The sequence below is a fragment of the Mesorhizobium sp. BHbdii genome (assembly GCF_053848045.1).
The window spans coordinates 1-54098 of the sequence record NZ_JBSPKX010000006.1 but is presented as its reverse complement, the minus strand read 5'-3'; the positions used below and the strand labels follow the sequence as shown (position 1 = coordinate 54098).

General features: G+C 62.3%; 57 protein-coding genes, 1 tRNA gene and 3 pseudogenes. 34 read left to right on the top strand and 27 right to left on the bottom strand.

All coding sequences use genetic code 11. The features are described from left to right. Positions 1-985 precede the first annotated feature (985 nt). The 6 genes from ACWTU8_RS26190 (at position 986) to ACWTU8_RS26165 (ending at position 4371) form a co-directional block, all read left to right on the top strand. Entirely contained in the window at positions 986-1291 is a 306-nt protein-coding gene (locus ACWTU8_RS26190; RefSeq protein ID WP_455850433.1) for an ETC complex I subunit, read from the top strand. Between the two features lie 61 nt (positions 1292-1352). After that, positions 1353-1429, top strand: a tRNA-Arg gene (locus tag ACWTU8_RS26185). Positions 1430-1706: 277 nt separating this feature from the next. Continuing rightward, on the top strand, positions 1707-1991 hold the full coding sequence (locus tag ACWTU8_RS26180; RefSeq protein WP_065009013.1) for a DUF982 domain-containing protein: 285 nt from the start codon (positions 1707-1709) through the stop codon (positions 1989-1991). Positions 1992-2120: 129 nt separating this feature from the next. Continuing rightward, a complete protein-coding gene (locus ACWTU8_RS26175) occupies positions 2121-2330 on the top strand; it encodes a hypothetical protein (protein WP_029354275.1) in 210 nt (69 codons plus the stop codon). Between the two features lie 1465 nt (positions 2331-3795). Continuing rightward, the gene (locus tag ACWTU8_RS26170) at positions 3796-4095 is read left to right on the top strand and encodes a DUF1236 domain-containing protein (RefSeq protein ID WP_455850432.1); all 300 of its coding nucleotides are present in this window, start codon (positions 3796-3798) and stop codon (positions 4093-4095) included. Positions 4096-4170: 75 nt separating this feature from the next. Next, complete coding sequence (locus tag ACWTU8_RS26165; RefSeq protein WP_455850524.1) at positions 4171-4371, top strand: hypothetical protein; 201 nt, start codon at positions 4171-4173, stop codon at positions 4369-4371. 288 nt (positions 4372-4659) lie between these two features. Here the strand turns inward: ACWTU8_RS26165 and ACWTU8_RS26160 are convergent, their stop codons facing one another. Then, on the bottom strand, positions 4660-5952 hold the full coding sequence (locus ACWTU8_RS26160) for an Nramp family divalent metal transporter (RefSeq protein WP_455850431.1): 1293 nt from the start codon (positions 5950-5952) through the stop codon (positions 4660-4662). 87 nt (positions 5953-6039) lie between these two features. On the opposite strand from ACWTU8_RS26160, the gene ACWTU8_RS26155 reads away from it, so the two are divergent. Beyond that, positions 6040-6243, top strand: a complete 204-nt coding sequence (locus ACWTU8_RS26155) for a hypothetical protein (RefSeq protein ID WP_455850430.1) — start codon at positions 6040-6042, stop codon at positions 6241-6243. A 4-nt stretch (positions 6244-6247) separates the two neighbouring features. Here ACWTU8_RS26155 and ACWTU8_RS26150 read toward each other — a convergent pair. After that, positions 6248-6430: pseudogene (locus ACWTU8_RS26150) on the bottom strand (hypothetical protein); the annotation flags it as partial. A gap of 63 nt (positions 6431-6493) precedes the next feature. Between ACWTU8_RS26150 and ACWTU8_RS26145 the strand changes: the two are divergent. Beyond that, complete coding sequence (locus ACWTU8_RS26145) at positions 6494-7720, top strand: anion transporter (RefSeq protein WP_455850429.1); 1227 nt, start codon at positions 6494-6496, stop codon at positions 7718-7720. 51 nt (positions 7721-7771) lie between these two features. On the opposite strand, the gene ACWTU8_RS26140 is transcribed toward ACWTU8_RS26145, so the two are convergent. The 6 genes from ACWTU8_RS26140 to ACWTU8_RS26115 all read right to left on the bottom strand — a co-directional run bounded on the left by ACWTU8_RS26140 (position 7772) and on the right by ACWTU8_RS26115 (position 11668). Next, a complete protein-coding gene (locus ACWTU8_RS26140) occupies positions 7772-8161 on the bottom strand; it encodes a YkvA family protein (protein WP_029354264.1) in 390 nt (129 codons plus the stop codon). A gap of 125 nt (positions 8162-8286) precedes the next feature. Further along, positions 8287-8424: a hypothetical protein gene (locus tag ACWTU8_RS26135; RefSeq protein ID WP_455850428.1), complete on the bottom strand. Its 138-nt coding sequence runs from the start codon at positions 8422-8424 to the stop codon at positions 8287-8289. Positions 8425-8657: 233 nt separating this feature from the next. Continuing rightward, entirely contained in the window at positions 8658-8987 is a 330-nt protein-coding gene (locus ACWTU8_RS26130) for a cupredoxin domain-containing protein (RefSeq protein WP_455850427.1), read from the bottom strand. Next, a complete protein-coding gene (locus ACWTU8_RS26125; protein WP_029354260.1) occupies positions 8984-9508 on the bottom strand; it encodes a DUF4142 domain-containing protein in 525 nt (174 codons plus the stop codon). Before ACWTU8_RS26125 ends, ACWTU8_RS26130 begins: the two co-directional genes overlap by 4 nt. 99 nt (positions 9509-9607) lie before the next feature. Next, positions 9608-10288 (bottom strand): RNA polymerase sigma factor, encoded by a 681-nt coding sequence (locus ACWTU8_RS26120; protein ID WP_065008988.1) that lies wholly within the window; start codon positions 10286-10288, stop codon positions 9608-9610. A gap of 210 nt (positions 10289-10498) precedes the next feature. Next, on the bottom strand, positions 10499-11668 hold the full coding sequence (locus ACWTU8_RS26115; RefSeq protein WP_455850426.1) for a cystathionine beta-lyase: 1170 nt from the start codon (positions 11666-11668) through the stop codon (positions 10499-10501). A gap of 446 nt (positions 11669-12114) precedes the next feature. On the opposite strand from ACWTU8_RS26115, the gene ACWTU8_RS26110 reads away from it, so the two are divergent. From ACWTU8_RS26110 to ACWTU8_RS26090, 5 genes are all read left to right on the top strand, one after another. Continuing rightward, positions 12115-13143, top strand: coding sequence for an amino acid ABC transporter substrate-binding protein (locus tag ACWTU8_RS26110; protein ID WP_127209546.1), 1029 nt, complete (start codon positions 12115-12117; stop codon positions 13141-13143). Positions 13144-13206: 63 nt separating this feature from the next. After that, positions 13207-14394, top strand: coding sequence for an amino acid ABC transporter permease (locus ACWTU8_RS26105; protein ID WP_029354257.1), 1188 nt, complete (start codon positions 13207-13209; stop codon positions 14392-14394). Positions 14395-14398: 4 nt separating this feature from the next. Further along, positions 14399-15556 (top strand): amino acid ABC transporter permease, encoded by a 1158-nt coding sequence (locus ACWTU8_RS26100; RefSeq protein ID WP_455850425.1) that lies wholly within the window; start codon positions 14399-14401, stop codon positions 15554-15556. 21 nt (positions 15557-15577) lie between these two features. Next, positions 15578-16381, top strand: a complete 804-nt coding sequence (locus ACWTU8_RS26095; protein ID WP_065008990.1) for an amino acid ABC transporter ATP-binding protein — start codon at positions 15578-15580, stop codon at positions 16379-16381. A gap of 102 nt (positions 16382-16483) precedes the next feature. Further along, entirely contained in the window at positions 16484-17170 is a 687-nt protein-coding gene (locus ACWTU8_RS26090) for a TIGR02117 family protein (RefSeq protein WP_455850424.1), read from the top strand. 9 nt (positions 17171-17179) lie between these two features. Here the strand turns inward: ACWTU8_RS26090 and ACWTU8_RS26085 are convergent, their stop codons facing one another. Beyond that, complete coding sequence (locus ACWTU8_RS26085; protein ID WP_455850423.1) at positions 17180-18406, bottom strand: FAD-dependent monooxygenase; 1227 nt, start codon at positions 18404-18406, stop codon at positions 17180-17182. A 16-nt stretch (positions 18407-18422) separates the two neighbouring features. Beyond that, the gene (locus ACWTU8_RS26080; protein ID WP_254026757.1) at positions 18423-18668 is read right to left on the bottom strand and encodes a zinc-finger domain-containing protein; all 246 of its coding nucleotides are present in this window, start codon (positions 18666-18668) and stop codon (positions 18423-18425) included. Positions 18669-18985: 317 nt separating this feature from the next. On the opposite strand from ACWTU8_RS26080, the gene ACWTU8_RS26075 reads away from it, so the two are divergent. From ACWTU8_RS26075 to ACWTU8_RS26065, 3 genes are read left to right on the top strand one after another with little or no spacing between them, the layout of a single operon-like run. Beyond that, on the top strand, positions 18986-21187 hold the full coding sequence (locus ACWTU8_RS26075; RefSeq protein ID WP_455850422.1) for an RNA degradosome polyphosphate kinase: 2202 nt from the start codon (positions 18986-18988) through the stop codon (positions 21185-21187). Then, positions 21187-22725, top strand: a complete 1539-nt coding sequence (gene ppx / locus ACWTU8_RS26070) for an exopolyphosphatase (RefSeq protein ID WP_455850421.1) — start codon at positions 21187-21189, stop codon at positions 22723-22725. Before ACWTU8_RS26075 ends, ppx begins: the two co-directional genes overlap by 1 nt. A gap of 37 nt (positions 22726-22762) precedes the next feature. Continuing rightward, on the top strand, positions 22763-23377 hold the full coding sequence (locus ACWTU8_RS26065) for a hypothetical protein (protein ID WP_455850420.1): 615 nt from the start codon (positions 22763-22765) through the stop codon (positions 23375-23377). A 50-nt stretch (positions 23378-23427) separates the two neighbouring features. Here ACWTU8_RS26065 and ACWTU8_RS26060 read toward each other — a convergent pair whose 3' ends face one another. From ACWTU8_RS26060 to ACWTU8_RS26045, 4 genes are all read right to left on the bottom strand, one after another. Next, a complete protein-coding gene (locus tag ACWTU8_RS26060; protein ID WP_455850419.1) occupies positions 23428-23841 on the bottom strand; it encodes a DoxX family protein in 414 nt (137 codons plus the stop codon). Positions 23842-23994: 153 nt separating this feature from the next. Continuing rightward, on the bottom strand, positions 23995-24417 hold the full coding sequence (locus ACWTU8_RS26055; RefSeq protein ID WP_455850418.1) for a DoxX family protein: 423 nt from the start codon (positions 24415-24417) through the stop codon (positions 23995-23997). Positions 24418-24539: 122 nt separating this feature from the next. After that, the gene (gene fumC / locus ACWTU8_RS26050) at positions 24540-25937 is read right to left on the bottom strand and encodes a class II fumarate hydratase (protein ID WP_455850417.1); all 1398 of its coding nucleotides are present in this window, start codon (positions 25935-25937) and stop codon (positions 24540-24542) included. 270 nt (positions 25938-26207) lie between these two features. Beyond that, entirely contained in the window at positions 26208-26978 is a 771-nt protein-coding gene (locus ACWTU8_RS26045) for an NIPSNAP family protein (protein WP_455850416.1), read from the bottom strand. Positions 26979-27073: 95 nt separating this feature from the next. Between ACWTU8_RS26045 and ACWTU8_RS26040 the strand changes: the two genes are divergently transcribed. Further along, positions 27074-27760 carry a TetR/AcrR family transcriptional regulator gene (locus ACWTU8_RS26040; protein ID WP_455850415.1) on the top strand — a complete coding sequence of 229 codons (687 nt, stop codon included), beginning with the start codon at positions 27074-27076 and terminating at the stop codon, positions 27758-27760. 36 nt (positions 27761-27796) lie between these two features. Here ACWTU8_RS26040 and ACWTU8_RS26035 read toward each other — a convergent pair whose 3' ends face one another. Beyond that, entirely contained in the window at positions 27797-28384 is a 588-nt protein-coding gene (locus ACWTU8_RS26035) for a hypothetical protein (RefSeq protein WP_287340219.1), read from the bottom strand. Between the two features lie 125 nt (positions 28385-28509). Between ACWTU8_RS26035 and ACWTU8_RS26030 the strand changes: the two genes are divergently transcribed. The 9 genes from ACWTU8_RS26030 (at position 28510) to ACWTU8_RS25990 (ending at position 34017) form a co-directional block, all read left to right on the top strand. After that, positions 28510-29640, top strand: a complete 1131-nt coding sequence (locus ACWTU8_RS26030; RefSeq protein WP_455850414.1) for a metallophosphoesterase — start codon at positions 28510-28512, stop codon at positions 29638-29640. Between the two features lie 251 nt (positions 29641-29891). Continuing rightward, positions 29892-30212: an ArsR/SmtB family transcription factor gene (locus ACWTU8_RS26025; protein WP_095519476.1), complete on the top strand. Its 321-nt coding sequence runs from the start codon at positions 29892-29894 to the stop codon at positions 30210-30212. Beyond that, positions 30209-30991 carry an SRPBCC domain-containing protein gene (locus ACWTU8_RS26020; protein WP_455850413.1) on the top strand — a complete coding sequence of 261 codons (783 nt, stop codon included), beginning with the start codon at positions 30209-30211 and terminating at the stop codon, positions 30989-30991. The genes ACWTU8_RS26025 and ACWTU8_RS26020 overlap by 4 nt, the downstream gene beginning before the upstream one ends. A 401-nt stretch (positions 30992-31392) precedes the next feature. Then, entirely contained in the window at positions 31393-31602 is a 210-nt protein-coding gene (locus tag ACWTU8_RS26015) for a cold-shock protein (RefSeq protein ID WP_455850412.1), read from the top strand. 345 nt (positions 31603-31947) lie between these two features. Then, positions 31948-32175, top strand: a complete 228-nt coding sequence (locus ACWTU8_RS26010; RefSeq protein WP_455841501.1) for a hypothetical protein — start codon at positions 31948-31950, stop codon at positions 32173-32175. Then, on the top strand, positions 32175-32582 hold the full coding sequence (locus tag ACWTU8_RS26005; protein WP_455841478.1) for a hypothetical protein: 408 nt from the start codon (positions 32175-32177) through the stop codon (positions 32580-32582). The genes ACWTU8_RS26010 and ACWTU8_RS26005 overlap by 1 nt, the downstream gene beginning before the upstream one ends. Position 32583: 1 nt before the next feature. Then, positions 32584-32751: a hypothetical protein gene (locus ACWTU8_RS26000; RefSeq protein WP_455850411.1), complete on the top strand. Its 168-nt coding sequence runs from the start codon at positions 32584-32586 to the stop codon at positions 32749-32751. A gap of 4 nt (positions 32752-32755) precedes the next feature. After that, entirely contained in the window at positions 32756-33139 is a 384-nt protein-coding gene (locus ACWTU8_RS25995) for a YkgJ family cysteine cluster protein (protein ID WP_455850410.1), read from the top strand. Positions 33140-33405: 266 nt separating this feature from the next. Beyond that, the gene (locus ACWTU8_RS25990; protein WP_455850409.1) at positions 33406-34017 is read left to right on the top strand and encodes a LysE family translocator; all 612 of its coding nucleotides are present in this window, start codon (positions 33406-33408) and stop codon (positions 34015-34017) included. A gap of 10 nt (positions 34018-34027) precedes the next feature. Here the strand turns inward: ACWTU8_RS25990 and ACWTU8_RS25985 are convergent, their stop codons facing one another. Together ACWTU8_RS25985 and ACWTU8_RS25980 are read right to left on the bottom strand one after the other, a co-directional pair. Continuing rightward, entirely contained in the window at positions 34028-34414 is a 387-nt protein-coding gene (locus tag ACWTU8_RS25985) for a nuclear transport factor 2 family protein (RefSeq protein ID WP_455850408.1), read from the bottom strand. A gap of 17 nt (positions 34415-34431) precedes the next feature. Continuing rightward, positions 34432-34881 (bottom strand): OsmC family protein, encoded by a 450-nt coding sequence (locus tag ACWTU8_RS25980; protein WP_455850407.1) that lies wholly within the window; start codon positions 34879-34881, stop codon positions 34432-34434. A gap of 119 nt (positions 34882-35000) precedes the next feature. On the opposite strand from ACWTU8_RS25980, the gene ACWTU8_RS25975 reads away from it, so the two are divergent. Further along, the gene (locus tag ACWTU8_RS25975) at positions 35001-35594 is read left to right on the top strand and encodes a TetR/AcrR family transcriptional regulator (RefSeq protein WP_455850406.1); all 594 of its coding nucleotides are present in this window, start codon (positions 35001-35003) and stop codon (positions 35592-35594) included. 387 nt (positions 35595-35981) lie between these two features. On the opposite strand, the gene groL is transcribed toward ACWTU8_RS25975, so the two are convergent. Both groL and groES read right to left on the bottom strand, forming a co-directional pair. Continuing rightward, on the bottom strand, positions 35982-37637 hold the full coding sequence (gene groL / locus ACWTU8_RS25970; protein ID WP_029354200.1) for a chaperonin GroEL: 1656 nt from the start codon (positions 37635-37637) through the stop codon (positions 35982-35984). A gap of 62 nt (positions 37638-37699) precedes the next feature. Continuing rightward, the gene (gene groES, locus ACWTU8_RS25965; protein ID WP_006203049.1) at positions 37700-37996 is read right to left on the bottom strand and encodes a co-chaperone GroES; all 297 of its coding nucleotides are present in this window, start codon (positions 37994-37996) and stop codon (positions 37700-37702) included. Positions 37997-38398: 402 nt separating this feature from the next. Between groES and ACWTU8_RS25960 the strand changes: the two genes are divergently transcribed. Continuing rightward, positions 38399-39334, top strand: coding sequence for a bifunctional helix-turn-helix transcriptional regulator/GNAT family N-acetyltransferase (locus ACWTU8_RS25960; RefSeq protein ID WP_455850405.1), 936 nt, complete (start codon positions 38399-38401; stop codon positions 39332-39334). Positions 39335-39341: 7 nt separating this feature from the next. Here ACWTU8_RS25960 and ACWTU8_RS25955 read toward each other — a convergent pair whose 3' ends face one another. Then, positions 39342-40175 (bottom strand): AraC family transcriptional regulator, encoded by an 834-nt coding sequence (locus ACWTU8_RS25955; RefSeq protein WP_455850404.1) that lies wholly within the window; start codon positions 40173-40175, stop codon positions 39342-39344. A 194-nt stretch (positions 40176-40369) separates the two neighbouring features. Between ACWTU8_RS25955 and ACWTU8_RS25950 the strand changes: the two genes are divergently transcribed. Further along, on the top strand, positions 40370-41887 hold the full coding sequence (locus ACWTU8_RS25950) for a winged helix-turn-helix domain-containing tetratricopeptide repeat protein (protein WP_287338799.1): 1518 nt from the start codon (positions 40370-40372) through the stop codon (positions 41885-41887). On the opposite strand, the gene ACWTU8_RS25945 is transcribed toward ACWTU8_RS25950, so the two are convergent. The 5 genes from ACWTU8_RS25945 to ACWTU8_RS25925 form a co-directional block, all read right to left on the bottom strand. Further along, positions 41884-42210, bottom strand: a complete 327-nt coding sequence (locus ACWTU8_RS25945; RefSeq protein ID WP_455850403.1) for a hypothetical protein — start codon at positions 42208-42210, stop codon at positions 41884-41886. The two genes, ACWTU8_RS25950 and ACWTU8_RS25945, sit on opposite strands and share 4 nt — an antisense overlap. A 30-nt stretch (positions 42211-42240) precedes the next feature. After that, the gene (locus tag ACWTU8_RS25940; RefSeq protein ID WP_455850402.1) at positions 42241-42453 is read right to left on the bottom strand and encodes a hypothetical protein; all 213 of its coding nucleotides are present in this window, start codon (positions 42451-42453) and stop codon (positions 42241-42243) included. A 281-nt stretch (positions 42454-42734) separates the two neighbouring features. Further along, positions 42735-45830 carry an efflux RND transporter permease subunit gene (locus ACWTU8_RS25935; protein WP_455850401.1) on the bottom strand — a complete coding sequence of 1032 codons (3096 nt, stop codon included), beginning with the start codon at positions 45828-45830 and terminating at the stop codon, positions 42735-42737. A gap of 110 nt (positions 45831-45940) precedes the next feature. Continuing rightward, positions 45941-47515 (bottom strand): FAD-dependent monooxygenase, encoded by a 1575-nt coding sequence (locus ACWTU8_RS25930; RefSeq protein WP_455850400.1) that lies wholly within the window; start codon positions 47513-47515, stop codon positions 45941-45943. Continuing rightward, positions 47512-48645, bottom strand: coding sequence for an efflux RND transporter periplasmic adaptor subunit (locus ACWTU8_RS25925; RefSeq protein ID WP_455850399.1), 1134 nt, complete (start codon positions 48643-48645; stop codon positions 47512-47514). The genes ACWTU8_RS25930 and ACWTU8_RS25925 overlap by 4 nt, the downstream gene beginning before the upstream one ends. A gap of 319 nt (positions 48646-48964) precedes the next feature. Between ACWTU8_RS25925 and ACWTU8_RS25920 the strand changes: the two are divergent. The 4 genes and pseudogenes from ACWTU8_RS25920 to ACWTU8_RS25905 all read left to right on the top strand — a co-directional run. Next, positions 48965-49138: pseudogene (locus ACWTU8_RS25920) on the top strand (iron chelate uptake ABC transporter family permease subunit); the annotation flags it as partial. A 27-nt stretch (positions 49139-49165) separates the two neighbouring features. Further along, positions 49166-49645 (top strand): MarR family winged helix-turn-helix transcriptional regulator, encoded by a 480-nt coding sequence (locus ACWTU8_RS25915; protein WP_455850398.1) that lies wholly within the window; start codon positions 49166-49168, stop codon positions 49643-49645. Further along, on the top strand, positions 49642-50820 hold the full coding sequence (locus tag ACWTU8_RS25910; protein ID WP_455850397.1) for an HlyD family secretion protein: 1179 nt from the start codon (positions 49642-49644) through the stop codon (positions 50818-50820). Before ACWTU8_RS25915 ends, ACWTU8_RS25910 begins: the two co-directional genes overlap by 4 nt. A 448-nt stretch (positions 50821-51268) precedes the next feature. Then, positions 51269-52798 (top strand): DHA2 family efflux MFS transporter permease subunit, encoded by a 1530-nt coding sequence (locus ACWTU8_RS25905; protein WP_455850396.1) that lies wholly within the window; start codon positions 51269-51271, stop codon positions 52796-52798. A 28-nt stretch (positions 52799-52826) separates the two neighbouring features. Here the strand turns inward: ACWTU8_RS25905 and ACWTU8_RS25900 are convergent, their stop codons facing one another. Then, a complete protein-coding gene (locus ACWTU8_RS25900) occupies positions 52827-53288 on the bottom strand; it encodes a CAP domain-containing protein (protein ID WP_455850395.1) in 462 nt (153 codons plus the stop codon). Between the two features lie 271 nt (positions 53289-53559). On the opposite strand from ACWTU8_RS25900, the pseudogene ACWTU8_RS25895 reads away from it, so the two are divergent. Continuing rightward, a pseudogene (locus tag ACWTU8_RS25895) lies at positions 53560-53760 on the top strand (hypothetical protein); the annotation flags it as partial. A gap of 123 nt (positions 53761-53883) precedes the next feature. Here the strand turns inward: ACWTU8_RS25895 and ACWTU8_RS25890 are convergent. Further along, on the bottom strand, positions 53884-54098 hold a 215-nt coding region (locus ACWTU8_RS25890), incomplete at its 5' end, for a hypothetical protein (RefSeq protein WP_455850394.1).

Sequence of the window (54098 nt, the reverse complement as noted above, 5' to 3'; positions counted from 1 at the left end):
GGCTATAGGGTTCCAGGCTTTGGAAGGCAACCCCCGAAACGACAAAAACGGAACGAACGCCATAGAGTGGCAGGGAGTTGCACGAAAAGTCCCCAAAAGTCCCACGGCTGTTCATCGCGCTCCTCATGGATAGAAAAATGAAGTAGCCGCGCCTTGTCGCCCTCCGGCGCTAGCGAGGCTCGCGTTCAACTAGCTCGGCGGCGCGTCAACCGGCGGCGGTGCTTGGAACATCAATCGCTTCGCCAGCAAGGAAGCTGCCTGAATTGAGCGATCCTCAGCCCGTCACCAACGATACCGCCTCAGAATTCTGCAATCTTGTGCTCATCGAAATCCGCGCGACCGACAACCTGGAAAAGGCTTAGCTAGCCAATTGCAACGCCCCTCGGGCGGCCAATAGCTTGTGCTTTTCGAAGATCGCCAGCTTCTGCGGATAAGTGACCCGCACCTTGGCGTTGCACCCGCCACATCTGAAGTGCTCGATCGTCCTTAGCGCAGAGCCCTTCCTTACCGCCGGATGCGAGCAATCCGGACATTCGAATGTGAGCGCAACATCAGACAAGTCTTCGGCTAAGCCCAATTTCCATCCACCCGCAAGCGCTGTGGCTACACTCTGGCCAGTCTCGATTAGCAATTCAGATGTAGCAATTCAGATGCCAATCCCATTGTGCCAAAGCGAGACGAGAACGATTTGCTTCGGGATTCGCCAAGCGCCTTGGGCGCCCGGCACAACGTGCTCGTCAACGGCTCCCGCTGCTGATTACCGCGGCCCGAGTCCTTGCGGGCTATAGGTTCCGGGCTTGGCTGCGCGACCCTAAGAGACGAAAACGGAACGGCAGGGTCTTTTGCCGTGAACCGTCGCGCGGTCACCGTCGGTGGCCCGCCGTGTCGAAGGGTACGGCAGGCATCGGCCTTGCCGCCGGCGGCATTGCGCGGTAATGACGGGAATACAGCGGCGGTGCCGCTTGCCCGTAGCAACGAGGTGTCCATGTCCGCACGCATTTTCAGCCCAGCCAGAACCGCGATGCAGTCCGGCAAGGCCAAGACCGGCCACTGGGTGCTGGAATTCGATCCCGAGATGCGCAAGAAAATCGATCCGCTGATGGGCTACACCACTTCGGGTGACACGCGGAGCCAGATCAGGCTCACCTTCGACACCCGGGAAGAGGCGGTGGCCTATGCCGAGAAAGAGGGGCTGGCCTTCCGTGTCGAGGAGCCGAAAGAATCCAAGCGCCGCCAGATTTCCTATGCGGAGAATTTCCGCTATGACCGCAGGACGCCCTGGACGCATTGACCGGCAATGCCGGGCAGCCGTCCCAGCGCATGATTCAGCCGGCCCTTGGCGTCGGCCCAGCGGTCCCGTAGCTCAGCTGGATAGAGCACCGGCCTTCTAAGCCGATGGTCACAGGTTCGAATCCTGTCGGGATCGCCAGCATTTTCAGGGGTCCATTCTGGACACATAGGTTACATTTTATACCGGACACATAGGTAACACTTTGATCTTCTTGCCATTGTAGCAGATGCGCCCGCAGGTGGTGACGGTGACCGCCTTCCCATGGGAACCGATACCCTTGATCGCTCGGCCAGTTCCGATTGCGTCGTGTCTAAAGGCTCGGGCGGCGGCGCTCTGAATTCACGATGATGCACGTTCATGCAACCACCGCCATGTCTTTGCGTTTAACCGCCTTCAATCCTGCGGAGCGACAAAAATGACGGCGTTCATCCCGATTACAATCTACCTGAATCACAGGCCGATGGTGGTCGCGTCGATAGCCGACGCTGCGAAAGCGCTTCAGCAACCATGGCCATTCATGGACAAGCCGTCCCGACTTGAAGCAATCCGAATGATCGAGGAATGCCTGGCCGGACATTGCAGTCACCAGGCTGCGTTCGCCGCTTTCGAGGCGGCTGCAACTGCACAGGGACTGCTTAAGCAGAAGCCTCCAAGCGAAGGCCTCAAGAAATTCGACGGGGTTGCTGAAGATCTGATGTGAGGTCGTCCTCGCCCGCTCGCCGATCTTCCGCTAGGGCGCATCTCGGGTCTGCGATTCTGCAACGGGGTGCGGTTTTTTTGTGTATGATAATGCTGCACGAACAAAATCTCTGGGCGAAGGGGGTTTGTCATGCCGCTTCGTGGAAGAGCAGAGGATTCGGGTGTTTTCAACCCGTCAGAGCTGGCGCTACTTGGCCGCGTGTTCGATCGTTTGAAGATTGACGGCCAATCGGAACAACAGCGCGAGTCGCTCGCGTCCCGAATTATTGCCAATTACATGGCGGGAGTGGTGGACGAGGAAGAACTTCTGTCGGCTTCGAAACAAGCTCTGGGGCGGTAGGCCGGGTAAAGCAAGCTAACCGAGTTGATGCTCCCAACCGCCGGTTGGTAGACGAGACGCAGCCGGCGCGCGTAGGATTTCCTACGATCCGGGCACACCCACCCCCGCCCACCCTGTGCCTGGTGAACGACTGATCTCCCGCCGTGCCGAAAGGTGCGGCGGGCTTTTTGACTTCCGTACGGAACAGCCGACTCGGGGAGGGCCTTCGGCTTCTGCCGCATCTCCTGTGAACCAAGCTGCGAGATCGGTGTCCCCTTCCGATCAAGACCGGGGTGAAGCACTTGCGCGGCAAGGACGATCTTCGGCACGCTCGCTTCCAAGGCTTTGGGAAGACTAGGTGCGACGCGACTGTTTTCGCTCGTTAAAAATGAGTTTGGACTCTGATCCTGACAGGATTATGAATTATCCGGGCGCCGTTGCCGGGAGGTCAGCGCACATCGTGCTCCTGCCCGTCAAGGAGGAGGACATGAGAAAGCCTCTAGCGCTCATCTTTGAGGACGAGCCGATGATCGTCATCGATATCGAGACGTCACTCAGAGAGGCTGGCTTTGCGGTGGCCTCAGAGCCAAGTTGCAATCGTGCACGATAAATTTTTGTTGAGCCTGACGTCGTCATCCTGGACGTGCTCTTGCAGGACTGCATCAGCTCTTCGGTTGCTGAAGAACTCGTGGCCCGTAATATCCCTTTTGTAATTTATAGTGCCACGGAAATCGAGGGCCGCGGTGAGGCCTTCAAGGCCGGCACTTTTGTCGCGAAACCTGCGGACGAATCCGTGCTTGTAGCTTTGGCGGATTCCATGGCTAGGGCATCCACGGCTGCGAGAACGCTTCGAGAAAGTCGAGAGACGGGTGAGTGCTCTAAAATCCGGTGTCAGAAACTCAAAACCGCGCGACCGGCTACACCGAAGGCATAATAACCGCGACGAACCGCGCTGTACCCCGGCATGACGCTCCACATCAGGCATCTCCGTGGCGAGGAAGAGCTGCGCCCGCCTCGGTGCTGGGCTCCAGCGGCGAGGACGCCTCAGTCGCGCTCGCTCGGACCACCCGCCAAATCGAGGAGTGGCGGGTGGTCCTTTATCAGCGCAGGAAGGGACTTAGCTGCGCAGATCTCAATTTCGTTCTTCGGTTCAATCGTCAAAGTCCGATTGTGCCCTAGCTAACGACCATTCCAATCGCCAGGAACGCGATGGAGACGGCGAAGACCGGAGCGAGCAACCAGCGGGCTTGGTGGACGCTATTCTCCATGGACTCCTCCCGTGAACTCACAGCGAGCAACTACTACGAGCAACCGCAGTTCCGGGTGGCGCAATGTCAGGGGCTATTACGCGAAAACAGGTGAGACTTAGGTCCTGTCTCCTATCAGACCGAAGCCCAGGTAAGGAACGTTTGCAGCTGCCCGAGGTTTGGTGAGGCTGGCGCGAAGACGCGTTCAGCGGAACATAGCTCGTATAGAGGAGGCACTTATGAGAATTCGTCTTTCCACTGCAGCCGCGGGGTTTCTGCTGCTGGCAGGTATCGGCGCCGCTGCCGCTCAGGACGTTGTTATCGCGCCTGAACAGGAGACGGTCATCAGAGAGTATGTGAAGAAGCAGCCGCTCGCCTCAGTGAAAATCCCTGGAGTGGAGCTCAATATCGGCTCAACCCTGCCCGAGACGGTCGAGCTTCATGAAGTTCCTGACACCGAATACCGCTACGTGGTCGTCGACAACCGGACCGTTGTCGTTGACCCTGGCACACGCAAGATCATCAAAATCATCGAATGACCAAAGCGACTGGGAGGACAGCCCGCCGTGCCGAAAGGTGCGGTGGGAAGCCAGCAAGGGAGGAATGTGATTATTATGTCGAACCGTGAGATTGGAGCGTCCCAGGCGCTGCGAATGCGCGTGGCCGACCTCAGCGAGAGGATGCGCGGCGCCCGGATTACCGAGGATGAACTGAAGATCTTTGGAAAAGTCGCAGCCGTCATGGAGGACGGAAAGGGCAGAATCGATGCCGACGATTTGATTGCCGCATCCTTCGTCGTGGAGACGCTGGACTAACAAGCCGCCTCAAAACTCTCCACAATGTGAAGTGCTGCAATGTCTCTCTCTCCCAGCCTGTTCTCTGTTGGCCTGACTTTCCACTGCCCGCAGTGCAACTTCACCGTCATCAAGAACGGCAGCTGGTTTCAGGTCGTTTCCCATTACAAGTGCGACGGATGCGGACGCGAAATCCGGATTACCTATCCCGACAAGATTGCGATCTTCCAGAAGCACGCGCACTTGGTCACGCCGCCCCCGGGAGCACGGTAGAGACGTGTGAGCTCGAATTGCCGGGGTCATGGTGACCTAGATAAACCAGGTCGCTACCAGCCCTAAAGAGGCGGAAAAGATTGCGATCGTAGTAGTCCATCCCAGAGCGTTGGTTGAGCGGCTGTTGACCTTGTCTCCCATGATCCGCGGGCTGTTCGTCATTAGCATGATAAGAAGAAGCAGCGGCGGCGTGGAAAAGCCCTGCACGATGCCGGACCAGACAAGCGCCTTCATCGGGTTGAAACCCAGGAAATTCAGGCCGACAGCAATCAGCGTGAAGGCGCCGATCGCGATATAGAACTTTGGCGCCTCACGCGGCTTGGCATGGAGACTGTGCTTCCATCCAACTGCCTGCGCCAGATCGTATGCCGCACCTGTCGTCATGACCGGAACGGCAAGGAACCCGACCCCGATCACGCCGGCAGCGAACAGTACGCCAGCGGCTGCACCAGCGAGCGGCTTGAGAGCTTCGGCTGCTTGAGCGGCGGTCTCTACGTCGTGCTCGCCGGCTTCATAGAGCGTAGACCCTGTCGACAGGATGATGAAGTACATGATGAGATTGGAAAAGATCATGCCGATCAGGATATCGCGGCGGGAGCGGCGCAGTTCACCGTCCGTGGCACCCTTGCGCTCCTTCAGCGTCGTTCTCCCCTCGGCAATCTCTTCCTCCACCTCCTCATTCGACTGCCAGGTGTAGAGGTACGCTGAAAGGGTGGTGCCGATGATGGCCACCAGGATGGACAGGAACTCGCGGCTGAACTCGATCTTCGGAACAAGGGTGCCCCACAGCACGGCTGCCGCATCCGGCTTCGCCATGATGGCTGACCCGACATAGGCAAGCAGGGCCAGCGCGAGCCAGCGAAAGATGTTACGAATGAGCGTGTAGGAGCCCCAAAGCTGGAGAGCAAAGATCGCGGCCGCGACTACGATGACAATGAGGGGGATCGGAACAGGAAGGAAGATGTTGATGGATGCAGCCATGCCGCCGAGATCGGCGGCTGCTTCGATCGTGTTGCCGATCAGCACGCCCACAAGAACAGCCCAGAGCAGCCACCGTGGGTAGAAGTCCTTGATCGCATGAAAGAGGCCGCGGCCCGAAACCTGTCCAAGCTTCGACGAGAGATACACGACAGTGTACATCATCGGCAGCGTTACAGGAGCGGTCCAAAGCAGGTCTGGGCCAAAGCGCGCGCCGGCACTCGCATAGGTACCGATGGCCGAGCAGTCGTCGTCAGCAGCGCCGGTGATAAGGCCGAGTCCAAGTGCTCGTCCGATGCCGTCTTTCTTGTCTTCCTGTGGTGAAGTGGCGTTAGGATCGCGCTGCGTCATTACGGCCACGCCGCGCTAAGAGAGTAAGGCGCAAGCACGACCGAAACGTCGAGAACAATTACCCAATAGATGTACCGCAGCACGGGAGTGGAACTCATTCCGGCAAACCTCTATCGCCGTTTCAACTCCGCAATCGGCTGCTTGTTCCAGCGTCAGCCGGGTGTTCAGCGCTCGCCTTGCCATGCCGAAGGCGCGTTCTTCGCTTTGCTGGTCGGCCGGCCCAAAGGTGGGGACAGTCTCTATCCTCGCCATGATCGAGCCACGATTTCAATGAGCCTGGGCTTCTTCTAAACCTTCATCTTCGACGGAAGCATACCCAGCGTTTTACGAGAAACTCTGCTGGTGTGATTGTCTGGATGAGTTGGCCGATGGTGCGCCAGTCTCTTCGATGGTTCGACGCTGTGCGCGTCGCATCAATGTTTGATATTGCCAAGGCTTGCCCGATCGGATTGAGCTCAGGTGAGTATGGCGGCAGGAATCACAGCTTGCGCCTGCTACCCTATGGCGGGGCAGGGCGGATCTGAACGGGGCTTTCCCACGAATGACATTGATGGGTGCGGCGGCACTGCTGATCCTGATCCTGACCTATGCCGGCGTTGCCATCGGCAGGATCCCCGGCTTGCGCCTTGACCGGGCAGGCATTGCGCTGCTCGGCGGTGCGGCGATGATCGCCATCGGCGCGCTCAGCCTGGAGGACGCCTACCGCGCCATCAATTTCGACACCATCACGCTGCTGCTCGGCATGATGATCGTCGTCGCGCATCTCAAGGTATCGGGCGCCTTTCGCGCACTCGGCGCCGTTGCCATCGAGCACGCACATGCGCCGTTTATGCTGCTGGTGATGGTGACGCTGCTGACCGGCGTCCTGTCAGCGTTCCTGGTCAACGACGCGATCTGCCTGGTCATGGCGCCGATCGTCGTCCACGTCACCCGGGTCATCAACCGCAACCCAATTCCATATCTGATCGCCACCGCCACGGCGTCGAATTGCGGCAGCGTCGCCACCATCACCGGAAACCCGCAGAACATGGTCATCGGCGCGCTGTCGGGGATTTCCTATCCGGCCTTCTCGGCGGCCCTGGCGCCGGTCGCGCTGTTTGGCCTCGTCGCCGTCGTCGTCATCGTGCGCATCGTCTATCGCGCCGAATTTGCGCGCAAGACCGAGCTCAGCCCCGAGGTCTATCGCGGCCGCATGCTGCCGGGACAGGTGCTCAAGGCCGTGGTCGTCTGCATCGGACTGGCAATCGCCTTCTTCGCCGGCGTTCCGGTTGCCAAGGCCGCACTGATCGGCGGCGCCATCCTTCTTGTGACCCGCGCCATCAAGCCGGCGCGCATCTACCGCGAGATAGACGGGCCGCTGCTGTTCATGTTCGCCGGCCTTTTCATCGTCGTCGCCGGCGCCGAGAAGGCGCTTCTCACCCCCGAGATCATCGCCTCGGCAAAGGACCTGGGACTGGACGATGTCTGGCGGCTGTCCGGCTTCACTGCAGTGCTGTCCAACATCATGAGCAACGTTCCGGCCGTGCTTGCGCTGCGGCCATTCATACCCGGCCTGGAGAACCCCGAGCGCGCCTGGCTGGTCGTCGCCATGAGCTCGACTCTGGCCGGCAATTTTACGCAGCTCGGCTCGATTGCCAATTTGATTGTCGCTGAGCAGGCGCGCGCCGCCGGCAAGGCGCTGTCTTTCGGAGCCTTCTTCAGGGTCGGACTGCCGCTGACGCTGATCACGCTGTTTGCTGGGACTGCGTGGCTGGCGCTTGGGTTTTAGGCCGCCGGCGCAGCAGGCAAGGGCGGTTTCAAGTGCAAGCAAGCCTCCGGACTATCTGGCGTGAGTGGGCCAAAAGGCCCAGATCAGCAAAGCTGCCAAAGCCAGCCAGAGCGCCACGATAAAGAACATTCCCGTCCTGCTTTGCGGACGTGTTTCGAGCGCGGCAGCCTGCGCTCGAAACTCGTCCATCAGCGGCGGCGGAACAAGCCTTATGGCCAGGATTACGCCGAGCGGTACGATGATCAGGTCGTCAAGATAGCCGAGCACCGGAACGAAATCCGGGATCAGGTCGATTGGGGAAAGCGCATAGGCGGCCACCATCCCCGCCACGAGTTTCGCGGACCAGGGCACCCGAGGATCGCGTGCGGCGAACCACAGGGCGACGACATCAAGCTTGATGTCGCGCGCCCGGCTCTTTGCCGCTTCCAGCCATGCTTTCATAGGGTTACTTTAGCACAGATTGTCGTCCACCTGCATTCGAGCGGCGGTCGCTGGTCGTAGAAAGACTGGACCGCACCGTCCGTGGCGCGTCCCAAAGGATGCCCGGTGCTCTATCGCTCCGACGATTAGGTGCTGCTCGCCGGCTTCGAAACATAAGCGTCGGGAAAGTCCTGCGAGGCGACATCGTCGGCGAGGCTCCTCAGCTTTTCGGCCGCGGCCGCCCCCAAAATCGCCTCGAAGCGCCGGTTGGCCTCGACCGACACGACATATGCCTGCTGGTATCGCTTTTCCGAGTGGCGTCAGCACAGCATGTTTCGTTCGCCGGTCGTGGGCATCCTGGGGGACCTCTACCAGACCGCGCGCTGTGGGAAGCCTACGACGCTGCCCGCGCCACCCTGTTCGCCGCGACGCAGACCGGCGAGCCGGCGCCTCGCTACCAGGCGGCTCGATGCCGCCCGACCGCCCTGCGCGTGCAGGGCGGTCTCTGCTGGCCTGGCTAGGGCGACGTCACCGTCATTTGGCCTTTCATGTTGGGGTGGAAGCGGCAGAAATAGTCGAACGAACCTGCCCTCTTCAGCGTCAGGTTCGCCGATGTCTTCGGCGGGATCATCACCTCCCAGCCGCCTGTGACGGTCGCCGTGTGGGCGAACACGTCTTTGTTGACCCACTCGATCGTGTCGCCGACCTTCGCCTCGATGCTTGCGGGCGAAAACACCAGCTTCTCGATCATCACCTCAATCGTTTCGGCCTTGGCGGATGCGGCAGCAATAGTTAGCGCCATTGCAATCCACAGATGCCGTTTCGACATCGTCGATGCTGTACTCATTTCAGCATGCCGGCGACATGTTCGGCATGCTGTTCATGGCCCTGGAATAGCTTCAGGCCGGTCTCCAGCAGGCTCTTCAGTTCGGCATTCTCGGCCGAGGGGATCAGCAGGGTTTCGAGCGCGCCGTTGACCTGCTTGTGATAGGCGACCTCGTTGTCAACATAGGCCTTGTCGAACGCGGCGCCGTCGAGCTTGGCGAGCTTCGCCCGTTCCTCGTCCGCCGCCTTGGTCAGCGCCTTGCTGGTGGCGTTGTCCTCTGGCGTCACGTTGAGCTTCTTGACCAGGTCAAGCGCTTGTTTGTTTACGGCTTCATGGTCTCGCACCATGTCTTTGGCGAAGTCGAGAATCTCCTTGTTTTTCGATTTCTTCAGCGCTTGCATGGCCGCCTCGACGTCAAGCACGCCGGCTGTGTAAGCGATGTGGGCGATCTGCGGGTCGCTCGGCTTATCGGAGGCTTGCGCCAACGTTGCTGTGCTGAGCAGGAAAAGCGCTGCCAGTGCGGTGGTCGATCGAATAAACATGACGTTCTCCTTCGCCGGATGCGAATGGCTCCGGGCATTTCCAGTTGACGATGATTGGATGCCGGGCGGGGGCAAACGTTCCCGGGAATTTGGGAAAAATCAGTCTGTAAAGCCAAGCCGCTGCATCACCGCGGCGGTCAGCCGTTCACACCGGCGGCCGGCGAAGGGGAAGGCATCGAGCAGCACCGGGCCGATCTGATCGTCCAGGGCCTTGCGGACGAGGGCGCGGGCGCGGTGCAGCCGGGTCTTGACGGTTTCGGGCCGCACATCAAGCAATTCTGCGGTCTCGTCTATGCTGAGACCCTCGATCACCCGCGCCACGAATACTGTCCGGTAGACATCGGGAAGGCGATCGGTCGCCCGTTCGACAAGCTCGAGGATCTGCCGTTGCGCCATCGTCCGCTCCGGATCGTCGCTGGGATTAAGGGGAAACTTGATGATTTCGGCTTGTAGACTTTGCGGCATCGCTACCGTTCGCCGCCTTTTGCGCAAACGCCCAAGCGCCTCATTGATGACGATGCGCGACAGCCATGTGGCGAGAGAGGATTCGCCGCGAAAATCCCCGAGCTGGGCAAAGGCCCTGACATAGGCCTCCTGCACGATGTCCTCAGCCTCGCTGTCGTTGCGGACGACGCTGCGGGCGATACGATAGAGCCGCTGGTTGTGCGTCTTGATAATCGTGCGGAAGGCTCCGCCCTCGCGTGCCAGGGCGCGGCCGACAAGCTGCATCTCGCCAGATGCGGCGGGCATGACGGTCGCAGCCGTGAGCGGTTTCCTCATTGAGCCAATCTCCTGACCGGAAGCAAATCCTCCGATCGAAACATTGGACGGGCTAACCGAGAAAAGGTTCCCGAACATTTTTCCCGGCGGCCCGACTACGCTACCGCTTCGACCAGCAGCTTGTCTGCAGCTTGCGCGCGCCGTTGCGGCCAGCAGATCGGTCTGCGTGATCAGGCCGAGGATGTGCCTGTTGGAAGACCCTGCCGTCGCTCAAGCAGCCGCCGCCGCAGCGAGGCCGCGCGCCAGATCGGCTTTCAGGTCGTCGACGTCTTCAAGCCCGATCTGCAAGCGGACGAGCGGGCCGTCATAAGGGCCCTTGGCGACGACGCGGTCGCCGAGGAACACCGGCACGGCAAGGCTCTCATAGCCGCCCCAGGAATAGCCAAGGCCGAATATCCTGAGCGCGTCGAGGAAGGCATGCTGCTGTTTCTGGCCGCCGCCAGCAAGGACGATCGAAAAAATGCCGCTCGAGCCGCAGAAGTCGCGCTTCCAGAGAGCGTGATCGGGGTGGCTGGCAAGCGCTGGATGCAGCACGCGCGCCACGCCCGGCTGGCCCTCCAGCCAGCCGGCGATGGCCAGTGCGCTGCGCTGATGGTGGTCGAGGCGCACACCCATGGTGCGCAGGCCGCGCAGCACCTGATAGACATCGTCCGGCCCGGCGCAGCAGCCCATCGTGTAGAACGTCTCGCAAAGCTGTTTCCAGCAGGCCTTGTTGGCCGACGCGGTGCCGAGCAGCACATCGGAATGGCCAGCCGGGTATTTCGTCGCCGCATGGATCGAGATGTCGACGCCGTGGTCGAGCGGGCGGAAGTAGAGCGGCGTCGCCCAGGTGTTATCCATCATGATGATCGCGCCTGCGGCGTGTGCCGCGCTGGCGATGGCCGGTATGTCTTGCACCTCGAACGTGTTGGAGGCCGGCGATTCGGTGAACACGACCCTGGTGTTGGGCTTGATCAGCGCCGCTATACCGGCACCGACATGCGGATCGTAGTACTCGACCTCGACGCCCAGCCGTTTCAGCATCGTGTCGGCGAAATTGCGGGTCGGGTGATAGACGGAATCGACGATCAGGACATGGTCGCCCGCCGACAGGAAGGCGAGCAGCGGCACCGTCACCGCCGCCAGGCCCGAGGGCACCAGGATCGTGCCGGCCGAGCCTTCGAGCGCGTCGATCGCACCGGCAAGCGCGTCGGTGGTCGGCGTGCCGCGCGTGCCGTAGGTGTATTTCTGGCTGCGTGCCGCCATCGTCGCCGCGTTGGGATAGAGCACGGTCGAGGCATGCACGACCGGCGGATTGACGAAGCCGAAATAGTCGTGCGGATTGTTGCCCGAATGGGCAAGCCGCGTGTTGATGCCCATTTCGTTGCCGTCTTTTGCCATTGCGCTTCGCCTCTGATGAAGCGCTAGCCATAGTGCGGCGGCATTGGCCGCGCAACCGTTCGCCACCCGCCAGCCGGCGGACTTTGGATATGCCAATTCATCGCACGACAAGTCAGTCGTGGGCCGTAAATCCGAGCGACGGGTTTTGCCGGCCCAGCCCCCGATTTGCGTTGACCGGGCTTTGCCGGCTTTGTTCGCACGGCTGGCTGGTTTCCAGGCGCGTTTGTCTGCAATTCAGGCATTTGCGGCAATTGGTTTTCAAACTCTTTCGGTTTAGGTCATTTCCCTTGACCTCACTGAAATAATCGCCTTCGATGCAGTTCGTGAATGGGAGGCAGCGCGTCGGTTGCGATGCGGGGTTCCGGGACTGGGCCGGAACCGGAAGCTGCGTTCACACGGAAAAAAGTCAGGTTCGCCTGAAAAAAACAGAAAAGGGTCTGTGGGTTATGAAACACATTGCAATCGGCATTCTGGGCGCCGCCGCGCTTGGGTTGGTGGCCTCGGCCGCGTCGGCGGCCACGCTCGACGACGTCAAGGCCAAGGGCTTCATCCAATGCGGCGTCTCGACCGGTCTGGCCGGCTTCTCGGCGCCGGACGACAAGGGCGACTGGCAAGGCATCGATGCGGATTTCTGCCGCGCTGTCGCGGCCGCCGTTTTCGGCGATGGCACCAAGGTCAAGTTCACGCCGCTCAGCGCCAAGGAACGCTTCACCGCGCTGCAGTCAGGCGAGATCGACATCCTGTCGCGCAACACCACCTGGACCATCAACCGCGATACCGCACTCGGCCTGAACTTCATTGGCGTGACCTATTATGACGGCCAGGGCTTCATGATCAACGCCAAGAAGCTGCCGGGCGTGAATTCCGCGCTGCAGCTTTCCGGCGCGGCGGTTTGCGTGCAGAGCGGCACGACAACCGAGCTCAACCTTGCCGACTATTTCAAGTCGAACAAGATGGAGTACAACCCGGTCGTCTTCGAGAAATTGGAAGAGGTCAACGCCGCCTATGACGCCGGCCGCTGCGATGTCTACACCACCGACCAGTCGGGTCTCTACGGCATCCGCCTGACGCTTGGCGCCCCGGCCGACCACGTTGTGCTGCCTGAGATCATCTCAAAAGAACCGCTTGGACCGGCCGTGCGTCAGGGTGACGACCAGTGGTACCACATCGTCAAGTGGACTTATTTCGCGTTGCTGCAGGCCGAGGAACTCGGCATCACCAAGGCCAATGTCGACGAGATGAAGAACTCGGACAACCCGGAGATCAAGCGCGTGCTCGGAACTGAGCCCGACACCAAGATCGGCACCGATCTCGGTGTCTCCAATGACTGGGTGGTCAACATCGTCAAGGCTGTCGGCAACTATGGCGAAATGTTCGAACGCAATGTCGGTTCGGGCAGCCCGCTGAAGATCGCGCGCGGCATCAACGCATTGTGGACCAAGGGCGGCCTACAATACGCTCCGCCGATCCGCTGATCGAAATGTGATCCGGAAGGCAGCTTTCCTGCCTTCCGGTTTCTCTTTCCAGGGGATGGTTGAATGGCATCGCAGGAAATTCTTCGCGAGGAGCCAAGCCGCGGCTCCTTCATCAACGATCCGAAGGTCCGCGGCATATTCTTCCAGGCGGTGGTCGTCATCGTGCTGGTGGCGTTGGTTTGGTGGATCGTCCAAAACACCATCGACAATCTGACGCGCCTGCGCATTGCATCAGGCTTCGGTTTCCTCAGGGGCCGCGCCGGCTTCGACATTAGTGACAGCGCCATCGCCTACTCGTCGGATTCCACCTATGGCCGCGCCATTCTGGTCGGCTTCATCAACACGCTCATCGTTGCCGTCTCCGGCATCATCACCGCGACCATAATCGGCTTTATCCTCGGCGTCGGCCGACTTTCGCACAACTGGCTGATCCGCAAGATCTGCACGGTCTATGTCGAGGTCTTCCGCAACATCCCGCCGCTGCTGGTCATCTTCTTCTGGTATTCAGGCGTGCTTTCGGTGCTGCCGCCGCCGCGCGAGAGCATCAATTTGCCGTTCAGCTCCTTTCTCAACCAACGTGGCTTTTATTTTCCGCGCGCCGTGTGGGGCGAAGGCTCCTGGCTGATCCTGGTGGCTCTGCTTCTCGGCATCGCCATGGCGTGGTTCGTCGCCCGCAAGGCGCGTCAGCGGCAGATGGCGACCGGCCAGCAATTCCCTGTGTTCTGGACATCGGCGGCTTTGATTATCGGCTTGCCTTTGCTGGCCTATGCGCTGAGCGGCTTCCCGCTGAGCTTCGATTATCCAAAGCAATCGACCTTCAACCTGACCGGCGGCTTTCAGGTCAAGCCGGAGTTCCTGTCTCTCTACCTGGCGCTGTCCTTCTACACGGCCGCCTTCATCGCCGAAATCGTGCGGGCCGGCATCATGGGCGTCAGTAAGGGGCAGACCGAGGCAGCCGGTGCGCTCGGGCTGCGGCCGGGATCGATTCTGCGGCTTGTCGTCATTCCGCAAGCCATGCGCATCGTCATTCCGCCGCTGACCAGCCAGTATCTGAACCTGACTAAGAACTCGTCGCTGGCCATCGCCATCGGCTACCCGGACCTGACGGCGACGACCGGCACGGTGCTGAACCAGACCGGCCAGGCGATCGAGTGCGTGCTGATCATGATGGTGGTCTATCTCGCGCTCAGCCTGTTGACGTCGGCGATCATGAACGTGGTCAACGCCAGAATGGCGCTGGTGGAGAGGTAGCGACATGCAGGAGCACGACCTTTCCTTCGTCCGCGTCGAAATGGCGCTGGCACAGTCGGCGCCAGCAAGTGAGCGCGGTCTGGGCGCCTGGATACGCAAAAACCTGATTGCTTCGACCGGCGACACGATCCTGACCATCATCGGCATCGTGCTGGTCGCGATGATCCTGCCGCAACTGATCAGCTGGGCTTTCATCAACGCCCAATGGACCGGCACCGACCGTACGTTCTGCGCCACGGTGGCGCAGGGAGGCATCCAGCCGGATGGTTGGTCGGGCGCCTGCTGGGCCTTCGTCAACGCCAAATTCGGCCAGTTCATGTTCGGCCGCTATCCGATCGACGAGCGCTGGCGGCCGATCCTGGTCGCCATCCTGTTCGTGACGCTTCTGGTGCCGCTGCTCATCCCGAAGGTGCCGCGCAAGGGGCTGAACGCAATTTTGTTCTTCGGCGCGCTGCCGATCGTTGCTTTCATCCTGCTGGTTGGCGGCGTGTTCGGCCTGCCGCATGTCGAAACCTCGCTATGGGGCGGGCTTCTGGTGACGCTCACCCTGTCCTTCGTCGGCATTGCCGTGTCGCTGCCGATCGGCATTGTGCTGGCGCTGGGGCGGCGATCGAAGATGCCGATCGTCAAGATGCTGTGCGTCATCTTCATCGAGACGGTGCGCGGCATCCCGCTGATCACCGTCCTGTTCATGGCCAGCGTCATGCTGCCGCTGTTCCTGCCGGCCGGCGTCACCTTCGACAAGTTCCTGAGGGCGCTGATCGGTGTCTCGCTGTTTGCCGCTGCCTATATGGCCGAAGTGGTGCGCGGCGGCCTGCAGGCGATCCCCAAGGGCCAGTATGAGGGTGCGGATTCGCTCGGCCTCGGCTACTGGCAGAAGATGGGCCTGATCGTGCTGCCCCAGGCGCTGAAGCTGGTCATTCCCGGCATCGTCAACACCTTCATCGGCATGTTCAAGGACACCAGCCTGGTCTCAATCATCTCGATGTTCGACCTGCTCGGCGTCGTCAAACAGAATTTTTCCGACGCCAACTGGGCAACGCCGCAGACGGCCAGGTCCGGCCTGGTGTTCGCTGCCTTCGTCTTCTGGATGTTCTGTTTCGGCATGTCGCGTTATTCGATGTTCACGGAACGCCGGCTCGATACCAGCTACAAACGCTAAGAACAAAAAAGGGAACCTTCCATGGCCACAGAAAATGCAGTCAGCGCGGAAGAGATCAAGGTCAATGCCGCCAAGATGCAGGTATCCACCACCGACGTCGCCATCGACATCATCGCCATGCACAAATGGTACGGCGAATTCCACGTGCTGAAGGATATCAATCTAAAGGTGATGCGCGGCGAGCGCATCGTCATTTGCGGCCCGTCGGGCTCCGGCAAATCGACGATGATCCGCTGCATCAACCGGCTGGAAGAGCACCAGAAGGGCAAGATCATCGTCGACGGCAAGGAATTGACCAACGATCTCAAGAAGATCGACGAGGTGCGCCGCGAAGTCGGCATGGTGTTCCAGCACTTCAACCTGTTCCCGCATTTGACCATCCTGGAAAACTGCACGCTGGCGCCGATCTGGGTGCGCAAGACGCCGAAGAAGCAGGCCGAGGAAATCGCCATGCACTTCCTCACGCGCGTCAAGATCCCGGAACAGGCCAACAAATATCCCGGCCAGCTTTCCGGCGGCCAGCAGCAGCGCGTCGCCATCGCCCGCTCGTTATGCATGAACCCGCGCATCATGCTGTTCGACGAGCCGACCTCTGCGCTCGATCCCGAAATGATCAAGGAAGTGCTGGAGACAATGGTCGGCCTCGCCGAAGAGGGCATGACCATGCTCTGCGTCACCCACGAGATGGGCTTTGCCCGCAAGGTCGCCAACCGGGTGATCTTCATGGATCAGGGCCAGATCGTCGAGCAGAACACGCCGGCCGAGTTCTTCGACAATCCGCGCCACGAGCGCACAAAACTGTTCCTGTCGCAGATCCTGCACTGATCGCTCTTACGCGAATCAAAAGAGCCCGGCCGAAATCCTGCCGGGCTCTTTTGCGTCTGGGCCTCAGCCGGCGATTGCGCCCCGATTGCGAGGCCGTCCCTCATGAAAAAGCCGTCCCTCGTGAAAAAGCTTGGGCGTTTTCTCGCCATTCTGGTGGTGGCAATCGTGCTTGCCGTGCTTTTGGGCACCTTCATTCCACGGCCGCTCTTGCCGGCGGCCGCCGCCGATCCCGTAGCCACTAGGCACATCCTGGTGCTGAAGGATCCGATCCACACCGATATCGCCATCCCGGTCGATGACAAGGTGCGCAAGCGCTTCCATTTCCTGGTCGATGGCGGCATTCCGGCCGACATGGCTGGGGTCCGCTACATCGTCTTCGGCTGGGGAGGCCGCGCTTTCTATCTGGAGACGCCGACCTGGTCGGAACTAAAGGCGGTGCCGGTGATGAAGGCGCTGACACTGGACGCATCGGTGATGCATGTCGATGTCGCCGGCAACATTGTCGAGCCGCACCCCGACGTCGCTGGCTTCGACATCAGCGAGGAGCGTTTTGCAGCGCTGCTCGACTTCATCACCGCGAGTTTCCAGCAAGGGCCGAACGGTCCCATCCCAGTCGAGAATGCCGCCTATTCCAGGTTCGACCGCTTCTACGAAGTCAACGGCCATTTCAACGCGCTGGTTGGCTGCAACACCTGGACAGCGGCGGCTCTGCGTATCGCCGGCCTGCGGACAGGCTGGTGGAATCCGCTGCCGGCCTCGCTCGACCTGTCGATGCGGATTTATAATTGATGCTTGGCACTAGTGTCCGACGTTTTCCGGCACCTGCCAGCCATAAAGCCAATCGAGATCGGCGGCGAGCCTTTCCGGAGAGCGCAATCTCAGAAACAAGTTGCGCGCGACCGCCACTGGCCCGGAAGCGTGCCAGGCGATACGGTTGACAGCACCGCGGCGGGCGACCTTGGCGATGCGCGGGCGCCGCGCCTTTTCCCAGGCAGCGAGCGCGCCCCAGAGATCGGCGGGCGAGGCGGCGACAAAGCCGGCAAGCGTTGCGGCATCCTCGATCGCCATCGCCGCGCCCTGCGCCGCAAAAGGCGTCATCGCGTGCGCCGCATCGCCGATCAGCGCGATGCCGGCGGGCGTCGTCCATGGCTGTGCCTGGTCGACAGTATGGATCGGCCATGCGGTCCACGGGCCTGCATCCTCGACAAGCCGGGTCAGTGCCGCCGCCGTGCCACGCATCGCGCCGACGAGGATGTTGGGGTCGGCGTGGCCCGACCAGCCCTCGGCGATGATCTCGCCCATGGTGAAGGCGGCCAGATTGAACGCCGTGCCGGTGCGGACCGGATAGGCGACGAGGTGGAAGCCGGGATGCAGGAAGGTGGTCACGCACTTGGCGGCGCCGACCGCCGCAAGCGCTTCTCCCGCAACACTGTCTGCACTGATCGTAGCGCGCCAGGCAAGCTCGCCCGAAAACCGGCTTTTGGCCGCAAACCCGCCAAGAGCACGGATAGCCGACCACACGCCGTCGGCGCCGATCAGCAGAAAGCCGTCGGCTTCGACCGTCTTGCCGGCAATCTCGACTGTTGCCGTGGTACGGCGAGGTCCTGCGGCGACGCCGCCGACGCGCGCGCCGGTGACGAGACTGATGTCCGGCTGTTCGGTAAGGCGCGCCATCAGCGCGTCTTGCAGGTCAGCCCGATGAGCGACGAGATAGGGTGCCTGCCAGCGCCTTTCGGCTTCTTCGCCAAGCGGCACCCGCGCCAGCTCGCGCAGCGTGGCGGCGTCCTTGAGCACGACCGCTTCCGGCCGCACCGCCGCCGACAACAGCCGGTCGAGCACGCCGAGCTGGCGAAGGATGCGCGTTGCGTTGGGTGAGAGCTGGATGCCGGCGCCGGCCGCTTCGAGGCGCGGCGCCTGTTCGAACAGCCGCACCAGATAGCCGCGCTCGGAAAATGCCAGCGCCGCGGTCAGTCCGGCGACGCCGGCTCCGGCGATAACGACCTGCCGGGACCGGGTGTCGTCCATGGGGATGACGTGCGCGTCAGGCGGCCTGGTCGATATAGAGGCATCCGGCAGGCTGCGTTTCCGTCGCCTTCAGCTTTGGCGAATAGCGAAAAAGCGTCGAGCAATAGGGGCAGACCTTTTCATTGTCGTCGCCCATGTCGAGAAACACATGCGGATGGTCGAAAGGCGGGTTGGCGCCGGTGCACATGAATTCCTTGACGCCGATGTCGATCGCCGCATAGCCCGCATCGTTCTGGAAATGGGGAATGGAACCGCCTGCCATCGTCGTCTCCTACATCTGCCGCATGACCCCGGATCATGCGCAAATCAAAATTCCACCGCTTCCTTTGCGCGTCCAAGGGCGCGCCGCGCTGTAGCCTGGATTGCATCTGGATCATAAGCTGTCTCTTTGCAAGATCGATGAAATCAAACTGTCGTAAAAGCCTGTCACAGGATAAGCTAAGCCGGTTAAGGCATGGCCCCGAAAACCGAATTCGGTTCGCTGGGGATCATGCCTAGCTTAAGAGTGGTAGAGCGTCCTTTGCGCGTCCGCAAAGACGCGCGACGCTGTGGCCAGCGGGTGCGAAACGAGCAGGAACCATGAACGAACTAAAGCCGGTGCAGAGCGAATTCACCACTGTCGAGGTGGCGAGCCCCGAGGGCGGCAACCCGGACCGCTTCGTCAACCGCGAGTTTTCCTGGCTGCAATTCAACCGCCGCGTCCTCGAGGAATCACTAAACGCCAACCATCCGTTGCTCGAGCGTGTCCGCTTCCTATCGATTTCGGCCGCCAATCTCGACGAGTTCTTCATGGTCCGCGTCGCCGGTCTCGCCGGCCAGGTTCGCGAAGGCATCACGCTGAAGAGCCCGGACGGCCGCACCCCCGAACAACAGCTCGAACAATTGCTGCGCGAAGTCGAGCGTCTGCAGGAAGATCAGCAGAATAGCCTTTCCGCGCTGATGCGGCTGCTCGACAAGGAAGGCATCGAGAGCATCAGCCGCGATGGGCTGACCAAGGACGAGAAGGCCTGGCTCGAGGATCATTTCCAGGAGCAGGTCTTTCCGGTGCTCACACCACTGTCGATCGACCCGGCGCATCCATTCCCGTTCATTCCCAATCTCGGCTTCTCGATGGCCCTGCAATTGCGCCATCGCAGGAATGGCGAGGAGATGAGCGCGCTGTTGCGTCTGCCGGTGGCGCTGAAACGCTTCATTCGCTTGCCCGACCGCAAGCATCATGTCCGCTTCATTCCGCTGGAAGAGGCGGTCGGCCTCTATATCGGCAAGCTGTTCCCCGGCTACGAAGTCAAGGGCTCCGGCACGTTCCGCATCATCCGCGACAGCGATATCGAGGTCGAGGAGGAGTCCGAGGATCTCGTGCGCCTGTTCGAGACGGCGCTCAAGCGCCGCCGCCGCGGCTCGGTCATCCGCATCGAATTCGATAAGCTGATGCCGGCCGAACTGCGCGAGTTCGTCGCCGGAGAGCTTGGCGTCTCGTCGAGCCGCATCAGTGTGCTCACCGGTCCGCTGGCGCTCAGCCAGATTTCCGAGATCGTCGCCATCGCCCGCGACGACCTCAAGTTCACGCCCTATAATCCGCGCTTTCCCGAGCGCATCCGCGAGCACGGCGGCGACTGTTTCGCCGCCATCCGCGAGAAGGACATCATCGTTCATCACCCCTACGAATCCTTCGACGTGGTGGTGCAGTTCCTGCGCCAGGCGATGGCCGACCCGGAAGTGGTGGCGATCAAGCAAACGCTCTATCGCACTTCGAACGACAGCCCGATCGTGCGCGCTTTGGTCGACGCTGCGGAGGCCGGCAAGTCGGTGACCGCGCTGGTCGAGCTCAAGGCGCGTTTCGACGAGGAAGCCAACATCCGCTGGGCGCGTGACCTCGAGCGCGCCGGCGTTCAGGTCGTGTTCGGCTTCCTCGAACTGAAGACACACGCGAAAATGTCGCTGGTGGTGCGGCGTGAGGACGGCAAGCTGCGCAATTACGTGCATCTCGGCACCGGCAACTACCATCCGGTCACCGCGCGCATCTACACCGACCTGTCGTTCTTCACCACCGATTCGACGATCGCCCGCGATGTCGCCCAGCTGTTCAATTTCATCACCGGCTACGCCGAGCCGACCGATGAGATGCGGCTGGCTATCTCGCCCTTCACGCTGAGAAGCCGGATTCTCAAGCATATTTCAGACGAGATTACCCATGCGCTGGAAGGCCGGCCGGCCCGCATCTGGATGAAGATGAATGCGCTGGTGGATCCGATCATCATCGACGCGCTTTATGACGCCAGTCGCGCCGGCGTCGAGATCGATCTTGTCGTGCGCGGCATCTGCTGTCTGAGGCCCCAGGTGCCGGGCCTGTCGGAAAACATAAGGGTCAAGTCGATCGTCGGCCGCTTCCTCGAACACAGCCGCATCTATTGTTTCGGCAACGGCCATGGACTGCCGTCGGACGGGGCGGTCGTCTACATCTCATCGGCCGATTTGATGCCGCGCAATCTCGACCGTCGCGTCGAAACCATGGTGCCGATCACCAATCCAACGGTGCATGAACAAGTCCTCGGCCAGATCATGCTGGGCAACATCATGGACAACCAGCAAAGTTTCGACGTATTGGCTGACGGAACCTCTCGGCGCGCCACGCTTGAGGAGGGCGAGGAACCGTTCAACGCGCAGGAATATTTCATGACCAATCCGAGCCTTTCCGGACGCGGTGATGCGCTGAAATCGCATGCGCCCAAGCGCATCGCGCAGTTCAAGCGCCGCAAGAAAAACGCCGCAGCGACCGGCTGATGATTTCAACGTCCCAGGGCCGGCTACAGGACCGCCGACCGCTGTCCATCATCGACATCGGGTCGAACTCGATCCGTCTTGTCGTCTATGAGGGGCTGGCGCGCTCGCCGACCACGCTGTTCAACGAAAAGATGCTGGCCGGCCTCGGTCGCGGCATCGTCTCGACCGGAAAGCTCGATCCCGAGGCGGTGACCCGCTCGATGGAGGAGTTTCGGCGTTTCCGCGCGCTGTCCGAGCAGGTCGGCGCCGAGCAAATGTATGTGCTGGCGACCGCCGCCGCCCGCGAGGCGGTCAACGGTCCCGATTTCATCCACCGCGCCGAAGATGTACTCAAGACCGAGGTCCAGGTGCTGAGCGGGCGCCAGGAAGCCCACTATTCCGCGCTTGGCGTCATTTCCGGCTTCCACCCGGCCAACGGCATCGCCGGCGACCTCGGCGGCGGCAGCCTCGAACTGGTCGATGTCGATGGCGAGGCAATCGGCGACGGCATCACGCTGCCGCTGGGCGGCCTGCGTCTGCAGGACATGGCCAAGAACTCACTGGCCCAGGCGGCAAAGATAGCGCGCGACGAACTGGCACGGGCAAAGCTGCTGAAAGGCGGGCAGGGCAGGCCGTTCTATGCGGTCGGCGGCACCTGGCGAAACCTCGCCCGGCTGTACATGGAAATGACCAGCTATCCGCTGAGCGTCATGCACCATTACGAGATCGGCATCGACAGCGCTACGAACTTCCTCAAGCAGGTCGCCAAGGGCGAGATCGAGAAGGTAAGGGGTATCGAGGGCGTCTCAAAGAACCGCCGCTCGCTGCTGCCCTATGGCGCCATCGTGCTGCAGGAGATCATGGCGGCGATGCAGCCGTCCAAGATCGTCGTCTCGGCGCTGGGCGTGCGCGAGGGCTTCCTCTATTCGCTGCTCGACAAAGCCGATCAGAAGGCAGATCCGCTGATCTCGGCCTCGGAGGAACTCGCCCGGCTGCGTTCGCGCTCGGTCACCCACGCGCATGAGCTTGTCGAGTGGACGGGCAAGACCTTCGCCGCCTTCGGCATCGAGGAGACGGTCGACGAGGCGCGTTACCGCCAGGCCGCCTGTCTGCTTGCCGACATCGGCTGGCGCGCACATCCCGAATATCGCGGCAAGCAATCGCTCAACATTATTGCCCACGCCTCCTTCATCGGCGTCGACCATCCCGGCCGCGCCTTCCTGGCGCTGGCCAACGCCTACCGTCATGAGGGCATCTTCAACGAATCGATCGCGCCGGAAATCAAGGCACTGGCGACGCCACGCTATATCGAGCGCGCCCGCGTGCTGGCCGCCGTGATGCGCGTCGTCTATCTGCTGACGGCGGCGATGCCGGGCGTCATGCCGCGGTTGAAATGGGAGAGCCGCGGCAATGGCGTGCTTGCGCTGGTGCTGCCGGCGTCGCTGGCCGACCTTTACGGCGAGCGACCGGCCGGCCGGCTGGCACAGCTGGCGAGGGTCACCAACCGCCGGCTGGTGCTGACGGTCGAGGGCGGCGGGCCGAGCATTTCAGTGAAGTAGGCGGCTGCGTCCTCAACCCAAGCGTGGGGCAGAGATCATGAAGCAAACACGTTGGCTGGCTTTTTGCTGCCTGTTCCTGCTGAGCGTTGCGGCAGCCAGCGCGCAGACGATTTTTACGTTGACCGTCGAGGCCAAGGGCACGTTTGATCTAGATCAAAGTTATCCAAGAGGACAGGACGGCAGATTGTTTAATTTTCACAGGCTTATTGCGAAGGTCAAAAATGGCGAGAAAATAAATTACTTTGTATTCAAACCAAGTGCCGAAATATTCAAATTCTCGAAGTCCATTTCGCGGGATAATCTATTCTCCAGGCTTGAACCGTGTCCGAACGGTGTTGATCGGGCCTTTGCCAATCGGGCGCAGACTATCGGAGGCTCGATCAGGCCCATTTCAGGGCGAGTCGACTTGTTGGCGTATTTGAAGAAAGAGCCGCTAATTCAGTCAGACCGCTACATCTATGTCGCGATAGACAGCAACCTTCGGAACTACGTCAGAAGCGGCAGCGACTTTGGGTCCGAGTGGGTGCCGATGGCAGTCCAAAGGAAGCAACTCTGTCTCTATGTCGGCGTCGGACGGATGGGATATGGCGCTCTTGCCTCGCAACCCGTGAACATAAGCCGTCTTGCTGATTTTGTTTTTGGGACTGAATGATCCTTTCGCGGCGCTAAAGAGCCACGGCCACAGGTGCCTGTCAGGTCCTATCAAGCGCCAATTTCCAAAGTCCGCCCATCGACCGACCACGCGCCGGCACCGGCCATCGCCAGCGCCAGAAAGCCACCTGATAGGGCGATGTCCTTCATCAGCATCTGCTGGTGCATGAAGGCGAGCGTCGGATCGTCGCCGCCCTGGCCATAATGGCCGATGAAGCCGGCCGCGATGCAGAAGGCGGCAAGCAGCAGCGCCACGATCGGCGTCTGCAGGCCGACGAGGATGAGCAACCCGGCGATCAGCTCGAACAGGCCCGTTGCCCAAGCCGCCAGCGTCGGCAGCGGCAGGCCGAGCCCGGCAAAATAGCCTGATGTGCCGGCGATATCGGCAAGCGCGTGGAAGCCGGAAGGGACGAACAGGGCAGCGAGCAGCAGCCGGGAGACGAGAAGCAGCGCATTGCGGAACATCGTCACCCCCTTGCCGGCGCCCGGTCAGGCCCGTGCCGGCTCAGCGAACCTCGCAGGGCTGTCGCTGAAATCGGCAAATCGGCACGCACAGAGACAACGAAAAAGGGGCGCGAAAAATTCCGCGCCCTTTGCTGCACTAGTTATTAGCCTGCGTCAGCCGCGCCTGGCGTCGACCGAATAGGCGCCGGCGCCTGAGGAGGCCAGCACGAGGAAGCCGCCGGCAATCGCCAGGTTCTTCATGAAGCTGATCATCTGCATCTGATCGGCCCAGCCGGTGTGGGCGACCAGCGCCGTGGCAACGGTGAAGATCGCGAGCACCCAGGCGGTGATCCGGGTCTGGAAGCCGACGAGGATGGCGAGACCGCCGAGCAGCTCGATCAGGCCGACGACAATCGCCGTTACGGTCGGCATGGGCAGGCCCATGCTGCCGAAGTAACCGGCGGTGCCGGCGATCGCAGTGAGCTTGCCGAAACCGGAAAGCACGAAAATGACTGAAAGCAGAACGCGGCCAAGCAGGATGGTCGCCGAGGCGTTGGAAACGGTGCCGGAACTGGCAACGGATGTATTCGTAGACATGATGGGCTCTCTCCGGAAGGGTTGCGTTGCCCATCCACATAGAGCAGGGCGACTGTTCACCAAAGATGCAGATTTGGTTACAGATTGTTCACAGCAGTAACGTTTTTGCGATCAGTTCAAAATCATCCCGGATGCGTCATGTCCTCCGGGCGCACCAGGCGGTCGTAGTCGGCCTCGCTGACCAACCCGGTGGCCAGCGCTTCCTCGCGCAAGGTTGTACCCTTCTTGTGCGCGGTCTTGGCGATTTTGGCGGCGTTGTCGTAGCCGATGGTCGGCGCCAGCGCCGTCACCAGCATTAGCGAGCGGTCGAGTGCGGCCTTGATGTTCTCTTCCCGCGCCTCAATACCCACGACGCAATTGTCGGTGAAGGAGATGGAGGCGTCGGCGAGCAGCTGCACCGATTGCAGGAAATTATAGGCCATCAGCGGGTTATAGACGTTGAGCTCGAAATGGCCCTGGCTGCCGGCGAAGGTCAGTGCGGCATTGTTGCCGAACACCTGGATGCAGACCTGCGTCAACGCCTCGCACTGGGTGGGGTTGACCTTGCCCGGCATGATCGATGAACCCGGCTCGTTTTCCGGCAGCGACAGTTCACCAAGGCCGGAGCGCGGGCCGGAGCCGAGCAGACGAATGTCGTTGGCAATCTTGAACAGGGCGCCTGCGCAGGCGTTGATGGCGCCATGCGAAAACACCATGGAATCGTGCGCGGCCAGGGCCTCGAACTTGTTTGGCGCGGTGACGAAGCCGATGCCGGTGATGTCAGCGATTCGCGCCGCCACCTTCTCGGCAAAGCCGATCGGCGCGTTGAGGCCGGTGCCGACGGCCGTGCCGCCTTGCGCCAGTTCCTGCAGGCCGGGCAGCGTCATCTCGATGCGTTTGATCGACGAGGCGACCTGCGCGGCATAGCCTGAGAATTCCTGGCCAAGGGTGAGGGGCGTCGCGTCCTGCGTATGCGTGCGGCCGATCTTGATGATGTGGGCGAAAGCTTTGGTCTTGGCTTCGAGCGCCGCATGCAAATGCTTTAGCGCCGGCAACAGGTCGTGCACGATGCGCTCGGCGCAGGCGATGTGCATGGCCGTCGGATAGGTATCGTTCGACGACTGGCTCATATTGACGTGGTCGTTGGGGTGCACCGGTTTCTTGGAGCCCATGACGCCGCCCAGCAGTTCGATCGCCCGATTAGAGATCACCTCGTTGGCGTTCATGTTGGATTGCGTGCCCGAGCCGGTCTGCCAGACGACCAGCGGGAAATGATCGTCGAGCTTGCCGTCGATGACTTCCTGAGCGGCTTCGACGATCGCCTTGCCGATGGCCGGGTCGAGCCGCTTCAGCTCCATATTGGTTTCGGCCGCCGCCCGCTTGACGATGCCGAGCGCGCGAACGATCGACGCCGGCTGCTTTTCCCAGCCGATCTTGAAATTGCCCAGCGAACGCTGCGCCTGCGCGCCCCAATAACGGTCGGCGGCGACGTCGATGGGACCGAACGTGTCGGTTTCGGTTCTGGTCTCTGGCGCGCTCACTTGTGTCTCCAGTCTGTCGAATTCGGCACCGGCGTATCGCGTTGCACAAATGGCTTCAAGCGGAGATTGCGGACGGCGACGGTGCAAATCGGTTGAAGGAGCGGGGCTCTTCCTTCTCCCCTTGTGGGCGAAGGTGGATCTGCGCGTAGCGCCGAGCCGGATGAGAGGTGTTGGACGGAGCGCCGTCGGTGCCAAGCTGGAACACCCCTCATCCGACCGAGCTTCGCTCGGCCACCTTCTCCCACAGGGGAGAAGGAAGAGGCTCCTCTCTCACCGACCAAGCAGCGACTGTGAGGTTGGAGATAGGCGCAGCGTTTCCGTTGGTCTGGCCAGGCTCGACAGCAATGCCTGCCAGGCCGGCGCAGCGGCAAACGCAGCTTCAACGCCATCGTGGGCGTCCGCGCTGTCGAAGGTGGTGACACTGATGAAGACGTTTTCACCTGATCGCACCGGCAGGCGGGGAAAGCTGTTTTCGGCATGTTCGGTGACAAACGCAGCAAGTGGCCGTGCGCCAAATTCCGCCAGCGTGGGGATGGCGTCGGTTTCGAAGCGGCTGGCGAAGTCGGCCTCGGCGCCGGGCCGCAGATGATGAATCTTGATGACAACACTATCCGACAAGCGATTGTCTCCGCTTGGCTTTTCGTAAGCCGGCACGGCTGTCCGTTGTGAGCCTGTCAGCTGGAAACCCGCGCCCGGCCATGCCGGTTTCAGCAACAGCACGTCGTCGGAGGAAATCATCGTGGCGTTGGCGGCATCGCGCCAGGCCGCCCATACGGGTCCCTCGTAGAAAGCGGTCAGCGCATTTTTCCGCGCTTCCATACCGTCGAAGCCGCGCAGCCAGACGAACATGTCAGGCCGGTCGAGATCGCGGAACTGACCGATGATCGTCATCCCCGCCGCTTCCTGACCCTCGATCAGGTGACCGTCGAACATGTCGATCAGCGTGTCGCGCCGGCCAGGTTTCAGTGTGTATTGCCTGAGCTCGACGACCGGCGAGGCGTTGAGGCTGGATTTCGACGGGGCATTCGGGGGCAGGCTCATCGCACAATCTCCAAAACAGGGTGTTCATCCTGTTTTATAAACAGATCGGTTGTCCTGTTTTGTCAATCTGCTATCGTATGGGAATGTCAGCAGAGATGACCGCTCGCCTGAAGATGCGGCCCGGGAAACGCACCAACGACCCGGACGGCCTGCGCAAGCGCGTGCTCGATGTCGCCGAAGCCTCCTTTCAGGCGCGCGGCTACCACGCTTCCAGCCTCGGCGACCTGATGGCGGCGGCGGGCGTCACCGGCGGCGCGCTGCATCATCATTTCCCGACCAAGAAGGCGCTGGCGCTGGCGGTGATCGAGGAGCGGGTCTCCGCGGCCGTCGAAGAAACATGGATCGCGCCGGTGCAGGCGGCAGGCTCGGCGCGCGAGGGCGTGCGCAGCGTGTTCGAGGCCGTGGCGGCGGAACTGGAGCAACAGGGTTTCGTGCGCGGCTGCCCGCTCAACAATCTGGCGCATGAACTGTCGCTGGCCGATGCGGATTTTCGCGCTGCCCTTGCCGGCATCTTTTCGGCATGGCGCCAGGCAATCGCCGACAAGGTTCGGGCCGACCAGCAGGCGGGCAGGGAGCAGGACACCGATCCGCAGCGATTCGCCGCGCTTGCGGTCGCGACCTATTCCGGCGCCATGTCGATGGCCAAGACGACGCAGGATTCTGGTGTGCTGCGCGATTGCCTGAACGCGCTGGAGCAGGGAGCTTCCCCAGTTTCGTCATCCAAGGGCGGAGCAGGAGCGAAGCGACGTCGCAGGGTGCTGCGGCAGTACAAAGCCTTTTGATGCCGGAGCGCCAGTCGCCCTCTGCCCTACCGGGACTTAATTCGGCAGCGGTTTGATCACCTCGTAGCCGACCACGCTTTCGCCGCTGGTGCCCTCGTCATAGCGCCTGGCCAGAACGGCCTGCAGGTCGGGCGCGTACAGCGCGGTGAATTCATCCTGTGTCTTGCCGGCCTCGTTCTTGATCGTCTGCCGGACGGCGAGCACGTTGTATTTGCAGTCGCCCAGGCTGAAGGTCTCCTTGCCCTTGACGTTGATCTCGAGCGTCTCGGTGCCCTTCGGTTGTTTGTTTGCTGCGAGACGGACGAATATCGTCTTGCTCTTCGCTCCGGCCTTGAGCGGAAACAGCTTTCTGAGATCGGAAAACGGGATCATGGCAAGCTGGCCGGTCTCGCTGTCGCGAAACACCTCGATCAGGCCGCCGAACAGAAACTGCGTCTGCGGCGATTGGGATTGGTATTCGTTGGCAACCGACACCATTCCAGCCGCCGCCGGTCGAAACTCGCTGTGGATGCCGGGCCTTTCGAGAATGAAGCCGGCCTTGGCGGCTTTGGCGTCGATGCACTCGGCACCATGAGCGGCGCTCGCCAGGATGGTGAGTGCCGTGCCGATAGATATAGTCTTCATAGCGTCCTCGTCTGCCCGGCAAGTTGAGTCCTGACACTGAAGGAATGCCAGACCTGCGGCACCGTGTCGACATACCGTTCGAGCCAACTGGACGAAGAGGCGCCGGCTGTGCTGAATCTCGCGTCATGAATCGCATCTCGGCAGGATCACTCTCCCGGCGCAGCTTCCTGGCACAGGCGGCAGCGTTTGCTGCAGCCGGCGCCCTTGTGCGACCAGCGCTCGGAGGGACCGGGCAGGGCATTCCGCCTGTCGACGCCACCTTCCTGTTCGTCGCCGATGTCCATGCCTGCCGCATGGCCAGCGGGCTGAGTCCCAATTGTCAGCAGGAAGGCAAGACCGACGCCGCCTTGCTGCGCAGTGTCGCCGCGTTGAACGCCATCGGCGAGAAGGACTGGCCGGCCGAAATCAACGGCATCGCCACCGGACTGCGCTCGGCCGGCAGCCGCATCGGCACGCCGCTCGGCCTCGTCGTCGGCGGCGACATGACCGACAACGGCGGCGGCCAGGTCACCCAGCCCAGCGAAGGCACGCAGCTGCTCCAGTTCAGCCAGCGTTACCAGCAGGGCGTCAGTCCCGATCGCGTACATATGCCGGTCTATGTCGGGCTCGGCAACCATGATCTCGACCAGAACGGCCCGCCGCAGCACGTCGACTGGTACCGCCGCGAAATGCGCGATTATGTCGAGGTCAACCATCGTGCCGGCGTGTTCTTCAAGCCGCCGGTGCCGGCCACCAGTTACGATGTCGACACCGACTGCTACTCATGGGACTGGGGCGGCCTGCATCTCGTCCAGACGCACCGTTTTGCCGGCGACGCCGGCCACGGCGCGGTATCCAGCCTACCATGGCTGGTGCAGGATCTGGCGACCTATGCAGCGGATCGCCGCCCCGTCATCCTGTACCAGCACTATGGCTGGGATGTTTTTTCGACCGAACGGTGGAATGCCGCCAAAAGCACCTTCGACGATGCCGGTAGCGGTCCGCCGCATTGGTGGAGCGAGGCGGATCGGCAGGCGCTGCTGGCGGCGCTGAAGGGCTACAACGTCATCGGCATATTCCATGGCCACCAGCACGAGACACCAATGATCTACCGCCGCGACGGGCTCGACCTGTTCAAGCCGAAGGCCGCCTATATGGGCGGCTTCGCGCTGGCGCGAGTGACCAGCGACAGCATGGACGTTGTGCTTGGCGAAGCCACCGGCGACAACGGCGAGGTCGCTTTCACCAACGCTTTCTCCAAGCGTCTTAGTTTCTAGCCGGCGGCCGAGCCGCCTTTTTCTTGACCCGCCGGGCGATCTGGCGAAGGCAGGTCTGGAGACGCCGTTCGAGACGGCTCTGTGCCGACCGGGCCCGGCTGGCACATCACCAATCCTGCGAAAGCAGGCCTCGATCAGCGGCGCGCGTCAACTAAATCGTCATCAGGCCATCCGAACAGGAACGCTGAACACGAGCTGCAGTTGACAAGAGGAGAGGATCGGCATAATAGGTAACCAAATGGATACGTATTATGCCGCAGGCTGACCATGACCGTTCCGTTTTCCGGGCCATCGCCGACCCGACCCGACGCGCCATCCTCGACCGATTGCGCCTGGGGCCGGCGCCAGTCAACGAACTGGCCTCGGCCTTTTCGCAGAGCCGGCCGGCGATCTCCAAGCATCTGCGGGTCCTGCGTGAGCTGCGCGTCGTCTCAGAGCAGAAGATCGGCCGCGAGCGGCTCTACCGGTTGGAGCCGGCCGAGCTCAAGGACGTGGCCGACTGGATCTTGCCCTATCGCGATTTCTGGCAGGCGAGCCTCGGCAATCTGAAATCCTATCTGGAGAGCGAATGATGACCAGCAACGACAGACCGCGCGCGATCGCAGACGTTTCGTCGGGCACCATCCTTGCCACTGTGACGATCGCAGTGCCGCCGGAGCGCGTGTTTCACGCGCTGACCGCTGAAGACCAGATCCCGCTCTGGTGGGGTTCGGACGAACAGTACCGAACGACCAGACATATCGCAGACGTGCGGCCGGGCGGCGCTTGGCGTTCGGAAGGCAAGGGCGCCGACGGCGAGGAATTCCATGTCCAGGGTGAGTATCTGGAGGTCGACCCGCCGCACAGGCTGGTGATGACGTGGAAGGCGCCGTGGGACGGCGACAATGTTACTACCGTCGTATACATGCTCGAAGCGGTCGAGGCAGGAACCCGGCTGACCCTGCGCCATCAAGGTTTTGGCGCGCGCAAGGAGTCGTGCCGCGCCCACGGCTCCGGCTGGGAGCACGTGCTCGGTTGGCTGGGCGATTTCCTCACCAGCGAGGGGCACGGCAAGCCACCGGCCGTGTTCCACTGCAGGCTCATACCGCCACGGTCCGATTTCGCCTTCACGATGACCGCTGCGGAAGAGGCGCTGATGAAGCAGCATTCGGACTATCTGCACCGCAAACTCGCCGAGGGCAGGGTGCTTTTGTTCGGACCGGTCGCCGATCCAGCCGGGCCATGGGGCCTTGGCATCGTGCGCGCCGAAGACGAACAGGGCGCCAGGGAACTGACCGAAGCTGACCCGACGGTGCGCTCCGGGCTGGGCTTCCGCTACGAGATCCTGCCGTTGATCACCGCGGTGACGTGAGCGCAGTTCCTCCGACGCATGCAAGAACGCCCCTCGTGCTTCTGCGCGGGGGGCGTCCTGTTGTCGTCAGCCTTTCTCAAGATCGCTCTTTCAAAATAACTTTCGACACATGCAAAATGCACGAGAGCCAAAACGGTTCCCGCATGTCGGTGTGATTTTGCAGTCGGGCTCCGTCGATTCCGCGCAGACAGCGGCAGCGAGATATTACCGGGCGGCAAAAGCAAAAATTGACACGGTGGCAAAAGAAGTTTAAAAGCAATTCGTCGATATTTGTTTGACCGACTTTTGTTATCCGCGTGTCCAGGCGCGCTTTTGACGAACTTCCCCCATCAAAATCGAGACAAACGCTGTTGCGCATTCGCATGACGGCGAACGAATATTTGCCACGGAAAGGGTTCGTTATGAGCACAGGCACAGTTAAATGGTTCAACGCCACCAAGGGTTTTGGTTTTATTCAGCCTGACGACGGCTCGGCCGACGTATTTGTCCACGTCTCGGCCGTAGAACGCGCCGGAATGCGCGACATCGTCGAGGGCCAGAAGCTCGGCTACGAGATGGTCCGCGACAACAAGTCGGGCAAGATGTCCGCCGATCAGTTGAAGGCGGCCTAAAACGGAATTCAGCTTCGCCGGTGACCACGGATGTACTGGTACCGGTGAACGGCGAATTCCAGCGCATGACCCGGGAAGCATCACTTTCCAGAAAGGATCATGCGCAAATGAGAAAGTGTCAGCGGGTTCAACTGGACGCGCGGCGCTTCAGCGGGAGGTCAGGCAATGCCTGGCCTTTTGCATTTCGCGCATCAAAAATTGGAAAAGAGCACCGCGCTTTCGCTTGAACGTGTTAAGGACGCTCAGCAATTTGAATCCGACTGCCGTATTGCTTTGTGCGTGGTCCTGGTCGAAAGACCGGTCTCGCCTCTTTGCGGCATCATGCTCCGAACCGGGAGAAAGACCTTGACCGCCACTTCAAAGAAACCCCGCGACCAGGCCGAATCCATCTTCAGCAAGGCCCAGACCCAGTCCATGTCGCTCAACCGCATCATTTCCGAACAGGATGCTGTCAGCGAGGCCCGGGAAGCCAAGACCGCGCGGCTGCGCGAACTGCGCCTGGAAAAGGAAGCCGACGAGATGGCTGCGGCCGCCGCGCTCGCAGCCTCGCCGAAGCGCGTGGGCAAACGCTGATGGCCACCAAGCGCGTCCCGCAAAAGGCGATCGCCGCCGATTCGACCATCGCCGATGTCGTGGGAGAGCTCGACAAGCCGGTCGAATATGTCCGCCGCGTGCTCGAGAAGCTGGAGCGCTGCAAGCGCGCCCATGGCGATGCCCAGGTCAGGCTCGGCGTGCGTGGCCGCTCCGAATGCCCGAACTATCTGATCGAGTATGTCCGCGAAAATGCCAAGACCCACGAGCGCGTCACCCATCAGGATGCCGCCTATAGTGGCAGCACGCATCGCGAGCTGGCGCCCCGGCACATCGAGGAGACCAGGAACTGGTCGCCCGAGGAAATGAACATCACGGCGGTCTCGGCGCTGATCGGCCGCCTTCGTAACCCGAATGCGCCATCATCGCGTTTCTCCGACGAGGATTGATATGGCCATAAAATTTTCCGCCAAGGATCAGCCGGCGGCATCCGGTGCCACCGCAAAGCTGGCCAAGCCGGCCTCCGCGCCGAAAGCCGACGTTACCGCCGAGGCCGCGACCGATCTGTTCAAGTCGCCGGCGGAAGCGGCGGCGCGCAAGACCAGGAAAAAGAAATAGCGCCTTGCCGCGAAACGCCGATCTGAATCCGGTTGCGTCAGGGCTGCTTGCCTTGGCGAGCGCCGGAGATTTTTTGCCTCTGGAGGAGCGCGCCGCCCCTCTCTTCGACTGCCAGAGCTGCGGCGCCTGCTGTTCCTATTCATCCGAATGGCCCCGCTTCTCGACCGAGGACGACGCGCAGCTCGACCTGATCCCGCGAGACTATGTGGCCGTCGACGAATCGGGCATGCGCTGTGACGGCATGCGTTGCTCGGCGCTTGCCGGCGAGGTCGGCAAGTCGACCGCCTGCGGCATCTACGAGGTCCGACCGGACGTCTGCCGCGCCTGCATGCCTGGTGGCGACGATTGCCTGATGGCGCGTCGCAGCAATGGCCTGCCGACGCTGTAGGGTCTTGCCTTTTTGGAAGCTTGAGTTCCTCGCCACCACTCTAGTGGGGGAGGTGGCCGAAGCGGTCGGAGGGGGCTTTCAGGAAACGCGACCCTTCGAACAAGGTGCTTGAGCGCAGGCTCGCGCTATTCCCCCCTCTCCGTCTCGGCTTCGCCGAGACACCTCTCCCCATAAGGATGGGGGCGAGGAGCCGCCAATCGCCACGGCTTGTGCACACTGATCTTGCTGGCTACCTTGCCGACGGGCAGGGCACAGGAGGATCATCCGTGAGCATCGAATTCTTGTTGACCTCGCTGATTGTCGTGGCTTCGCCCGGCACTGGCGTTCTCTATACCCTGAGCGCCGGGCTTTCGCGTGGCGCGCGCGCCAGCATCATCGCTGCTTTCGGCTGCACGCTCGGCATCATTCCGCATATGGCGGCCGCCATCACCGGTCTGGCGGCGCTGCTGCACACCAGCGCACTCGCCTTCGAGATGCTGAAATATCTGGGCGTCGCCTACCTGCTCTACATGGCGTGGAACACGCTGAAAGAGAGCGGCAGCTTGAGCGTCGGGCACGCTGCCGCGCCGCGCTCGGCCGGCAAGGTGATTACCTCAGGCATCCTCATCAATATCCTCAACCCGAAGCTGTCGATCTTCTTCTTCGCCTTCCTGCCGCAGTTCGTCAGCACCACCGAACCGCATGCCCTGTCGAAGATGCTGGAGCTCAGCACCGTCTTCATGCTTTTGACCTTCGTCATCTTTGTCGGCTACGGCATCTTCGCCGCCTCGATCCGCAGCCATGTCGTGTCGCGGCCGATAGTGCTGACCTGGATGCGCCGCACCTTCGCCGGCGCCTTCGTCGCGCTCGGCGCAAAACTGCCGCTGACCGAGCGGTAGCACCCGTTGGCTACCCCTTGACGTATCCCATCGCCTCGACGATCTGCCCGTCCGCTATGCGCATCAGATTGACGCCACGGATGGAGTTGCCGTCGGCACGCCAGTAACGCCAGCGGATTGTCGCCCGATCACCGGCGACGAACGTCTCTTCAATATCGAAGCGCGTGCCGGGTTCGCTGGCGATCGCCGACCATAGGCCGACGCACGCCTCCCGGCCGGAATGGCGGGCGCCATCCGGCGCCGGCACGGTATTTTCGATGACGCAGTCCTCGGCCACCAGGCCCGGGAGTGGCGACGGATCATGATTTTGGAACACGTCGTTGAAGCGCCGCATGATCTCGGCCGTCCGTCTGGGTTGGTCGTCTGGATGGACGACCATGATGCCATTCTGTTCCATCTCGGTACCTCCTGATTTCATGTTTCCGCAGCGGCGGCCGTGACGAGGTCGGCCTTGAGCGTGATATCCGCCACGCCTGCCAAAGCGCGCGAGACGAGGCATGTCGTCTTCGCGGATTGGGCAAGTCGCTGGAATTCCTCGGGCGCCAGGCCCGGGATCTCGGTTTCCGTTTCAAGCTCGATGCGGGTGATCGTCGGTCCGGCCGTGCTGGTGCCGAGATGCACCTTGGCGACGGTGTGGATCCGTACGGGGACATGTCCGCCGCTGCCCAGTATTGCGCTCAGCGCCATTGAAAAGCAGCCGGCATGCGCCGCCGCAATCAGTTCCTCCGGATTCGTGCCGGGACCGTTTTCGAAGCGCGACGGGAAGGAATAGGCGCCTTCGAAGACGCCGCTGCCAAGCCGCAGGCGGCCCGAACCTTCTTTTAACGACCCCTGCCATTGGGCCTCTGCTTCACGGATGGTCATTTTATCGTTCTCCTCTTACATGAATGCCGTCACGATATATAGACTGATCTACATATTATGTAAACCGATTGTCATATCTAGTGCAAGATCTATAGTGCCGACTCCTGACAGAGATTGACATGGCCAACGATACCCGTACCCGCATGATGGAAGCGACGGCGCTGCTGCTGAGGCAGCGCGGCTATCACGGTACTTCGCTCAACGACATTTTGAGCGCCTCCGGTGCGCCACGAGGATCGCTCTATTTTCATTTTCCGGGCGGCAAGGACCAACTGGTCATCGAGGTGACGCGCGACAGCATCGCCAAGGTGACCGAGCAGCTTACCGAAGCACTGGCCGCAGAGCACGATCCGGCGGTGGCCGTCCACCATATCTATCAGTCGGTCGCGCGCATGCTGGAGGACAACCAGTTCACGCTTGGCTGCCCAATCGCGCCTGTCGTGCTGGACTCGCCGACGCCGGAGCTGGCCGAACTGTGCCGGTCGGCTTTCGAGCAATGGATAGGCTTGCTGCAGGCGGCCTTCGTCAGGGCAGGGGTGCCCGAGCGCCGCGCCCGCGCTCTGGCGCTGCTTGTCGAATCATCGCTGGAAGGGCTGATGGTGATCGCGCGCGCCAGCCGCGACCGCGCCCCGGTGCTGGCGGTGGCCGATGAGGTCGCCGCGCTGATAGAAGGTGCCTTGCCTGCCAAAGAGGTCGCGGTAACGGCGGGCTGATATTTTATGGCCTTCATCGCATCGAAGCCGGCGCGGAGCCCTGCCGAAAGCGCCGAAGGCCGAACAAGAGATGGCTCCAGCCCTGCGATCCATGCCGTAACTATTGCCAAAGCGTACAGCGGTACAGGAGGTCTCGCCCGCCGATCGCGGCTTGCACGGCGATTGAGGTGCGTAACAAATAAAAGGGCGGCATCGCTGCCCCCCTTTCCGTATCTGAAGGCTGATGGGCTGGATTAGAAATCCATGCCGCCACTCAAGCCCGCTTGCGGGGTTGAGCATTATCAGTTCATGGGCGTGCTGATGGATTTCCTTAGAAATCCATGCCGCCACTCAAGCCCGCTTGCGGGCTTGAGCATTATCAGTTCATGGGCGTGCTGATGGATTTCCTTAGAAATCCATGCCGCCCATGCCGCCCATGCCGCCGCCGCCCATGCCGCCAGGCATGCCGCCGCCAGCCGACTCCTTCTTCGGAGCCTCGGCGATCATGGCTTCGGTGGTGACCAGCAGGCCGGCGACCGAGGCCGCATCCTGGAGAGCCGTGCGCACGACCTTGACCGGATCGACGATACCCATGGCGATCATGTCGCCATATTCGCCGGTCTGGGCGTTGAAGCCGAAGGTCGGGCCCTTGTTCTCAAGGATCTTGCCGGCGACGATCGATGCTTCCGCACCAGCGTTGGACGCGATCTGGCGAGCCGGAGCCTGCAGCGCGCGACGCACGATGCTGATGCCCGCGGTCTGGTCGGAGTTGGCGCCGACAGCCTTGATGCTCAGCGAAGCACGCAGAAGTGCGACGCCGCCGCCGGGAACGATGCCTTCTTCGACGGCCGCGCGGGTCGCGTTGAGAGCGTCATCGACGCGGTCCTTCTTTTCCTTGACTTCGATCTCGGTCGCACCGCCGACGCGGATGACGGCAACGCCGCCCGCCAGCTTGGCGAGACGTTCCTGCAGCTTCTCCTTGTCGTAGTCCGAGGTGGTCTCCTCGATCTGCTGCTTGATCTGGGCGACGCGGCCCTGGATCTCGGCCTTCTTGCCGGCACCGTCGACGATGGTGGTGTTCTCCTTGGAGATCGACACCTTCTTGGCGCGGCCGAGCATGTTGAGGCCAACATTCTCGAGCTTGATGCCGAGGTCTTCGGAAATGACCTGGCCACCGGTGAGGATGGCGATGTCTTCCAGCATGGCCTTGCGGCGATCACCGAAGCCCGGCGCCTTGACGGCGGCGATCTTCAGGCCGCCACGCAGCTTGTTGACGACGAGCGTGGCCAGAGCCTCGCCTTCGACGTCTTCCGAGATGATGACCAGCGGCTTCGAGGTCTGCACGACAGCCTCGAGGATCGGCAGCATGGCCTGCAGGTTGGAGAGCTTCTTCTCGTGGAGAAGGATGTAGGCGTCTTCCAGGTCCGCGACCATCTTGTCGGCGTTGGTGACGAAGTAGGGCGAGAGATAGCCGCGGTCGAACTGCATGCCTTCGACGACTTCGAGTTCGGTCTCTGCGGTCTTGGCTTCCTCGACCGTGATGACGCCCTCGTTGCCGACCTTCTGCATCGCTTCGGCGATCATCGAGCCGACCGAAGCATCGCCATTGCCGGCGATGGTGCCGACCTGGGCAACCTCTTCCGAGGTCTTGATCTTCTTGGCGTTCTTGATCAGCGTCGCAACGACGTCGCTGACCGCGAGGTCGATGCCGCGCTTCAGGTCCATCGGGTTCATGCCGGCGGCAACCGCCTTGTGGCCTTCCTGGACGATCGACTGCGCCAGAACGGTCGCGGTCGTGGTGCCGTCGCCGGCGATGTCGTTGGTCTTCGAAGCGACTTCGCGGACCATCTGCGCGCCCATGTTCTCGAACTTGTCTTCAAGCTCGATTTCCTTGGCGACGGTGACGCCGTCCTTGGTGATGCGCGGTGCGCCGAACGACTTGTCGATGACGACGTTGCGGCCCTTGGGGCCGAGCGTGACCTTCACTGCGTCGGCGAGGATGTTGACGCCGCGCAGCATGCGCTCACGGGCATCGCGGGAAAATTTTACGTCTTTGGCAGCCATTTTTAGCTCCTGGCAGGGGCTTGAATTGAGCCCGAAGATTTAAGTGACGGTGAGGCCGATATTCAGCCGATGATGCCCATGATGTCGGATTCCTTCATGATCAGAAGGTCTTCGCCATTGAGCTTGACTTCGGTGCCCGACCACTTGCCGAACAGGATGCGGTCGCCGGCCTTGACGTCCAGCGGGACGAGCTTGCCGGCTTCGTCGCGGGCGCCGGAACCAACGGCGATGATCTCGCCTTCCTGCGGCTTTTCCTTCGCCGTATCCGGGATGATGATCCCGCCGGCAGTCTTGGATTCGGATTCAACCCGGCGTACGACCACGCGGTCATGAAGCGGGCGGAACTTCGACTTTGCCATTTTTTATTCCTCGATGAGAATGGTGAGAACAGTTCCTCCATCCGGCGGCGCCGGACCTACGTTAGCACTCACCAATGGCGAGTGCTAACGTGGCGGTGAGATAAGCCGGCGGCTGGCGAGAGTCAAGGCGCTGAGTGAGCCGATCAACGCCCGGCAGTGAATTACTGGGGCCCCGGCGAACCGAGCACCAGCAGCGGGCATCGTTTCGCCAGCGGAAAGGATCCGCTCGGCACGACTCGCACTTCGTCGAACCAGTCGCTCGCCTCGTCGACGGGAATGGCAAGGGTCGCGAGGCAATAAGTCGTTCGAAGGCCTCATCTGCCGGATTGGATAATGCCCTGCTTCAAACAGATACTTGACTAAGTCAAGTAAGTGGTTGATCTTGTGCAGCAGGAGGATGCCATGACGATTCATCATCAACCCGGCAAGGAGCGGATCGATGCCGTGCGGGGCTTCAACCGCTTCTACACCCGCCAGATCGGCCTGCTCGACGAAGGGCTGCTGAAAAGCGCCTTCTCGCTGACCGAGGCTCGTGTGCTCTATGAACTAGCGCATCGCGATGGCCTGACCGCCACCGACCTTGCGCGCGATCTCGGTCTCGACCCCGGCTACCTAAGCCGGTTGCTGAAAAAGTTCGAGGAGCGCGGCCTGGTCGAGCGCGCCGCGACGCAAGCCGATGCGCGGCGCTCGTCGATCGCGCTGACGCCGGTGGGAAGGGCGGCGTTCGCGCCGCTGAACCAAGGTTCGCACGATCAGGTCGCGGCCTTGCTCGACCGGCTTCCCGCCCCGGAACAGGAACGGCTGGTCAAGGCGATGCGGACGGTGCAACTCCTGATGGACGACAGTGCAGAGCCCAAGGTCCCCTACATACTGCGACCTTTGCAGGTCGGCGACATCGGCTGGATCATCCATCGGCAGGGCCTGCTCTACGCGCAGGAATATGGCTGGGACGAAACCTACGAGGCGCTGGTCGCCGAAATCCTCGGCGCCTTCGTCAAATCCTTCGATCCGAAATGGGAACGGAGTTGGATCGCCGAGCGGGAGGGCGAAGTCGTCGGCTCGGTCTTTGTCGTGCGCCAGTCGGACGCGGTGGCGAAGCTGCGCCTGCTCTATGTCGAACCCTCGGCGCGCGGTCTCGGCATCGGCAGGCGGCTGGTCGAGGAATGCATCGGCTTTGCCCGGGCGAAGGGATACAAGACGTTGACGCTGTGGACCAATGACGTGCTCACCTCAGCGCGCCGCATCTACGAGGCGGCCGGTTTCAAATTGGCCGACGAGGAGCGTCACCACGCCTTCGGCAAGGATCTGGTCGGCCAGAACTGGAACCTGGAGCTGTAGTGGTGCTTTAGGCCTTGACCGGTATCCAGATTTCCAGCCCGCCATTGCCGCTGCGCGGATCGAATTCGGGGCCGTAGCGCTCGAATTCGGGCGCATCGGCGACCTCGTGCCCGGAGGCCGGCAGCCATTTGTTCCAGATCGTGTTGATCGTGCGGCGGATGGTCGAGATGTGGTCACGATGGGCAAACACGGCGTATTTCTGCGCCGGCACGCGCACGCGCGAAAACTCCCTCGGCAAGTCCGAAAAATCGGACACCTCGACGCCGGCGATATAGTCGAAATTGCCTGCATCGTCGCCGTTGACGCAGACGCCATAGGCGACGTCGCCGACCTCGCCCGGAATATTGCCGATATAGGGGCCGAACCGCTGCCATTGCATCGGGATGCCGGCGCTCGTTTCGCAGCTGTAGCGTTCACCGAGACCGGCGATGAGAAACGGCCGGCTGGTCTCAAAACGCGGCGGCTCGAGATTGGTGAGAAAGGACTGGTCCATCAGGATCGGCTCCACAAGATCGAGATTGTCGAGCGAGCCTTGCGCGCGCACCAGTTCCGGCGTGGTGCCGAACTGGTCGCGGAAGGCGCGGGTGAAGGCCTCATGCGAGGCGTAGCCGGCGTCGAGCGCGACCGAGAGGATGTCGGGTGCGCCGGCGGCGAGCCTGCGCGCCGCCTCGGTAAGCCGGCGAGAACGCACGTAGCCCATCACCGAACGGCCGGTCGCCGCACCGAAAGCCCGCGTCACGTGAAAGCGCGACACGCCACTGCTCTTGGCGACATCGTCGAGCGAGACGGCTTCCGGCAAATGGCTTTCGACGAACCACAGCGCTTTCTCGGTCGGGTTCATATTGCTCCTTGCATTGGCCAAATCATGCTACCGTCTTTCCGCACGGTCAGTTTGATCGAAATTGCGCCTCCCGCAAAATCCAACGATTGTGATCGCGAACTCCCTTCGACAGCTGTCCCGTCCGCTAAACCGCGTCACACGGCTCTTGACGTGGCGTCCATGCGGCATCTCAATGCGTTGTCAGGGAGGTGCCGGTGACAATCACGGCTGCCGATCAGGTCTTTCGCTTCGGCGGGTTCACGCTGGATCTCGCCAGGGGAACGCTGCGCGGTCCCGACGGGCCGGTATTCCTCCGCCCAAAAGCCTATGTCCTGCTAAAGCACCTCTGTCGCAACATGGGCCGTGTCGTGCCGAAATCGGAGCTGATGGAAGTTGCCTGGCCCGGCATCTTCGTCACCGAGGATTCCCTGACGCAATCGATCCGCGAGATCCGCAAAGCGATCGGCGAGGATATGGTTCGCACCGTCTCCAAGAGAGGCTACATGCTGGCGGCCGAAGCCGAGCAATCGCCGGAGATCGGCGTGCAACCGATCGTGGCAGTGCTGCGCTTCCGCAATGAAGGCGGCGATCCGGCGGACGAGGCGATTGTCGATGGCTTCGCCGAGGATATCATCAACGGGCTGGCACGCTTCGGAACCGTCACCGTCCTGGCGCGCAACTCGAGCTTTTCCTTTGCCTCATTCGCGCGCGCGGAGTGGCCGCAAATCCGTTCGCGCATCGGCGCGGACTTCATCGTCGAAGGGTCAGTGCGTCGTCAGGGCGAACACGTGGTGGCGGCCGTCAACCTCATCGACACCGCGAGCGCCAGCCAGCTCTGGGGCGACCGCTATCAGTCTCGCGGCACCGGCCTGTTCGCGATCGAGCAGGAGATCGTCGAGCAGATTGTTGGCAGGCTGGTGACGCGGGTCAACAATGCCGGCCTGCAGCAGGCCTCACGCAAGCCGATCACCAGCCTTGCCGCCTATGAACTGGCGCTGCGTGGCTTCGCCCTCTTGCGCGATCCTGCCCAGACCGACCAGCGAGGCGCCGAGGCGTTGTTCGAGGCGGCCATCGCCAAGGACCCGACCTATGGCCTGGCCTACACCTACCTCGCTTTGGCGCGCGCATTGGATGGAGAATTCGGGCGTGCCAGCGACGCGGTGCTGGAAAACGCCCGCGACCTTGCCGACAAGGGTCTGTCGCTCTCGCCGGACCAGGCGACCGGCCATCGGGTGCAGTCGCTGGTGCGACTCTATATGCGCGACCATGAAGCGGCCGAGCACCACATGCGCATCGCGCTGCAGCTCAACCCTTATGACGCCGACAGCATCGAGCAGATGGGCATGCTGCTTACAATGCGCGGTAGACCGCTCGAGGCGCTGACCTGGCTGGCGCGTGGCATCCGCATCGATCCTTTGCACCCACATTGGTACCAGTTCGACCGCGCATTGGCGCTCTATATGATGGGAGAATATCGGCAGGCGGCGGAGGCGTTGGAGCTTGCCACACGCCCGGCGCCGTGGATCCGCACGCGACTCGCCGCCTGCTACGCCCAGATGGGCGAGATGGAACGGGCGAGGCGGCAGATCGCCCTCATCGACGAGGGCGATCCGTTTTCGCCGGTCGACTATGCGCTGCGCGGCGTCCCGTTCGAGAATCAGGCCGACGCGGATCATCTCGCCGAAGGCGTCATGCTTGCGCTTGGGCGGCAGGCTGCGCCCGGGGTCGGTTAATCGACGACAACGACGATATAGCGGCCTTGATAGGCTCGATAGTAGGTACCGCCGCAACGCCAGACGGCGAAGCCGTTGACCTTGGTGCGCACGCAGCCCGCAGGCAGCGCGGGGACCCAGGCTGTGGTGTGCCGGAGCACGCGCCATGTGGTGCGCCGTGCGACGCCTGCGGCACTCCGGGGCGTCCAGGGCTGGCCGACTCGGGCCTCGGCCTGGCTGACCAGCGACAGCGCCGGCGCGGCGATGCCGATGATCTCGACGGCGAGGCCGACCGCGAGCAATGCAGCGGCCGAGCGGAATTTCTTCGCGGATTTCAGAGGCATTTTTTCGTTTCTCCTGATGTTGATCGAAGGTCAATGGGATGACGCGACTGGCCGGGCAGTGCCCGACAGAACCGCGAGGTGGGCAACCACGAACAGCCAATGTGCCGCGGTCGTCGCGTAGCCGACGATGAGCACGTCGGCGGCGATGAAGAACTGCCAGAACAAGAGGTTTGCGGTTCCAAGCAGTGCATGGACGGCCGCCAGGACAGCGTGCCATTTCAGGGAATAGGCGCTGCGCCACATGGGTCAGCCCGATGATCAGGGCAAGCCCGTGCGCCTCGATGAAGCCGATGCCGGTCCCGGGTGCATTGGCGAGCAGGGCGGCCTCGGCGCCGCGCCCGAAGAAGGAGCCGGCAATGTCGGTTATCAGGCCGCCTGCCGATGCGAGGATCAGGAAGCCGGCGTTGACGCGGATGAGAAGGCTTCCGAAAACGGGTGTCATGTTCGGTCCTTTCAGTTTAAATCTTGCGAAGCGGCTGCCACGGCGGTTCCGCCGCCGTGGCGTTTGCTGGGAGGGGTCGCCTTTAAGCGGCCAGCGGCTGCGGTTCGGCGACGGACTCGATGGGCTCAGCCGCCGACTCCGCCGGTGCCTTGATGCTGAACCACGCGACATAGAGGGTCGGCAGGACGAGCAGCGTCAGCACGGTCGCGACCATCAGGCCGCCCATCACCGCGTAGGCCATCGGCCCCCAGAACACCGTCGGCGCGATGGGGATCATGCCGAGGATGGCGGCCGCCGCAGTCAAAAGGATCGGCCGCAGCCGGTGCGCGGTGGCGCTGATCACCGCCGACCACGGCTCTTCGCCGGAGGCGATGTGCTGGTCGATCTGCGTGATCAGGATGACCGAGTTGCGGATCACCATGCCGATCAGGGACATGACGCCGAGAATGGCGACGAAGCCCATCGGTGCTCCCGACATCAGCAGCGCGCCGGCAACGCCGATCAGCGCCAGCGGAGCGGTGAGCAGCACCAGCACCAGGCGCTGGAAGCTCATCAGCTGTATCATCAGCACGGTGGTCATGATGAACAGCATCAGCGGGAAGACGACGAAGATGCTCGCCTGCGCCTTGGCGCTGTCTTCGATCACGCCGCCCTGTTCGACGCTGTAGCCGGCCGGCAGTTCCGCCTTGAAGGCGGCGATCGCGCCGTCGAGCTTGCGGACCACGACGGCCGGCTCGGTGCCGGGCACGACGTCGGCCTGTACGGTCACCGTCGGCACGCGGCCCCGGCGCCAGATCAGCGGCGACTCGGTCTGGTAGGTGAGCGTGGCCACCTGGTCGAGCGGCACACGGCGTCCGCCCGACGCGCTGACCGTCAGCGTGCGCAGCGTGTCGATGTCGGCACGTTCCGACTGGACCGCACGCGCCACGATATCGACGAGGTAGGTGTCGTCGCGCATCTGCGTGATCTTCGACCCTGACAGGATCGAGTTGATCGTATCGGCGAGCTGCTGCGAGGAGATGCCGAGCGCGCGCGCCCTGTCCTGGTCGACCTCGATCTTGATGACCTTGGCCGGCTCGTTCCAGTCGTAGTTGATGTTGCGCACGGCTGCATCGCTGCCCAGCACCTGTGCGAACTGCTGCGCCAGGCTGCGCGTCTTGTCCGGGTCCGGTCCGCTGACCCGGAATCTCAGCGGCCAGCCGACCGGCGGTCCGAGTTCGAGCGGCGTGACGCGGGTCATGACCTCGTCGAAGCCGTTCGCAAGTGACTTTTCCAGCCGATCGATCACGGCCTGGCGCACGGCGTGGCCCTTGGTCACGACCACCGCCTGGGCGAAGAAGTCGTTGGCGAGCTGGGCATCGAGCGGCAGGTAGAAACGGACCGCGCCCTGGCCGACATAGAAGCTCCAGTGGTCGATATCAGGATCGGTCGCGAGCAGCTTCTCGACCCGGCTCACCACCTCGTCCGTCGCCTTGATCGATGCGGTCTGCGGCAGGGTGAGGTCGACCATGATTTCGGGCCGGTCGGACTTCGGGAAGAACTCCTGACCGACAAAGCCCATGGCCACGACCGAGAGCGCGAACAGCCCGGCGGTCGCCGACAGCACCAGCCACTTCGCCCGCATCGCCATTTCGAGCAGCGTCTTGAAGCCGCGCACCAGGCGCGAAGGCTGGTGGCTGCCATGGCCCTTGATGCGCTCGGGCAAAAGGGCGACGCCGGTCAACGGCGTGAACAGTACCGCGACGACCCAGGAAACAACCAGCGCTATGCCGACGACCGCGAACAGCGAGAAGCAATATTCGCCGGCGCCGCTCTTGGCGAAGCCGACCGGCACGAAGCCGGCGATCGTCACCAGCGTGCCGGTGAGCATCGGGAAGGCGGTCGAGGTATAGGCATAGGTGGCCGCCGAGATCTTGTCGTAGCCTTCCTCCATGCGCGAGATCATCATCTCCACCGCGATCATGGCGTCGTCGACCAGAAGGCCGAGCGCGATAATCAGCGCGCCGAGCGAGATGCGCTGCAGCGAGATGCCGAAATACTCCATGGTGACGAAGGTGATGGCGAGCACCAGCGGGATGGCGACGGCCACGACGATGCCTGGGCGCCAGCCGAGCGCTAGGAAGCTGACCGCAAGCACGATGGCGATGGCCTCGCCGAGGCTCTTGGTGAACTCGCCGACGGATTCTTCCACCACATGCGACTGGTCGGCGACCAGGCCGAGCTCGACGCCGAGCGGCAGCTCGGCCGCCATCTCGTGCATTTTTTCCTTAACGTTCTCGCCGAGCGCCAGCGCGTCGCCGCCTGATGTCATCGAGATGGCGATGCCGACAGCCGGCTTGCCGTTGAAGCGGAACATCGGCTGCGGCGGGTCGGAATAGGCGCGCTTAACCTCGGCAACATCGCCCAGCCTGAAATAATGGCCATTGGCGTAGAAGTTGATCGCCTTCAGGCTCTCCTCGGAGGTGAATTCGCCGGAAACCCGAATGGCAATGCGCTCGGGGCCGGCGTCGACCGTTCCGCTCGGGGTCAGCGCGTTCTGCGCCTGCAGCACCTGCGACAGCGTGCCGACGTCGAGCCCGAGTGCTGCCACCTTCTGCGTCGAGAATTCCAAATAGATCTTTTCGTCCTGCTGGCCGATCAGCTCGACTTTGGCGACGTCGGGCACGGTCAGCAGCCCGGCGCGCAGGCCGCTCGCTAAATCCTTCAGATCGCGATGGCTGACGCCGTCGGAGGTAAGCGCATAGATCAGCGAATAGGTGTCGCCAAACTCGTCATTGTAGAAAGGGCCCTGGACGCCGGACGGCATCGTCGGCTTGATGTCATCGAGCTTCTTGCGCACCTGGTACCAGAGCGGCTGCACCTGCTCGGCCGCGACCGTGTCCTTCAGGTTGACGAAGACCACCGATTCGCCGGGCTTGGTGTAGCTCTTGACGTAGTCGAGGTTGAGAAGCTCCTCGAGCTTCTTCTCGATCCGGTCGGTGATCTGCTCCACCGTGTCGCTGGTCGTTGCGCCCGGCCATAGCGTTTTGACCACCATGGTCTTGATGGTGAAGGGCGGATCCTCTTCGCGGCCGAGCCCGGTGTAGGCGAACATGCCAGCGAGTGCGGCCGCGATCATCAGGTAGATGACGAAGCTCTTGTGGCGCAGTGCCCATTCGGAAAGATTGAAGCTGGTCATAATGCGACTCCTTTTTCATGGCGCGCCATCCCGGCGCGCGGCCGGCCTGCGCCGGCTGAAGACTTCAGTGATTCGGCTGGGTGGCACCCGCCGGTCGGGGCGGGCGTTACTCAGGCCAGGCTGTGCATGGTGCCCGGGATGCGGTACGGCCCTCGCTCGGCCAGCCGGGGTTTGATGGCAAGCCCGGCAAGGTAGCGCTGGAAGGTGGCTGGCTCCTGCACCGGCGAGGCCAGCGCGACATGGCCGTCGGGCCGCACCAGATAGGCACCGTCGCGATGCAGGCCCGTGGCTTTAGCCATGTCGGACCAGGCGAAGCTGTGGATCGGGATGCCGGTCGGAGCCAGCATCGCCCGGAACTCGGCATTCGCCTCGCCATAGACATGCACCTGCCAGTCCAGCGAGCGCAGCGGCTCGAAATTGTTGCCGCTGGCGGTGAGGACATAGGGCAGGCGGTCGCCGCCGCTGATTTTCCCGGCCGTGCCGGAACAGATCGGCCCGGAACGGTACTGGATCGCGGTCTGCGAGATCAGGCCGAAGAAGGCACGCGAGCCGTACGACGTGTGCAGCAGCACGTTCATGATCTTCGGCATCAGATAGCGCCGGAACAGGCCGACTAGGCGCGAGCGGCTGGTGATGAAGCGGAACGCCGTGTCGGTGCTCTCGATCAACTTTCGAGCAAAGGCGATGCGTTCCGGCTCGTAGCTGTCGAGCAGGCGCTGATCGGCACGGCCTTGAACCACGGCAGCGAGCTTCCAGCCCAGGTTGACCGCATCGCCCATGCCGGTGTTCATGCCCTGGCCGCCGGCCGGGCTGTGGATGTGGCCGGCATCGCCGCAGAGGAACACGCGGCCGACGCGGAAGCGTTCTGCAACGCGGTGGTGGACGCGGTAGGTCGAGAACCAGTTGACTTCGTTGACTTTGATGCCGGTGTCGCGCTCGACATCGGCGCGGATCGCCTCGAAGGTGATCGTTTCGTCGGCTTCATGCGCCTTCGGGACGATGCCGATCAGACGCAGTGAACCGGATTGCCTGACCGGCATGACGATCGCGAAACCGTAAGCGCTGACCGTAGTGTCCATGCCGTTGCGGGTGACCGCGCCGCTACCCGTCACGTCGGCGACGTAGAAGGCCTGTTCGTAGGTGCCACCCGGGAAGCCGATATTTAGCCCATGCCGCACGGTGCTGCGGGCGCCGTCGCAACCGACGAGATAGGCAGCGCAGACTGTCTCGGTCACACCGCTATTGCGCAATGTGGCGACAACCGAACTGGTCCTGTCCTCGAACGCGACCAACTCCGTGTTGCGCTCGACCCGAACCCCGGCGCGCTCGAGATGCGTGATCAGGATGCGCTCGTGAATGTCCTGCGGCAGCGCGAATGCAAAGGGGAACGGGCTGATGCCGCGGCCGAAGTCGGAGAGCGGCAGCTTTGCGGCAATGCCGGCCGGCGTGCGCACGGTGAGTTGCTCCAGCCGCACGCCGGCGGCAAGCACGTCCTCGACGATGCCGATCTGGCGGTGGAACTCGAGCGTGCGGGCCTGGACGGCGAGCGCGCGCGATGTCTCGCCTGGACCTGCGGCCTTGTCGAAGATGCGGACCGGCACGCCGAGACGGGTGAGCCAGAGGCCAAGCGTCAGCCCGGTTGGTCCGGCGCCGGCGATCAGGACTTTCGTTTGTGACGGGCTCATCTGGTTTCTCCTGCCACGATGCGAACCTTTTCGTGTTCGCGCAGCCGGTTGATGCCGGCGGTTACGACCACATCGCCTTCGGCCAGGCCGCCGCTGACGACAACCCGCTCGGTCTCGTAACGGGCAATGACAACGGGCTTCAGCTCGACGGCCGACGAAGCGCCCACAATCCACACGGCCGGCTTACCGCCCTTGTCGAACAGTGCACTTCCCGGCAACACCACGACAGGCGCGCCGGATTCGTTGACACGGCCCGCGACGCTGCTGCCAAAGCGCATTTCATTCGGGGCGTTGCGCAGCGAAACCTTCACTTGGAAGGTGCGGGTGGCGGCATCGGCCACAGGCGACACCTCGCGGATGACGCCGGATGTCGAGATCGCTGGGTTGCTCAGCAGCGAGACCATGATCTCCGGCGGATGCCCAGCGCTGCGGCGATTTGAGAAAACAGCCTCGGCGATCGAGAAGACAGCGTCGCGGGCTTGTGGATCGGCGATGCGCACGACCATCTGCCCGACATTGACGAGCTGGCCTTCCTCGGCGCCAGTCGCCGTCACCACGCCGTCGAAATCCGCGTGCAGTTCGGTATAAGCGAGCTGATCCCTGGCCATCTCCAAGCCAATCTTTGCCGAGTCCAGCTTGGCTTGCGCCGAGCGGAGGTTCTTCAACGTTGCATCGTAGCTGGCGCGCGTCGTGAAGCCTTTGGCAAGCAGCGCTCCGAGGCGGGCCTCGGCGGCGCTAGCCTCGACCAGCACGGCCTGCGCCGCCGCGACATCGGCCTCGGCGCTGCGCAAGCGGTTGCGATAATCCTGGTCCTCGATGCGGGCGAGCACTTCGCCTTTCCTGACCATCTGGCCTACTGCTGCCGTGCGCTGCACGAGCTTGCCGGAGAGCCGGAACCCAAGGTCGCTTTCGCGCTGTGGGCGGATTTCGCCGATCGCGAGCCGGCTGTCCGCCTGCGGTGCCGGCTTCACCGTCACGGCCTTGACCAGCTTCGCTTCCGGCACATCCGGCTTTGCGCTTGCGGCCTCGCCCTTGGCAGCGTACCAGGTGACGGCGGCGGCGCAGGCGAGCGCCGCGATCGATACGCCGACGAGGCCACGTTTCAACCTGCTGTGGAATGCGGCAGTCATGTTGTCTCCTATCCATGTTGCGGCCGGCGCCGGAATGGGTGCGACAGCCGGCTATGATCCTTGGCTGGAGACGGGGCCGGACGCCTTGGCGCGAAAACAGGGTCAATTCGCCCGTTCACCAGCACGCTTTCATTCGGCTTTTCAGGCGCTGAAATCCCGATCGGATTCTGAAAATTTTCCGATGTTTTGGCGACCGACCTTTTCCCTGCTGGCCCTTTGAAAGGTCCTCGAATGGGGCGCCCAGGGAAAAACCAGAACACTGGTCGCCGGTGTTGACAGCGGAGCGTAGCACTTGATATGTTATATTATTACATACACCCTGCTGGCAAGTGACCTTCTGGCGCGCACGCTGTTGCCGCCGCAGGAACTGCCAATCGGCATCATCACCAGTTCGGTCGGCGCTTTCTTTGTCGTCACATGCTCATTCGCAATCATTGGACCTGACTGCCATGCACACTTGCTGCCTTCTGGCACAATGCGGCTCCTTGAATGATGAGCACGCTCATAATATGTGTCGCTCATGGATTCCGACGGCATCGATAGATTGGGCTTTTTGATCCACGACGTGCAGCGCTTGATGCGCAAGCGCTTCGAGGCGAGGGCTAGCGGGCTCGGCCTTTCCTCGGCGCAATGGCGGCTTATGGTCCGCGTCGCCAAAGAAGAAGGCATCACGCAAGCGCGGCTCGCCGAGCTTCTCGAGATCGAGCCGATCAGCGTCTCGCGCCTGGTCGACCGCATGGAGGAGAGCGGCTGGATCGAGCGCCGTTCCGACGCCGCCGACCGCCGCGTTCGCATGATCTTCCCGACCGCCAAAGCGAGCGAGGCCTATGCAGATATCAAGAGCCTCGCCGGCGAAGTCTATGAAGAATCGCTGACCGGAGTGTCGCCGCAAGATCGCCGCATCCTGATCAAGGGTCTGGAGGCGATGGCCAAGAACCTGGCGGACGGCGAGACGGCGTCCGCCGAAAAAGTCGAGAGTGCAGAAGGCGCAGCAGCATGAACGCGGTAGCCAAGGTAGATGAGAATGCGACCAAGCTGGAGATGGAAGCTCCCGCTCAGCCCGCGGCAGCCCCGGTTACAGTCGCTCCGCCGGTAGAACCGGCGCCGGTGGCGCCGAAGAAGAAGCGCCGTGCCGGCCGCTTCCTTTTGATGTTCGCACTCCCCGTGGCACTGATCGCCGGCGGCAGCTACGTCTGGGTGACCGGCGGCCGTTACCAGGAGACCGAGAACGCCAATCTGCAGCAGGCCAAGGTCTCGATCGCCGCCGATACGGCAGGTCGCATTGTTCAGGTCGACATTTTCGACAATCAGTCCGTCAAGCAGGGCGACGTGTTGTTCGCCATCGATTCCGAGCCCTACCGGATCGCACTGGCCCAGGCCGATGCGGCGGTGGCCGGCGCGCGTCTCAATGTTGAGCAGTTGCGTGCGGCCTACAGCCAGGCGGTAGCTCAGGAGAAGTCCGACGCCAGCCAGGTCGACTACGCGCAGTCGCAATATGACCGGGCCGCCGACCTTGCCCGCAAGGGCATTAACGCCAAATCGTCGCTGGATGAGGCCAGGAACGATCTCGACAAGGCCAAGCAGCAACTGGCCGCGGCCGAGCAGGGTATCCTCAGCGCCAGGGCGGCGCTTGGCGGCAATCCCGATATCGAGACCGACAAGCATCCGACCGTGATGGCGGCGCTCGCCGCGCGCGATAAGGCTGCCTACGATTTGGCGCAGACCACGGTCACGGCGCCGGCCGACGGCATCATCAGCCAGGCTGCCTCGTTCAAGGTCGGCCAGTATGTCGGCTCCGGGACGCCGCTGTTTTCGCTGGTCGAGACCGGCGATACCTGGATCGATGCCAATTTCAAGGAAACCCAGCTCACCCATATGAAGCCCGGCCAGAAGGCCGAAATTGTCGTCGACACCTATCCGGGCAAGACGTTCGAAGCCACGGTCGAGGCGATCGGTGCCGGCACCGGGGCCGAGTTCTCGCTGTTGCCCGCCCAGAACGCCACCGGCAATTGGGTCAAGGTCACCCAGCGCATTCCGGTGCGCCTGGAACTGGCCGATGCCGGCGCCAAGATGGCGCTGCGCACCGGCATGAGCGCGACCGTCACGGTGGACACCGGCGTTTCCCGCGGGCTTCCGAGCATATTCGGCCACGCAACGGCGGGTGAGGCGCAATAGACCACCTCGTTCCATTGGATGATGAGGTCTGAGACGCAACAAGTAGAATGCAGGCCGCGCAGGAAGAGGAACGCAGCTGACAGGATTGGTCCGATCGGGGATGCGGTGAGGGTTGGGGTTCGGACCGGGCTGCGTCGCGGCCAGATCGAAGCCTGAACAATCCGACGCAGGCCCCTTCGGTCCTCAGGTTTCCGGGCGGCAGGCGCCCGTTATCGAGACGCTCGGTCGATGTAACCCCCACATCGATTTCGCGTCCCACTGCGATGAGGGTCTCTCCACACGGAAGGCCTCGCCGCCCGGAAGCCTGGCGCATCGGCCCGAAAATCGGAATCGATTTTCGGAAAGCACGATGCGCAGTCTCAAAGTACTAGAGCGTACTTTATGCGTCCAAATGTACGCACGTCGCTCTACTGTACACGTTTTTGTCACCTGCCGGAAGTTCCACATAATGAGCACGCCAGAACCCTTTCGCGAAGTGCCGCATCGCGGCCTGATAACCGTTGCACTGATGCTGGCGACGATCATGCAGGCGCTCGACACCACGATCGCCAACGTCGCGCTGCCGACCATGACCGGCGATCTCGGCGCTTCCCCCGACAACATCAACTGGGTGTTGACCTCCTACATCGTCGCCGCGGCGATCATGACGCCGGTGACCGGATGGCTGGCCGACCGCTTTGGCCGCAAGGAGCTGTTTCTGACGGCGGTGGTCGGTTTCACTTTCTTCTCCATGCTGTGCGGTCTGGCATGGAGCCTTGAAACCATGGTGCTGTTCCGCCTCATGCAAGGCGTGTTCGGCGCGGCGATCGTGCCGCTGTCGCAGACCTTCCTGCTCGACATCAACCCCAAGGAGCGCCACGGCCAGGCCATGGCAATCTGGGGTGCCGGCATCATGCTGGGACCGATCCTGGGCCCGACGCTCGGTGGCTGGTTAACCGAGAATTTCAACTGGCGCTGGGTGTTCTTCATCAACCTGCCGGTCGGCATCCTCGCCTTCCTTGGCATGGCCGCCTACTTGCCGGCCGTTGCAAGGCGGATACGCAGCTTCGATTTCTTCGGCTTCGCCATGTTGTCGCTCGGCGTCGGCGCTCTGCAGCTGATGCTGGATCGCGGCGGCGAGGTCGACTGGTTTTCCTCGGTCGAGATATGGATCGAACTCGGTCTTTCCATCACCGGCTTCTGGGTGTTCATCATTCACACGTTGACGGCGGAGCAGCCCTTCATTGACCCGAAGATATTCCTCGACCGCAATTTTGTGACCGGGCTGGCGTTCATCTTTGTCATGGGCGTGCTCATTCTGGCGAGCATGTCGCTGCTGCCGCCAATGCTGTCGAGCATCTTCGGCTATCCGACCCTCGCCATCGGCATCGTCTTAGGGCCACGCGGCGTCGGCACGATGATTGCCATGCTCGTCGTCGGCCGCATCATGCACAAGGTCGATGCCCGAATCCTCGTCGTCATCGGCTTCCTCCTGACCGCGCAATCGCTCTACACCATGTCTAGCTTTTCACCGCAGATGGACAGCTGGCTCATCCTCAGCTCCGGCGTCATCCAGGGCCTTGGAATGGGAATGGTGTTCGTGCCGCTGTCGACCGTGGCCTTCGCCACGCTCGACGCGCGCTTCCGCACCGATGCCACTGCGTTATTCAGCCTGGTGCGCAATCTTGGTTCGTCGATCGGCGTATCGGTGGTGACGGTTCTCCTGGTACGCAACACGCAGGTGAACCATGCCGAGCTCTCAGCTTACATCAACCCGTTCAATCCCAATCTATGGGCGGCGTTGCCGGCAGCGGCGGGCGGCGATCCGACGGCGCTTTCCCAAGTGGACGGCATGGTCAATATCCAAGCGATGATGATCTCTTACGTCAACGACTTCAAGCTGCTGATGATGATGACGCTGATTGCCATCCCGTTCGTTTTTCTGCTCCGCAAGCCAAAGGCTGGTCCGACCGCCGGTCCCGCCGCCCATATGGACTGACGGCTCGTCGACGTGCCGGTCACGCCTCCTACTTGCCCAGAACAAGGCTCCAGTAGCGCAGCGAGCTGTCGCGGCCGTCCCGCACATAGGCCAGACCGAAGCGGGTGAAGCGCGGGTCGAGCATGTTGCGGCGGTGGCCGGCCGAATGCATCCAGATGTCGAACAGCTTCTGCTGATCGAAACGGCCCTCGGCGATGTTTTCGGCGGCAGCACCGCTAATGCCGTTGCCCTTGACGCGCGAGGCGAATCCCTTGCCCCAGCCTGTGGTATGGGTCATGCGGCCGCCGCGCGCCATATAGCCGGACTGCTGCAGGGCTGCCCGTTCGAGCTGAGGGTCGGGGAGAAGCGGCCCGAGGCCGGCTGAGGCACGGATGCCCGCCAGTGTGCCAACGGCGGAGGCGGAGACCCCGGCGCCTTCGCCGGTGGCCAGCACAGTGGCGCAGGCAGCGAGCCCGGCCAGTGCAGCAAGGCCGGCAGCTCTAAATAGCATTCGCCTGTTAAAGTTTGATCGGGCATCGGAATTTTCGATTTGGCAACGGTCATGCCCGAGTGACATAGCGGTGATCATGGCTTTTTGCCGGGCCGGCGCTCAAAAATCTGGCTCACTGCGCCCTTAGCCGTCCGCGAACCCCGCTGACTGCACGCTACGGCGCGGTATTCTCCAAGATAGTCCACCCACCCACCGCCGATAGCCGCATTGCTCTCGACAAGAGCACTCCTGCCGCAGACCGCTAGCCGGCAGACACTTCAGCGGCAAGGTCTACAGCAGCAAGATCCAACTGACGGACGGCGGCAAGAAGCTCAACGTGCGCGACTACATTGGTGTCTCAATGCTCGGTCGCTCGCAGATTTGGGGCGCGTCAGGAATAAGGCACCAGGATCGACTGGAAATCTGTCGATCCAGAGACAATCATATGGAAAGAAAACGTCTGAGCCGTCATCGTCGATCGATACAGGCATAAGCGCGGAGATCGCTACCGGTGGGCTCTCGGGGAGCTGCTGACACCAAACTCAACTTAATTTCGGATCGGGTTAAAGGCATTTGCCGAATATAGCGGCGCCGTCGCATCTTTCTGCTTGCCGCCCTATTTCACCAAGGACGGGGCCGCCGGAATGAAGGCCAGCTTTCGGGGACCGGCAAGGAACCGGTCAGCGACTGATATCGGGTCGTTTGCCGGAATGCCGCCGCCGAGGAACGAGAAGGCACTGGCTGGGTGTTGATGGCCACATCGGGAGGTGAACCCATGGAACCGCGCGCCAAGGAACAGGAGAACCTTTCCCGACTCGAACGGGCCGCGCA

Coding starts and splice junctions, on each gene's coding strand:
- ACWTU8_RS26190 (WP_455850433.1), top strand. CDS start 986: ATGTCCGCACGCATTTTCAGCCCAGCCAGAACCGCGATGCAGTCCGGC.
- ACWTU8_RS26180 (WP_065009013.1), top strand. CDS start 1,707: ATGACGGCGTTCATCCCGATTACAATCTACCTGAATCACAGGCCGATG.
- ACWTU8_RS26175 (WP_029354275.1), top strand. CDS start 2,121: ATGCCGCTTCGTGGAAGAGCAGAGGATTCGGGTGTTTTCAACCCGTCA.
- ACWTU8_RS26170 (WP_455850432.1), top strand. CDS start 3,796: ATGAGAATTCGTCTTTCCACTGCAGCCGCGGGGTTTCTGCTGCTGGCA.
- ACWTU8_RS26165 (WP_455850524.1), top strand. CDS start 4,171: ATGTCGAACCGTGAGATTGGAGCGTCCCAGGCGCTGCGAATGCGCGTG.
- ACWTU8_RS26160 (WP_455850431.1), bottom strand. CDS start 5,952: ATGACGCAGCGCGATCCTAACGCCACTTCACCACAGGAAGACAAGAAA.
- ACWTU8_RS26145 (WP_455850429.1), top strand. CDS start 6,494: ATGACATTGATGGGTGCGGCGGCACTGCTGATCCTGATCCTGACCTAT.
- ACWTU8_RS26140 (WP_029354264.1), bottom strand. CDS start 8,161: ATGAAAGCATGGCTGGAAGCGGCAAAGAGCCGGGCGCGCGACATCAAG.
- ACWTU8_RS26130 (WP_455850427.1), bottom strand. CDS start 8,987: ATGAGTACAGCATCGACGATGTCGAAACGGCATCTGTGGATTGCAATG.
- ACWTU8_RS26125 (WP_029354260.1), bottom strand. CDS start 9,508: ATGTTTATTCGATCGACCACCGCACTGGCAGCGCTTTTCCTGCTCAGC.
- ACWTU8_RS26120 (WP_065008988.1), bottom strand. CDS start 10,288: ATGAGGAAACCGCTCACGGCTGCGACCGTCATGCCCGCCGCATCTGGC.
- ACWTU8_RS26115 (WP_455850426.1), bottom strand. CDS start 11,668: ATGGCAAAAGACGGCAACGAAATGGGCATCAACACGCGGCTTGCCCAT.
- ACWTU8_RS26110 (WP_127209546.1), top strand. CDS start 12,115: ATGAAACACATTGCAATCGGCATTCTGGGCGCCGCCGCGCTTGGGTTG.
- ACWTU8_RS26105 (WP_029354257.1), top strand. CDS start 13,207: ATGGCATCGCAGGAAATTCTTCGCGAGGAGCCAAGCCGCGGCTCCTTC.
- ACWTU8_RS26100 (WP_455850425.1), top strand. CDS start 14,399: ATGCAGGAGCACGACCTTTCCTTCGTCCGCGTCGAAATGGCGCTGGCA.
- ACWTU8_RS26095 (WP_065008990.1), top strand. CDS start 15,578: ATGGCCACAGAAAATGCAGTCAGCGCGGAAGAGATCAAGGTCAATGCC.
- ACWTU8_RS26090 (WP_455850424.1), top strand. CDS start 16,484: ATGAAAAAGCCGTCCCTCGTGAAAAAGCTTGGGCGTTTTCTCGCCATT.
- ACWTU8_RS26085 (WP_455850423.1), bottom strand. CDS start 18,406: ATGGACGACACCCGGTCCCGGCAGGTCGTTATCGCCGGAGCCGGCGTC.
- ACWTU8_RS26080 (WP_254026757.1), bottom strand. CDS start 18,668: ATGGCAGGCGGTTCCATTCCCCATTTCCAGAACGATGCGGGCTATGCG.
- ACWTU8_RS26075 (WP_455850422.1), top strand. CDS start 18,986: ATGAACGAACTAAAGCCGGTGCAGAGCGAATTCACCACTGTCGAGGTG.
- ppx (WP_455850421.1), top strand. CDS start 21,187: ATGATTTCAACGTCCCAGGGCCGGCTACAGGACCGCCGACCGCTGTCC.
- ACWTU8_RS26065 (WP_455850420.1), top strand. CDS start 22,763: ATGAAGCAAACACGTTGGCTGGCTTTTTGCTGCCTGTTCCTGCTGAGC.
- ACWTU8_RS26060 (WP_455850419.1), bottom strand. CDS start 23,841: ATGTTCCGCAATGCGCTGCTTCTCGTCTCCCGGCTGCTGCTCGCTGCC.
- ACWTU8_RS26055 (WP_455850418.1), bottom strand. CDS start 24,417: ATGTCTACGAATACATCCGTTGCCAGTTCCGGCACCGTTTCCAACGCC.
- ACWTU8_RS26045 (WP_455850416.1), bottom strand. CDS start 26,978: ATGAGCCTGCCCCCGAATGCCCCGTCGAAATCCAGCCTCAACGCCTCG.
- ACWTU8_RS26040 (WP_455850415.1), top strand. CDS start 27,074: ATGACCGCTCGCCTGAAGATGCGGCCCGGGAAACGCACCAACGACCCG.
- ACWTU8_RS26035 (WP_287340219.1), bottom strand. CDS start 28,384: ATGAAGACTATATCTATCGGCACGGCACTCACCATCCTGGCGAGCGCC.
- ACWTU8_RS26030 (WP_455850414.1), top strand. CDS start 28,510: ATGAATCGCATCTCGGCAGGATCACTCTCCCGGCGCAGCTTCCTGGCA.
- ACWTU8_RS26025 (WP_095519476.1), top strand. CDS start 29,892: ATGCCGCAGGCTGACCATGACCGTTCCGTTTTCCGGGCCATCGCCGAC.
- ACWTU8_RS26020 (WP_455850413.1), top strand. CDS start 30,209: ATGATGACCAGCAACGACAGACCGCGCGCGATCGCAGACGTTTCGTCG.
- ACWTU8_RS26015 (WP_455850412.1), top strand. CDS start 31,393: ATGAGCACAGGCACAGTTAAATGGTTCAACGCCACCAAGGGTTTTGGT.
- ACWTU8_RS26005 (WP_455841478.1), top strand. CDS start 32,175: ATGGCCACCAAGCGCGTCCCGCAAAAGGCGATCGCCGCCGATTCGACC.
- ACWTU8_RS26000 (WP_455850411.1), top strand. CDS start 32,584: ATGGCCATAAAATTTTCCGCCAAGGATCAGCCGGCGGCATCCGGTGCC.
- ACWTU8_RS25985 (WP_455850408.1), bottom strand. CDS start 34,414: ATGGAACAGAATGGCATCATGGTCGTCCATCCAGACGACCAACCCAGA.
- ACWTU8_RS25980 (WP_455850407.1), bottom strand. CDS start 34,881: ATGACCATCCGTGAAGCAGAGGCCCAATGGCAGGGGTCGTTAAAAGAA.
- ACWTU8_RS25975 (WP_455850406.1), top strand. CDS start 35,001: ATGGCCAACGATACCCGTACCCGCATGATGGAAGCGACGGCGCTGCTG.
- groL (WP_029354200.1), bottom strand. CDS start 37,637: ATGGCTGCCAAAGACGTAAAATTTTCCCGCGATGCCCGTGAGCGCATG.
- groES (WP_006203049.1), bottom strand. CDS start 37,996: ATGGCAAAGTCGAAGTTCCGCCCGCTTCATGACCGCGTGGTCGTACGC.
- ACWTU8_RS25960 (WP_455850405.1), top strand. CDS start 38,399: ATGACGATTCATCATCAACCCGGCAAGGAGCGGATCGATGCCGTGCGG.
- ACWTU8_RS25955 (WP_455850404.1), bottom strand. CDS start 40,175: ATGAACCCGACCGAGAAAGCGCTGTGGTTCGTCGAAAGCCATTTGCCG.
- ACWTU8_RS25945 (WP_455850403.1), bottom strand. CDS start 42,210: ATGCCTCTGAAATCCGCGAAGAAATTCCGCTCGGCCGCTGCATTGCTC.
- ACWTU8_RS25940 (WP_455850402.1), bottom strand. CDS start 42,453: ATGTGGCGCAGCGCCTATTCCCTGAAATGGCACGCTGTCCTGGCGGCC.
- ACWTU8_RS25935 (WP_455850401.1), bottom strand. CDS start 45,830: ATGACCAGCTTCAATCTTTCCGAATGGGCACTGCGCCACAAGAGCTTC.
- ACWTU8_RS25930 (WP_455850400.1), bottom strand. CDS start 47,515: ATGAGCCCGTCACAAACGAAAGTCCTGATCGCCGGCGCCGGACCAACC.
- ACWTU8_RS25925 (WP_455850399.1), bottom strand. CDS start 48,645: ATGACTGCCGCATTCCACAGCAGGTTGAAACGTGGCCTCGTCGGCGTA.
- ACWTU8_RS25915 (WP_455850398.1), top strand. CDS start 49,166: ATGGATTCCGACGGCATCGATAGATTGGGCTTTTTGATCCACGACGTG.
- ACWTU8_RS25910 (WP_455850397.1), top strand. CDS start 49,642: ATGAACGCGGTAGCCAAGGTAGATGAGAATGCGACCAAGCTGGAGATG.
- ACWTU8_RS25905 (WP_455850396.1), top strand. CDS start 51,269: ATGAGCACGCCAGAACCCTTTCGCGAAGTGCCGCATCGCGGCCTGATA.
- ACWTU8_RS25900 (WP_455850395.1), bottom strand. CDS start 53,288: ATGCTATTTAGAGCTGCCGGCCTTGCTGCACTGGCCGGGCTCGCTGCC.